The 57,671-nt window shown below is 38.1% G+C and carries 55 protein-coding genes, 2 pseudogenes and 1 riboswitch (1 of these 58 running past the window's edge); of the genes and pseudogenes, 16 read left to right on the forward strand and 41 right to left on the reverse strand.

Features of this window, described 5'->3' with window-relative positions; all coding sequences use genetic code 11:
• Positions 1-67: 67 nt before the first annotated feature.
• Entirely contained in the window at positions 68-787 is a 720-nt protein-coding gene (locus J7I93_RS01680; protein ID WP_214722712.1) for a CsxC family protein, read from the reverse strand.
• A 262-nt stretch (positions 788-1,049) separates the two neighbouring features.
• On the opposite strand from J7I93_RS01680, the gene J7I93_RS01685 reads away from it, so the two are divergent.
• Positions 1,050-1,931: a glycosyltransferase family 2 protein gene (locus J7I93_RS01685; RefSeq protein WP_214722713.1), complete on the forward strand. Its 882-nt coding sequence runs from the start codon at positions 1,050-1,052 to the stop codon at positions 1,929-1,931.
• A 26-nt stretch (positions 1,932-1,957) separates the two neighbouring features.
• Positions 1,958-2,773: a glycosyltransferase family 2 protein gene (locus J7I93_RS01690; RefSeq protein ID WP_214988617.1), complete on the forward strand. Its 816-nt coding sequence runs from the start codon at positions 1,958-1,960 to the stop codon at positions 2,771-2,773.
• Positions 2,774-2,950: 177 nt separating this feature from the next.
• On the opposite strand, the gene J7I93_RS01695 is transcribed toward J7I93_RS01690, so the two are convergent.
• The 3 genes from J7I93_RS01695 to J7I93_RS01705 all read right to left on the reverse strand — a co-directional run bounded on the left by J7I93_RS01695 (position 2,951) and on the right by J7I93_RS01705 (position 7,757).
• Positions 2,951-4,216, reverse strand: a complete 1,266-nt coding sequence (locus J7I93_RS01695) for a glycosyltransferase (protein ID WP_214722715.1) — start codon at positions 4,214-4,216, stop codon at positions 2,951-2,953.
• Positions 4,217-4,275: 59 nt separating this feature from the next.
• Positions 4,276-4,998: a class I SAM-dependent methyltransferase gene (locus J7I93_RS01700; protein WP_214722716.1), complete on the reverse strand. Its 723-nt coding sequence runs from the start codon at positions 4,996-4,998 to the stop codon at positions 4,276-4,278.
• A gap of 197 nt (positions 4,999-5,195) precedes the next feature.
• Positions 5,196-7,757 (reverse strand): glycosyltransferase, encoded by a 2,562-nt coding sequence (locus tag J7I93_RS01705; RefSeq protein ID WP_214722717.1) that lies wholly within the window; start codon positions 7,755-7,757, stop codon positions 5,196-5,198.
• A 360-nt stretch (positions 7,758-8,117) separates the two neighbouring features.
• Between J7I93_RS01705 and J7I93_RS01710 the strand changes: the two genes are divergently transcribed.
• Positions 8,118-8,876: a sulfotransferase family 2 domain-containing protein gene (locus J7I93_RS01710; protein WP_214722718.1), complete on the forward strand. Its 759-nt coding sequence runs from the start codon at positions 8,118-8,120 to the stop codon at positions 8,874-8,876.
• Positions 8,877-8,926: 50 nt separating this feature from the next.
• Here the strand turns inward: J7I93_RS01710 and J7I93_RS01715 are convergent, their stop codons facing one another.
• The 7 genes from J7I93_RS01715 to J7I93_RS01745 form a co-directional block, all read right to left on the reverse strand.
• Positions 8,927-9,943 (reverse strand): mannose-1-phosphate guanylyltransferase, encoded by a 1,017-nt coding sequence (locus tag J7I93_RS01715; RefSeq protein WP_214722719.1) that lies wholly within the window; start codon positions 9,941-9,943, stop codon positions 8,927-8,929.
• 87 nt (positions 9,944-10,030) lie between these two features.
• The gene (locus J7I93_RS01720; RefSeq protein ID WP_214722721.1) at positions 10,031-10,966 is read right to left on the reverse strand and encodes a GDP-mannose 4,6-dehydratase; all 936 of its coding nucleotides are present in this window, start codon (positions 10,964-10,966) and stop codon (positions 10,031-10,033) included.
• Positions 10,963-11,928, reverse strand: a complete 966-nt coding sequence (gene gmd, locus J7I93_RS01725; protein ID WP_214723024.1) for a GDP-mannose 4,6-dehydratase — start codon at positions 11,926-11,928, stop codon at positions 10,963-10,965. Before gmd ends, J7I93_RS01720 begins: the two co-directional genes overlap by 4 nt.
• A gap of 194 nt (positions 11,929-12,122) precedes the next feature.
• Positions 12,123-12,581: a dTDP-4-dehydrorhamnose 3,5-epimerase family protein gene (locus tag J7I93_RS01730; RefSeq protein ID WP_214722722.1), complete on the reverse strand. Its 459-nt coding sequence runs from the start codon at positions 12,579-12,581 to the stop codon at positions 12,123-12,125.
• Positions 12,578-13,420 (reverse strand): dTDP-4-dehydrorhamnose reductase, encoded by an 843-nt coding sequence (gene rfbD / locus J7I93_RS01735; protein ID WP_214722723.1) that lies wholly within the window; start codon positions 13,418-13,420, stop codon positions 12,578-12,580. The genes J7I93_RS01730 and rfbD overlap by 4 nt, the downstream gene beginning before the upstream one ends.
• Positions 13,421-13,435: 15 nt before the next feature.
• Positions 13,436-14,383: a dTDP-glucose 4,6-dehydratase gene (gene rfbB, locus J7I93_RS01740; protein WP_214722725.1), complete on the reverse strand. Its 948-nt coding sequence runs from the start codon at positions 14,381-14,383 to the stop codon at positions 13,436-13,438.
• A complete protein-coding gene (locus tag J7I93_RS01745) occupies positions 14,380-15,120 on the reverse strand; it encodes a sugar phosphate nucleotidyltransferase (RefSeq protein ID WP_214722726.1) in 741 nt (246 codons plus the stop codon). Before J7I93_RS01745 ends, rfbB begins: the two co-directional genes overlap by 4 nt.
• Positions 15,121-15,310: 190 nt before the next feature.
• Here J7I93_RS01745 and J7I93_RS01750 point away from each other — a divergent pair, with 190 nt between their 5' ends.
• From J7I93_RS01750 to sat, 3 genes are read left to right on the forward strand one after another with little or no spacing between them, the layout of a single operon-like run.
• Complete coding sequence (locus J7I93_RS01750; protein WP_214722727.1) at positions 15,311-17,131, forward strand: SLC13 family permease; 1,821 nt, start codon at positions 15,311-15,313, stop codon at positions 17,129-17,131.
• Between the two features lie 17 nt (positions 17,132-17,148).
• Positions 17,149-17,796, forward strand: a complete 648-nt coding sequence (gene cysC, locus J7I93_RS01755; RefSeq protein ID WP_214722728.1) for an adenylyl-sulfate kinase — start codon at positions 17,149-17,151, stop codon at positions 17,794-17,796.
• Positions 17,793-18,932, forward strand: a complete 1,140-nt coding sequence (sat, locus tag J7I93_RS01760; protein ID WP_214722730.1) for a sulfate adenylyltransferase — start codon at positions 17,793-17,795, stop codon at positions 18,930-18,932. The genes cysC and sat overlap by 4 nt, the downstream gene beginning before the upstream one ends.
• A gap of 34 nt (positions 18,933-18,966) precedes the next feature.
• Here the strand turns inward: sat and J7I93_RS01765 are convergent, their stop codons facing one another.
• The 3 genes from J7I93_RS01765 to J7I93_RS01775 form a co-directional block, all read right to left on the reverse strand.
• The gene (locus tag J7I93_RS01765) at positions 18,967-19,761 is read right to left on the reverse strand and encodes a PHP domain-containing protein (protein ID WP_214722732.1); all 795 of its coding nucleotides are present in this window, start codon (positions 19,759-19,761) and stop codon (positions 18,967-18,969) included.
• Positions 19,762-19,776: 15 nt separating this feature from the next.
• On the reverse strand, positions 19,777-21,513 hold the full coding sequence (locus tag J7I93_RS01770) for a phospho-sugar mutase (RefSeq protein ID WP_214722733.1): 1,737 nt from the start codon (positions 21,511-21,513) through the stop codon (positions 19,777-19,779).
• A gap of 119 nt (positions 21,514-21,632) precedes the next feature.
• A complete protein-coding gene (locus J7I93_RS01775) occupies positions 21,633-21,797 on the reverse strand; it encodes a hypothetical protein (RefSeq protein WP_214722734.1) in 165 nt (54 codons plus the stop codon).
• A 124-nt stretch (positions 21,798-21,921) separates the two neighbouring features.
• On the opposite strand from J7I93_RS01775, the gene J7I93_RS01780 reads away from it, so the two are divergent.
• The 3 genes from J7I93_RS01780 to J7I93_RS01790 are packed head-to-tail and all read left to right on the forward strand — an operon-like array spanning position 21,922 to position 23,089.
• A complete protein-coding gene (locus J7I93_RS01780) occupies positions 21,922-22,686 on the forward strand; it encodes a type II toxin-antitoxin system SpoIISA family toxin (RefSeq protein WP_214722736.1) in 765 nt (254 codons plus the stop codon).
• Complete coding sequence (locus J7I93_RS01785; RefSeq protein WP_214722737.1) at positions 22,667-22,840, forward strand: type II toxin-antitoxin system SpoIISB family antitoxin; 174 nt, start codon at positions 22,667-22,669, stop codon at positions 22,838-22,840. Before J7I93_RS01780 ends, J7I93_RS01785 begins: the two co-directional genes overlap by 20 nt.
• 9 nt (positions 22,841-22,849) lie before the next feature.
• Positions 22,850-23,089, forward strand: a complete 240-nt coding sequence (locus J7I93_RS01790) for a hypothetical protein (protein WP_214722738.1) — start codon at positions 22,850-22,852, stop codon at positions 23,087-23,089.
• Between the two features lie 25 nt (positions 23,090-23,114).
• Here the strand turns inward: J7I93_RS01790 and J7I93_RS01795 are convergent, their stop codons facing one another.
• From J7I93_RS01795 to J7I93_RS01805, 3 genes are all read right to left on the reverse strand, one after another.
• Positions 23,115-24,485: an aldehyde dehydrogenase gene (locus J7I93_RS01795; protein ID WP_214722739.1), complete on the reverse strand. Its 1,371-nt coding sequence runs from the start codon at positions 24,483-24,485 to the stop codon at positions 23,115-23,117.
• Between the two features lie 679 nt (positions 24,486-25,164).
• A complete protein-coding gene (locus J7I93_RS01800) occupies positions 25,165-26,322 on the reverse strand; it encodes an NAD(P)-dependent oxidoreductase (RefSeq protein WP_214722740.1) in 1,158 nt (385 codons plus the stop codon).
• A gap of 18 nt (positions 26,323-26,340) precedes the next feature.
• Entirely contained in the window at positions 26,341-27,573 is a 1,233-nt protein-coding gene (locus J7I93_RS01805; RefSeq protein WP_214722741.1) for a class I SAM-dependent methyltransferase, read from the reverse strand.
• A gap of 108 nt (positions 27,574-27,681) precedes the next feature.
• Between J7I93_RS01805 and J7I93_RS01810 the strand changes: the two genes are divergently transcribed.
• On the forward strand, positions 27,682-28,455 hold the full coding sequence (locus J7I93_RS01810) for a glycosyltransferase family protein (protein WP_214722742.1): 774 nt from the start codon (positions 27,682-27,684) through the stop codon (positions 28,453-28,455).
• 107 nt (positions 28,456-28,562) lie between these two features.
• Here the strand turns inward: J7I93_RS01810 and J7I93_RS01815 are convergent.
• From J7I93_RS01815 to J7I93_RS01840, 6 genes and pseudogenes are all read right to left on the reverse strand, one after another.
• Positions 28,563-28,853: pseudogene (locus tag J7I93_RS01815) on the reverse strand (aldehyde dehydrogenase family protein); the annotation flags it as partial.
• Positions 28,854-29,090: 237 nt separating this feature from the next.
• Positions 29,091-30,617 carry an AbgT family transporter gene (locus tag J7I93_RS01820; RefSeq protein WP_214722744.1) on the reverse strand — a complete coding sequence of 509 codons (1,527 nt, stop codon included), beginning with the start codon at positions 30,615-30,617 and terminating at the stop codon, positions 29,091-29,093.
• Positions 30,618-30,632: 15 nt separating this feature from the next.
• On the reverse strand, positions 30,633-31,811 hold the full coding sequence (locus J7I93_RS01825) for an amidohydrolase (protein ID WP_214722745.1): 1,179 nt from the start codon (positions 31,809-31,811) through the stop codon (positions 30,633-30,635).
• A 135-nt stretch (positions 31,812-31,946) separates the two neighbouring features.
• Positions 31,947-33,245, reverse strand: coding sequence for a hypothetical protein (locus J7I93_RS01830; RefSeq protein ID WP_214722746.1), 1,299 nt, complete (start codon positions 33,243-33,245; stop codon positions 31,947-31,949).
• 155 nt (positions 33,246-33,400) lie between these two features.
• Positions 33,401-34,648, reverse strand: a complete 1,248-nt coding sequence (locus tag J7I93_RS01835) for an MFS transporter (protein WP_214722748.1) — start codon at positions 34,646-34,648, stop codon at positions 33,401-33,403.
• Positions 34,649-34,693: 45 nt separating this feature from the next.
• Positions 34,694-35,896, reverse strand: coding sequence for a CaiB/BaiF CoA transferase family protein (locus J7I93_RS01840; RefSeq protein ID WP_214723026.1), 1,203 nt, complete (start codon positions 35,894-35,896; stop codon positions 34,694-34,696).
• Between the two features lie 225 nt (positions 35,897-36,121).
• On the opposite strand from J7I93_RS01840, the gene J7I93_RS01845 reads away from it, so the two are divergent.
• Complete coding sequence (locus J7I93_RS01845; RefSeq protein WP_214722749.1) at positions 36,122-37,876, forward strand: SulP family inorganic anion transporter; 1,755 nt, start codon at positions 36,122-36,124, stop codon at positions 37,874-37,876.
• 25 nt (positions 37,877-37,901) lie between these two features.
• Positions 37,902-38,225, forward strand: coding sequence for an ArsR/SmtB family transcription factor (locus J7I93_RS01850; protein WP_214722750.1), 324 nt, complete (start codon positions 37,902-37,904; stop codon positions 38,223-38,225).
• Between the two features lie 42 nt (positions 38,226-38,267).
• Here the strand turns inward: J7I93_RS01850 and J7I93_RS01855 are convergent, their stop codons facing one another.
• The 9 genes and pseudogenes from J7I93_RS01855 to J7I93_RS01890 all read right to left on the reverse strand — a co-directional run bounded on the left by J7I93_RS01855 (position 38,268) and on the right by J7I93_RS01890 (position 46,977).
• On the reverse strand, positions 38,268-39,113 hold the full coding sequence (locus J7I93_RS01855) for a methyl-accepting chemotaxis protein (RefSeq protein ID WP_483297119.1): 846 nt from the start codon (positions 39,111-39,113) through the stop codon (positions 38,268-38,270).
• Between the two features lie 108 nt (positions 39,114-39,221).
• A pseudogene (locus J7I93_RS25585) lies at positions 39,222-39,521 on the reverse strand (methyl-accepting chemotaxis protein); the annotation flags it as partial.
• Between the two features lie 923 nt (positions 39,522-40,444).
• Positions 40,445-41,428 carry a YpdA family putative bacillithiol disulfide reductase gene (locus tag J7I93_RS01860; protein WP_214723028.1) on the reverse strand — a complete coding sequence of 328 codons (984 nt, stop codon included), beginning with the start codon at positions 41,426-41,428 and terminating at the stop codon, positions 40,445-40,447.
• A gap of 228 nt (positions 41,429-41,656) precedes the next feature.
• Positions 41,657-42,931: a Glu/Leu/Phe/Val family dehydrogenase gene (locus tag J7I93_RS01865; RefSeq protein ID WP_214722752.1), complete on the reverse strand. Its 1,275-nt coding sequence runs from the start codon at positions 42,929-42,931 to the stop codon at positions 41,657-41,659.
• Positions 42,932-43,292: 361 nt separating this feature from the next.
• The gene (locus J7I93_RS01870) at positions 43,293-43,874 is read right to left on the reverse strand and encodes a genetic competence negative regulator (RefSeq protein WP_214722753.1); all 582 of its coding nucleotides are present in this window, start codon (positions 43,872-43,874) and stop codon (positions 43,293-43,295) included.
• A gap of 231 nt (positions 43,875-44,105) precedes the next feature.
• Entirely contained in the window at positions 44,106-45,011 is a 906-nt protein-coding gene (locus J7I93_RS01875; RefSeq protein ID WP_214722754.1) for a MerR family transcriptional regulator, read from the reverse strand.
• 83 nt (positions 45,012-45,094) lie between these two features.
• Positions 45,095-45,865: a metallophosphoesterase gene (locus tag J7I93_RS01880; protein WP_214722755.1), complete on the reverse strand. Its 771-nt coding sequence runs from the start codon at positions 45,863-45,865 to the stop codon at positions 45,095-45,097.
• Positions 45,866-45,888: 23 nt separating this feature from the next.
• Entirely contained in the window at positions 45,889-46,284 is a 396-nt protein-coding gene (locus J7I93_RS01885) for a hypothetical protein (protein ID WP_214722756.1), read from the reverse strand.
• Between the two features lie 60 nt (positions 46,285-46,344).
• Entirely contained in the window at positions 46,345-46,977 is a 633-nt protein-coding gene (locus tag J7I93_RS01890) for a CBS domain-containing protein (RefSeq protein WP_214723030.1), read from the reverse strand.
• A gap of 145 nt (positions 46,978-47,122) precedes the next feature.
• Here J7I93_RS01890 and J7I93_RS01895 point away from each other — a divergent pair, with 145 nt between their 5' ends.
• From J7I93_RS01895 to J7I93_RS01905, 3 genes are all read left to right on the forward strand, one after another.
• Positions 47,123-47,353: a spore coat associated protein CotJA gene (locus J7I93_RS01895; protein WP_214722757.1), complete on the forward strand. Its 231-nt coding sequence runs from the start codon at positions 47,123-47,125 to the stop codon at positions 47,351-47,353.
• Positions 47,350-47,610, forward strand: coding sequence for a spore coat protein CotJB (locus J7I93_RS01900; protein WP_214722758.1), 261 nt, complete (start codon positions 47,350-47,352; stop codon positions 47,608-47,610). The genes J7I93_RS01895 and J7I93_RS01900 overlap by 4 nt, the downstream gene beginning before the upstream one ends.
• Before the next feature lie 107 nt (positions 47,611-47,717).
• Positions 47,718-48,287, forward strand: a complete 570-nt coding sequence (locus J7I93_RS01905) for a manganese catalase family protein (protein WP_214722760.1) — start codon at positions 47,718-47,720, stop codon at positions 48,285-48,287.
• A 58-nt stretch (positions 48,288-48,345) separates the two neighbouring features.
• Here J7I93_RS01905 and J7I93_RS01910 read toward each other — a convergent pair whose 3' ends face one another.
• The 5 genes from J7I93_RS01910 to J7I93_RS01930 all read right to left on the reverse strand — a co-directional run bounded on the left by J7I93_RS01910 (position 48,346) and on the right by J7I93_RS01930 (position 53,210).
• Positions 48,346-48,804, reverse strand: coding sequence for a YpbF family protein (locus tag J7I93_RS01910; RefSeq protein ID WP_214722761.1), 459 nt, complete (start codon positions 48,802-48,804; stop codon positions 48,346-48,348).
• Positions 48,805-48,920: 116 nt separating this feature from the next.
• The gene (locus J7I93_RS01915) at positions 48,921-49,643 is read right to left on the reverse strand and encodes a LysM peptidoglycan-binding domain-containing protein (RefSeq protein ID WP_214722762.1); all 723 of its coding nucleotides are present in this window, start codon (positions 49,641-49,643) and stop codon (positions 48,921-48,923) included.
• A 382-nt stretch (positions 49,644-50,025) separates the two neighbouring features.
• Complete coding sequence (locus J7I93_RS01920; RefSeq protein WP_214722763.1) at positions 50,026-50,649, reverse strand: CPBP family intramembrane glutamic endopeptidase; 624 nt, start codon at positions 50,647-50,649, stop codon at positions 50,026-50,028.
• Between the two features lie 6 nt (positions 50,650-50,655).
• Entirely contained in the window at positions 50,656-52,155 is a 1,500-nt protein-coding gene (locus tag J7I93_RS01925; RefSeq protein WP_214722764.1) for a RecQ family ATP-dependent DNA helicase, read from the reverse strand.
• Positions 52,152-53,210 carry a YpbB family protein gene (locus J7I93_RS01930; protein WP_214722765.1) on the reverse strand — a complete coding sequence of 353 codons (1,059 nt, stop codon included), beginning with the start codon at positions 53,208-53,210 and terminating at the stop codon, positions 52,152-52,154. Before J7I93_RS01930 ends, J7I93_RS01925 begins: the two co-directional genes overlap by 4 nt.
• 304 nt (positions 53,211-53,514) lie before the next feature.
• Here J7I93_RS01930 and J7I93_RS01935 point away from each other — a divergent pair, with 304 nt between their 5' ends.
• Positions 53,515-53,763 carry a ferredoxin gene (locus tag J7I93_RS01935; protein WP_026584182.1) on the forward strand — a complete coding sequence of 83 codons (249 nt, stop codon included), beginning with the start codon at positions 53,515-53,517 and terminating at the stop codon, positions 53,761-53,763.
• A gap of 155 nt (positions 53,764-53,918) precedes the next feature.
• Here the strand turns inward: J7I93_RS01935 and J7I93_RS01940 are convergent, their stop codons facing one another.
• The 4 genes from J7I93_RS01940 to J7I93_RS01955 all read right to left on the reverse strand — a co-directional run.
• Complete coding sequence (locus J7I93_RS01940) at positions 53,919-54,503, reverse strand: ECF transporter S component (protein WP_214722766.1); 585 nt, start codon at positions 54,501-54,503, stop codon at positions 53,919-53,921.
• Positions 54,504-54,665: 162 nt separating this feature from the next.
• A riboswitch (FMN riboswitch) is annotated at positions 54,666-54,836 on the reverse strand.
• Between the two features lie 436 nt (positions 54,837-55,272).
• Positions 55,273-56,085 carry a histidinol-phosphatase gene (locus J7I93_RS01945; RefSeq protein ID WP_214722767.1) on the reverse strand — a complete coding sequence of 271 codons (813 nt, stop codon included), beginning with the start codon at positions 56,083-56,085 and terminating at the stop codon, positions 55,273-55,275.
• 64 nt (positions 56,086-56,149) lie between these two features.
• Positions 56,150-57,100: a M23 family metallopeptidase gene (locus J7I93_RS01950; RefSeq protein WP_214722768.1), complete on the reverse strand. Its 951-nt coding sequence runs from the start codon at positions 57,098-57,100 to the stop codon at positions 56,150-56,152.
• A 406-nt stretch (positions 57,101-57,506) separates the two neighbouring features.
• A protein-coding gene (locus J7I93_RS01955) for a hypothetical protein (RefSeq protein WP_214722769.1) crosses the window boundary here: on the reverse strand, positions 57,507-57,671 show its 3' end. It continues 1,101 nt past the right edge of the window; the window shows 165 of its 1,266 coding nt (coding positions 1,102-1,266); its start codon lies beyond the right edge, outside the window; the stop codon is at positions 57,507-57,509.

A 57,671-nucleotide genomic window follows, 5' to 3' on the forward strand; every position in this document is an offset into this window, starting at 1 on the left:
CTTTTTGTCTACAAACTGAGGTATCCCAATAGTATTGGGATACCTCTTTTCTTTTGTTAGCCAGCTATTAGCCTTCCATTGTTGGCGGTACATCCACAAATTGTTTCTGAGTTAATCTTAATACAAGATTAATGTCATCTTTCTCAACAAATTTGTCGAATCTGCCCCATTTATCGAAGTTTGATAAATAGTCTGCTTCTGTTAAATTCCAGCTAATTAATTTACACTTAATCGGTTCATTAAGGAACTCAAACGTATTAGATCCAAAGGCACAGCGATTTGCTCCCATACCGTCCTTTGCAATCTCCCTGATTTCATTATTAGTACTGTTTTTAGAGCTGAATAGAGGAACCGGGATTGGTGCAAGGTCAGTTACTCTTGTATAGCACTTAAATGGTACATTAACAGAATAATCTTTAACATATCCTTCACAGTCTTCAACATATTGGATGTTTTTGTGGATATATCCTTCAATAAACAATTTTACGTTAGTAGTTGTACCTTCTTCATCATCGGCATCTGGTGCTGCTGGAATTGCTCTGCATTGAGTTAAATAGACATTTTTCCTAATTACCTTAATATCTGTCGCATAAGATGGAAGACAAATATCTGATTCAGTAAGAGCTTGAACAGGTACATCCCCCAAGATAATCGTTTCTTCTACTTCGCCTGGATTAAGAACTGTTCCTGCTTCACAAAAATGTCCATGGGACTTTGCTGTGTCGCATGCAGGCATTGCTGGGCATTTGCCATGATCATGACCTTTACCGCAACCACATTTCTTCATACAATACACTCCTTTAAATATTTTAGCCAAAATGAATTAAGCTTCTGTATTATTAAGCATCATTTCTTTTGGCTTACTACTTGTATATGTAAATAGCAGCACTTTGGAATGGACGAGTGTCTTTAGTCTTTTTACTCATTTTTAAAGTTTTTATCAATCTAACTTTTTTCGGCAATATTTCTCGTTGTTTTCCTAAACCCACACAAGGATTCAAAAAGTACATACATTAAATAAAGGAATATATAACGAAATGAGGCGACATATGATGACGAAGACTCCTTTAATTTCGATTATTTTCCCAGCTAAAAATGAAGGAGTAAATGTTAAGCGAACACTTGATTCGCTATTCTCCATTTCAACAGATTACCCTTTTGAAGTGATTTTGGTGGATGATGCATCAGTGGATGGCTGCTGTGATTTTATAAGTACTTACAGCAAAAAAGATCTGATTAAACTAGTTAAAACAAAAGGAGCAGGAGCATCCAATGCAAGGAACATTGGGGCAGATCAGGCAAAAGGCGATTATTACTTTTTCTGTGATGCCCATTTGGAATTTGAAGACAAATGGATCGACCGTTTAATGGAACCTTTGCTTTCTGGTAAAACAGATGCAGTTACACCTGCGATTGCTTCAATGGATAATCCGAAATCGATTGGATTCGGCCAAACGCTGACTCCATCCTTATCGATTAAATGGAACAAAAGGCAATCAGGACTCTTCGAAACAGCGGTATTGCCAGGCGGTTGTTTCGCTATTACCCGTTCAGCATTTGAAGCCGTAGGAGGCTTTGAGACTGGCTTTAAAACGTGGGGGCACGAAGATGTCGAGATATCTATTAAACTCTGGCTGTTCGGCTTCAAATGCCACGTGCAGCCGGATGTGACAATCCTGCACCTCTTCAGGAAAAAGCATCCATACAAAGTCAAATATGTGGAAGTCAACTACAATCTAATGAGAATGGCATACTCCCATTTTAATGATGCACGTATTTATAAATGCAGAAAACTGCTTAGGGGCAAATATAGGAGATTGATTGAACCACGAGTGATTAAACACGGAGTGCTAAAGCAGCGGGAGGAATATTTTAGAAAGAGGGAGTATGATGATGATTGGTATTTTGGGAAGTTTGGGATTGATTTTTAATCCATAATGAAATGGAAGGATATAATGTGAATGTAAATAAAAATAATCCGTTGACATCAATAATCATATTGACGCATAATGGCCTTCGATACACTAGAAGATGCATAAATAGTATTTTGACACATACGAAAGCTAATTACGAATTAATCATAGTTGATAATGCATCAACAGATAGAACAGTGAAATACTTACAATCTGTTCAGAATGTAAGAGTAATAGCTAATCAACATAATAAAGGCTTTTCAGGAGGGTGCAACCAGGGATTACGGATAGCAAGTGGTGAATATATCGTTCTGCTTAATAATGATACAGTTGTCACAGAAGGCTGGCTTTCACGACTAATAGCATGGCTGGAGTCAAATAAGCAAATTGGAATAGTTGGTCCTCGCTCAAACTTTGTTCTCCCTCTGCAAGCAATCCCGAAAGCACCTTATAAATCCATGAAAAAAATGCACGACTTTGCTGCTCAATGGGTAAAAGGTCATAAGAATCAAGGGTTTTCAGTTGATTATCTTAGCGGTTTTTGCATGGCTTTTAGAAAAGAGCTAATACAGCATATTGGCGGTTTGGATGAAAGGTTTAACCCTGGTTATTTTGAAGACACTGACTTTTGTCTACGAACAAGTATAGCTGGAAAAAAACTATGGGTAGCCAATGATGTTTATATCCACCATTATGGCAGCAGCAGTTTTAAAACAAACCGAAAAGTTCATGGGACTGCCATAGCAGAAAGTCAGAAGAAATTTTTTAATAAGTGGAAAATAAATAACTTTAATCAAATTAAAGATTTAGTTAAGCGGGAACAGCCTTTTAATCCTGAACGGCATTATGTTCCATTCTAGTAAATTAATTTAGAGAAAAACAAAAGTGCTTGAATAGCAATATCAAGCACTTTTTTATTTCTTAATTTTATGCCTCTTTGTATCATGCAAATGAAACGGCACAAACCTCCCCTTTAATTTCCCCTTAAAGTATGCATGAAAATACAAACCTTTTTTCAAAGCTTTTCTTTTCTCTCACTAAAAAGCTTTTCCTTTTTTAAATTTAGAAATAAATGCTGCATCAACCATGACCGGATTAGAAGTATTGAGTTTTAACTGGGCGGCTGTTTGGAAACTTATTGGGTGCAAACAGTTTTGTAAACTGATATAATAATCTGATCCAAAACAGTATAATATGCCGTCAGGTAACACTTTGTCTGCATCAGCTAAGGTTTTAAAGGTAGGTCCCGAGTCGAAATGATTAATTAATATATCGCTCACTAAAACGATCCTTTGGGTTTGGAAGTGATAATCGTTAAAAATGGTTTGGTTTGGGATTAGATGCTTCTTATTATTTTGAATATAATATATTTCTGGCTTTTGAGCAGATTTGATAAGTCGTTGATTTGGCATGAGTCGAGCAGATGTGAAAACCTTTTGATCTATGGGGCTTCCCTCTTTATATCTATACAGGAATGGATCGGGGATATTTACTATTTGGCTTGTAGAGTAACGTAATTTGTTAAATACATCTGTATTAATCTTTCTTCTCCTATTGCCCTCCATTAAATATATATCTGTAGAAGGTCCTTTTAGCAGTGTTCCATCAGGGATATTCTTTGGTGTCTCTATAAAAAGTCTCTGAAATGAATCGGGACTTTTATATGAAACGTCCAAAATCTTCCTAATTGGGTAAAAAGGAGCCAGTTCTGTTAATCGGTTCCAAAAAGCAGCATCCCCATTGAACCAATATTTTGGATTGTCATCCCAGTAGCTGCCGTAAATTTTATAAACCCTCTCAGCTATCCCTCTTGTATGCATAACTGAACAATGATCAACAAAACCTGAAGCCTGAGATAGGATTCCGTATGTTCTTCTTGAGAATTTTTGTTTTACTTTTCCATTATCGTCTACTATCTTAACAAGCTGCTTCGAATAAACAACTTCAATACCAGGATGTTTTTCCAGATAATTTATCATGATGCTTAATCGATTGGGCAGGAACACATTATCGTCAGTCAGATATGTGATATATTTTCCTTTTGTTTTGGGAATAGCTTCATTAATCAATGTGGCGTATCGGGTTGTTTTGTATCTTTCGCTGTCATTAACATTACTATTAAAATATTTTATTCGTTTGTCGGTTAAATATTTTTTAATAACTTTAACAGTATCTTCATTAGAATTGTCATCCATCACAAAAAGCTCCCAATCTTTAAAAGTTTGATTTATAACACTTTCAATAGAATATCCAATTGTTTTATTTTTGTTATAACTTGTTAAAATAATTGAAATAGAAACCATACATGTTTTCACCCCAAGTAAAAAGGTCTATCTAAATACGAGTTATTCTTATATTGACACTATAATCCAGATGATTTAATAATATATGAGATGAAATTGTCTAATTCTAGGTTTTGCTCATTCAATATTCCCAGGCCATGAAAAGAAGAAATTCGATGAAAACTAAGAGGGATTTTTGATTCTTTCAAAAAGTCCTCAATTCCAGTTAAAACACCATTTTTTTCTCCCCCTTCAAATAATGCATTGTTTAGATCATTATTAATGACTTTAGGTGCTTCTTCTCCTTCTTTAGAGCAATCAATTAACTTAGTATATCCTTTTGCAATCCCTTTTTTGGCATATGGCTTCCTATACCTTTCAGGAATTGTTTTGGGATAATAATACATGTCACGTCTTCCGTAGGGCCATTCAGTATCATGCAATATAATAATTGGAAATCTTCCTTGTTTAATAGCGGCTTTTTCTATAGTTTTTAACTCATTATAAACTGTGTACCAGTTATGATCACCATCAATAATGACTGTATCGTAATTATTTAGTGTTGGCAGAACATTAAGACTAAAGTCTTTTGATATTTGTAAATATCCTTTAAATTCCTTATTTAGCCTTTTTAATTCTTCATGCGGCTCTGGATCAACAACGACCAAGGTTCCGCAAATAGCTTTACAGTATTCAAGTAACTTGATTGTATTTTCACCTTTATACGCACCAATTTCAATGATCTTCTTTGAATTGGTTTTGATTAGAATTAATTTAATGACAGCCTCCCAAAATCTCCACATATCATTACCTCTTTCTACAATATATTAGAGTATATTTGTTAATGATTTATTCTAAACATTGCTATTCCCAAATGTTACCTGCATAGAGCATAGGCTAAGAAAGAATAAAAAACTAAAATTTTTAGCAACAATTAGCGAAACTAGACTAACTAATTTTAACTGTTTGTATATAAGATATCTCAGCTGAATAAAGTAATTTATTCTGAATTTTCTTTACTTAGTATATCTATCAATTTTTCTTTAAATATTTTTTTATTGAAATGGTCAGCTACATGAGTGATTCCATTGTTTCTAAGTTTGGTCCATAACTTTTTATCTTCATACAAGTTGATAAGTTTTTGGGCAAATTCTTCTGAATTTTTCCCAATAAGAACATAGTTTTCATCTAAGCCTAACTGTTTAGAAATTAAGGGGGTTACAATTGATGGCAAGCCATGAGACATAGCTTCTAGAGCTTTTAGAGGGATTCCAGCAGCGTACCTAGTAGGGATAATAAACACTTTACATTTATCATAATAGTATGATAAATTGTCCACTTGACCTGTAACAATTACATTTTTGGAAGAAAGCCCCTTTATTGCTTCTGAATTATTAGTACCTACAATCCATAGTTTTGCTTTAAGCTTACTAAAAACCTTAGGATAAATGTTTTTTATAAAGTGAATAATTGCATCCTCGTTCGGTGAAGGAGAGGATAAAAATCCCCCAACAAATAATATATCTTTTCGATTTTCAAAAGGGTTTTCTGTCTTATTCTTTTCAACAGGATGCCCAAGAACAAATATAGGTTTTTGGATATAATTTTGTATTTTTTCCTTTTCATGCATAGAAACAGTTACAATTAAGTCAGCTTTATTAATTAATTGAATTTCTTCTTGTAACATATACTCCTTTTTTCGGTTGGATAAATGTCTACCCAGTGATTCTATTCTCAAGATTTCTCTTTGAGCAAATAAAGCTTCAGCATCATAAATAATTTTTTGATTTTTGTTATTAGACTTTATAATGTTATATATTCTTTTAAGATTATGGGGACGGCTAATCCAGATAGCATCAAAGAAGTCTGACCTTTTTAAATAAAAATTTTGAAAGTCTAATTTCTTTGTTTCTGTACTATACATTACCTCTATACCTTTTTCCTGTAAAAGTCTTGTACACGGTTCTGTTCTTTCTGAATTTGTTAATGGAAAATAAGTAACTTGCACACCAATTTCAGCAAGACAATTTAAAAGTGAAAATGTTCTGGGTAATCCCGAGCCAAGTTCCGGTGCTGGGATTCGGTCATCAACGACTAAAAGCTTAAATTGTTTGGCTTTGAAATTTCTTGCCTTTAATACATTTTTGATATGTGGAACCTGAAATTCTTCTAATCTTCTTTTCCACTTTTTATAAAATTTTTCCTTATTTTTCATTTGAAGTTCAATAGCTTTTTTAGATGATGAACTTCCGAATTCATGATGGTGTATAACAGCTAAAGGTTGAAACATAATCTTATACCCCAGTTCTCTAAGTTTCATTGCCAAATCTACTTCCTCATAATAAGCAGGGGCAAACTGTTCATCAAATTTGCCAGCAAGAGTAAATAAATTTTTTTTAACCATGATACAGGCACCTGAACAGTAATGAACTTCCCGGACAAAGGAATACTGGGGATTATCGGGATGATCACCTCTTCCATATCCATAACAAGATCCATCATTGAAAATAATACTACCTGCTTCTTGCAGGCTTCCATCAGAGTGAATTAATTTTGCTCCAACCATTCCGATTTTCTCATCGCTTTCAATTAGCCTGACTAGATGTCCTAGCCAGTTTGGATGTACAGTAGTATCATTATTTAAGAACAACAGATATTTCCCTTTAGCATATTTTGTAGCATTATTACAGTTTTTTAAAAATCCTCTATTAATTCCGTCCCTAATAACTTTAATGTTCTCAAAAAAATTCTGGATTTCTTTCGTCGTATCAGTGGACATGTCATCTGCAATAATAATCTCGTAATCCAGATTTGTGGTGTTTTCAAATATTGAATTTAAACACTTCTTTGTAAACTCCCAATTATTGTATACAGGAATAATGATTGAAACTAAACAGCTGTTTTTTAATTTGGGAAAGGAAATTTTTTTCTTTGTATCAATATCATTTTTAAAATAACTACCTTTTTGCTCCAATTGATTAAGGATACTTAATTTTAGATAAAAATATAAACCTTTTTCATTATCGTCTACACTATTCAAAGTAGCTGCAATTTGTTGGCTGGTTCTTTCATACTCCCATATTTTTATATCATTTAAATATCCCCGGAAAAATCCATAATCTTCCTGTGCGCCTAAAATGCCTGATGGATAGAGGTTTTTCATTTTACTTTTAAACCCTTTTTTTACAAATATTCCATTAATATATAGGTGAGGAGTTTTGTCTATAAATACAATGGCAACATGTGTCCATTTTGAAATATTCGACCTATAGACTAACGTAGCTGGAAAGTGATTTTGTGCATGTTCAAATATAACAATGCCGTTTAACCCTACTGAAACTCCAACTCCGGCTTTATCTTCATCGCTTCCCCCATAACCAGCACCAATAGCCCATTGTTGTCTTCTTATTCCGTAGATACCACTATTAGTCTGAGGTGGCAGCTTAATATAAGACCTTGGCTTTACCCAAAACTCATAGGTGAAATTGTTCTTTACATCTAGAAATATACTTTTAAATTCTATCTTCTTTTGTCCATTAAAAACCAATCCTCTAGTATTCAATATATAAGCACCTCTTTATTTTAAATCAAACCTTATGTTATTAAAAATTTTCATAGACATCCGAATCTGTAACATTAAAGAGCGGCAATGCAGAGTCACAATGGTTTATGGTGTTTATTACAATACTATTTTATGAATATTAAATTAATAAGGTTGGACCTTTTCATTACTTGTTCAAACTTACTTTAGTTATTAATAATCGGTTGTTTTTTAAAATAATCAATAAGCTATATACTTAATTTATATTAAAAATATTCTACAAAGGCTTTTTTTTCATTTTTTTACAGTCGACTAAATAATTCGAACAATTTAAATTGTAATACCATATTTTAAAGGAAGAATATATAAGAGGTGATTCTATTGACAAGTAACCAAATATTAATACATGTTCATATTCCAAAGACTGGGGGAACAACACTTAATAAAATAATTAATAACAATTATAATGATGGTTTAATAAAAAGTGTTTATGATACTGACGAAAGTGTTAGAAACTTAAAATTTAAAGAGTTATCAAAAAAAAACATCTCATGTATTGAAGGACATTTTCCTTTCGGTATTCATGCTTATTTTAATGTACCTTATGTTTATATAACCTTATTGAGGAATCCCATAGATCGGGTTATATCAGAATATTACTTCACACATAGCTTTTCTTGGCCAAGTTGGCTTGATAAAAACAATCCAGATCATAAGAAATATTTTAATTTAAGCCTTGAAGACTTCATTAAGTATCCTGCAATGCGAAATAAACAAACTCGTTTCATTTCAGGTAATTTTAATACTGAATTATTAGATTGTGACCTTAATAAAGCTATTGAAAACATTGAAAAGTATTTTATAGTTGCTGGAACAACTGAAATGTTTGACGAATCTGTATTTTTAATGAAGGAGATGCTTGGTTGGAAAAATAGTAAATATATTAAATCTAATGTCACTAAGAAAAGACCAAAATTAAATGATCTAACAAGTGATATAAGACAATTAATTGAAGAGTATAATAAATTTGATCTTGAGTTGTACAGTTTCGCAAAAAGGAGGTTAATGCATCAGATTGGAAAACTAGACGAGAAAACTAAAGAAAAGTTACATGTTTACTTAGAGCAAGTTAACAAATAAATTGAGAACTTCTACAAAAATAAGCTGTTGGAATTCCAATTACCAACAGCTTATTTTTCTTTCCATGAAATTAAAGCATTCTTTATTTCTTGTTCCATAGCTTTATGACAAACCAGTAATCCCTCATCAGTTAATACAATTATTAAGTCACTCACACCTATAGCCACTACATCATATTCCTCTGAGATAATTGTACATTTATTAGCTTTCATGACATTAACATTGCCAATAGTTATATTTTCATTATTATCAGGTTTAAAAATACGATCTAAGGATTTCCATGTTCCAAGGTCGTCCCACTCAAATGTTGCAGGAATAGTATATATTGAGCTTGCCTTTTCAAGTATTGCATAATCAATTGAAACTTTAGGTAATATAGAATAAACAAATTTCAGGTTGTTATGGTGCGAATTTAGCATGTTCCATAAATCTTCTTGAAACCTTCCCATATAATGAGCAACAGTTGAGGGCTTCCAAATAAAAATACCACTATTCCAATATACATTTTCACAGCTTAGTAGCCTTTCTGCATCTTTCAAGGAAGGTTTCTCAATAAACTCTTTTACCTTTCTAGCTTCTATTTCTTCATTTCCCTTAAAAGTTCTAATATAGCCGTAACCTGTATCTGGTCTTGTAGGAGTTATACCCAATGTAACTATGGTGTTCTCTTCTTGGGCAACTTCCTCAGCTTTAAGCAATGTCTCTCTTAATTTATTTTCATCAGATATATATTGGTCTGCTGGACACATTGCCAACACTTCATCTTCTCCCTGTTCAATGAAATGCAAAGCCGTTAATGCTATGCAAGCTGCAGTATCTTTTCTTTCAGGTTCAACAATAATTTGCTCTATAGGCAATTGTGGTAGTTGTTCTATTACTTGATTTTGATATTCTTCAACTGTAACAACAAAAATCTTCTCAATTGGAAGCCAAGTTCTAAATCTTTCAAAAGTTTCTTGAAGCATTGATTTATTTGTATATATCGATAAGAATTGTTTCGGTTTTTTTTCTGTACTCCAAGGCCAAAAGCGGCTTCCTTTTCCTCCAGCCATTATTACGACCTTCATATTTTAATAACCCCCCTTAGTTAAATTGATATACATATTAATATGTGGACAGGCATACCATTGATAAGGCTAAAAATCCATATTTAGTTAATTTGGGGGAATGTTTATTTTTAAATACCAATATTCATAGATATCTTTAAGTGATTGTTTTAATTTTATTTGAGGTCTCCAATTTGTTAGGGTTATTAATTTTTCATTACTTCCAACTATAGACTTTATTTCTGCAGGACTCTTTTTTTGATCGTCCAACACTATATCTATAGGGGTAGATGAGTAAGATAGAAAAACTTCCAAAATCATTTTAACTTTGATACCTATACCGGAGCATACATTATACACATCGCCCGTATTTCCATTTACAGCAATTTCATAATATGCAGCTATTATATCTCGAACATCTGTAAAATCTCTTACAGCTTCTAAATTCCCTATCTTCATTTTGCGAGACTGACGCTTCCCAGCATCAATTAAAGCAATCTGATACGCAAAGTCTGATGTCACAAAACCTCTTCTCTGTCCAGGACCAATATGATTAAACGGCCTAACATGAATAATATCCAATCCATCGCCCCTTACATATTGTCTTCCCATCATACTTATTGCTGCTTTACTTACACCGTAAGGGCTAATAGGATTGAGTGGTGCCTTTTCGGTTACTGGCATTGTTTCAACATAGCCATATTCTTCTGAAGATCCTACAGTTATAATTCGAATGTCTTTATTTACTTTTTTAACTGCTTCAAATAAGTTCATAGTGGCTATTACATTGGCCTGGATCACTTCTTTTCTGGCATTCCAGGAATCATGTACATTGCTGAATCCTGCTAAATGGAAAATATGGCTTGGCTTAATCTTCTTTATTATTGATGCAATTTGGTCCTCTGACATTAAGTCTAATGGAAGCCAATTTTTTTCATTGTTTTTTGTTCGTGTTGTTCCATAAACAGGAATGGAGCGAGCAATTAAAAATTTCTCGAGATACTGACCGACAAAACCTGAGACACCAGTAATTAATGCTTTCATTTTGTCTTTTCTAACCTTCCCAAGTCACTCTCAACCATCATTATTACTAATTGTTCGAATGAAACTTCACTATCCCATCCTAATTTGCTTTTCGCTTTGGCAGGATCCCCTAACAGCAAATCTACTTCTGCTGGACGAATAAATTTTGGATCTTGTATCACATAATCCTGCCAATTAAGACCAACATGCTTAAAAGCAATCTCAACAAATTCTTTTACGGTATGAGTTTCTCCTGTGGCAAGAATATAATCATCCGGTGTATTTTGCTGCAGCATTAACCACATCCCTTTTACATAATCACCTGCAAATCCCCAGTCCCTTTTAGCATCCAGATTGCCTAACCTTAATTCCGTTTGCATCCCCAATTTTATTCTGGCAACAGCATCGGATATTTTTCTGGTAACAAATTCATTTCCCCTTCGAGGAGATTCGTGATTAAATAAAATGCCTGAGCATGCAAACATACTAAAACTTTCGCGATAATTCACTGTAATCCAATGACCATAAACTTTTGCTGCTCCATAAGGACTTCTGGGATAAAAAGGCGTATCTTCCTTTTGTGGTGTTTCCACTACCTTCCCAAACATCTCGCTGCTTGAAGCTTGATAGAAATGAGCATCAGGTTTTTCAAGTCGCACTGCTTCCAATAAGTTTGCTACTCCAAGTGCTGTTATTTGTCCCGTAAAAAGAGGCTGTACCCAAGAATCACCCACAAATGATTGTGCAGCTAAATTATATACTTCATCCGGTTTCGATATCTTTACTGCTCCTATTAATGAAGATACATCCTGTAAGTCACCCGATATAAATTCAATATCGTCCTTAATATGGTGAATATTATCTAAATTGGGTGTTGAAGTTCTTCTTTTTAGGCCATACACTTTATAGCCTTTACTGAGTAAAAGCTCTGCTAAGTAAGACCCATCTTGTCCGGTTATTCCCGTAATTAAGGCTTTTTTCATCATATCAACTCCAAGGATTTGAAATTTATACTTCAATTATGTATATGAAAACTTTCGTGCTAGTGAGTGGTCTAATAAACCAGTTTTCTTCAATTACTTGATACTCTTGTTCTACCTAAAATTTTCACCAAAAAAAACACAATAAAAAACTCATTATGAGAGTTTCTTATTGTGTTTATGGATAAGTACCTTAATTATCGGTGTTTGGTTACCCATTCAAAATTAATCAGCGGATCATCCCAAGCTATTCGCTTTTCGTCTGGCTCCTCATTTTTATATGATTCTGTAGTAAAATAAATAATCACAGCCGGTTTTTCGCCTAATACTCGATATCCATGAGCTACTCCCTTTGGAATCAAAAGCAGTATTGGGTTCTCTTCGCCCATATAGTAAACATTTGTTTCTCCCTTCGTTGGGGAGTCCTCCCGGAGATCAAATAATACCACTTGGGCGTTTCCTGAAGGGAAAAACCATAGATCATCTTGCTTTTCATGATAATGAAAAGCTTTTATTACTCCTGGATAACTCATTGACCAGGATGCCTGGCCAAATTTTGATAAAAAATGTGGCTCATCGTCTCGTATAAGTTCGGCGAAAAAGCCTCTATCGTCACAATGTTTAAATAGTTTTTTTGTCCTTACTCCATCTATCATTTACGGATCTCCTTTCGAATAAATTCTTTTAAAGCATCAGTCCATATTCTTGGTACTTCAATATGTTCCCTGATCAAGGCATTATGTCCAAGTACAGAGTAGCGCGGCCTAGGCGCTAGGGCTCCAAATTCTTCAGTTGTCGTAGGAAGAATATTTTCCTGATTAAAACCAGCTTCTTTAAAAATGGCTTGTGCAAATTCATACCAACTGCATTCTCCACTATTGCTTACATGGTAGACACCGCTTTTTTTGTCAAATAATTCTATTACCTTTTCAGCAAGATCCTTTACATAAGTTGGAGAACCGATCTGATCATTTACTACTTTTAAGTTTTGATTTCTTTCTGCTAGATTCAGCATCGTTTTTACAAAATTTTTTCCATCATGTCCATATAGCCATGATGTACGAATAACCGTCCCATTATTAAAATCTAGCACGTACCTTTCGCCAAGCCATTTGCTTAATCCATAAATTGACTGAGGATTTGGATTATCTGCTTCGAAATAAGGCGATTTCTTCCTTCCATCAAAAACATAATCTGAACTAATATAAAAAACCCGGGCATTGACTTTATTTGCTGCTTGTACAATATAAGCAGTTCCAATTCCATTTACTTCAATAGCTTTTTTCTGGTCTAATTCACAATTGTCAACCGCAGTATAAGCTGCTGCATGGATTATTTTCGAAGGTTTAACTTGTGCAATAATATTATCTATTTTATTTTTATCTGTAATATCAAGTTCTTCTTTACCCAGACAAGTAACATTATATAAGCAAGATGTTTGCCTCTGCAGCTCCTTACCGAGCTGTCCATGAGCCCCGGTTATAAGGACCTTCACCTATATCACCCTTTTTTATAAAATTGATTTATACCAATCTATTGTTCTTTGGATTCCATCTTCAAATGTAACCTGCGGAATCCAGCCTAACTCCCTTGTTATTTTGGCTGAATTCATGCCATAACGACGGTCATGTCCTTTCCGATCCATTACAAATTTTATGAGTGTCTCATTTTTATTCATTTTATTAAGAATGGTGTTCACCACTTCAAGATTTGTTTTTTCCTCATGTCCTCCAATATTATAAATTTCACCTGGTACTCCCTTTTCAAGTACTAAGTAAACAGCATGGCAGTGATCAGTTACATAAATCCAGTCGCGAATATTCATTCCATCTCCGTATAAAGGAACCTTTTTATTCAACATTAAGTTTTTAATTGTTTTAGGAATAAATTTTTCCTCATGCTGCCGAGGGCCATAATTGTTACTGCATCTTGTAATGATAAGAGGAAGCTGATGTGTTCTAAAGAAAGATCTAACAAGTAAGTCTGCACTTGCCTTACTAGCAGAATAAGGATTGTTGGGGGATAGAGGCGTATCTTCACTAAATGGAGGTTCTGAAGACTCAAGGGAGCCATAAACCTCATCAGTTGATATTTGAATCATTTTTTTTGCCTTTCCTGAACGGACTGCTTCCAAAAGGTTAAAAGTTCCCAATATGTTTGTATGAAGGAAAAGTGTGGCATCATCTATACTTCTGTCAACATGTGATTCCGCAGCAAAATTTATGATCGCTTCATATTCTTGATCAAAAGCTGCTTCCAATTCTTTTTTGTTGCCAATATCAATCTTCATAGAACGGTAACGACCTGATTTATTAAATACTTCTGTATTTCTGTCATTTGCTGCATATGTTAAAGAATCAACATTGGTAATTAGGTAAGAAGAATTTTCAAGTAAATAAGATATAAAGTTTGAACCTATGAAGCCTGCTCCGCCTGTTACAAGAAGGTGTCTTTTCAATTCATTTCCTCCTTATTCCTTGATTGCTGAATATATGTGAAGGCTTTATATAATGATTCATGTGTACCTGCATCAATCCACCATCCGTTTAATACATCATATCTTAAAGTATTATTTTTTATATACAGATTGTTAACATCCGTAATTTCCAGCTCGTTTCTGTATGAAGGATGGATATTATTAATAAAATCAAAAACATTTTGATCATACATATATATACCTGTTACACAATAAGAAGAAGGAGGCTTGCTTGGTTTTTCTATAATAGATAGAATTTTTTGTTGTTCGGTTTCGATATGCGGTACCCCATAACGACATGGATCCTCTACTTTTTTAATTATTACCCTTGCTCCTGTTTCCTGCTGTTGAAAAGCTTTTATATAAGGTGTCAGTGAGTCTTCAAAAATATTATCGCCTAGTAAAACTACGAACTTTTCCTGTTTAACAAACTCTTTTGCTGATAAAAGTGCATCAGCAATTCCTCCTCCTGTATTTTCCTGGATTTTATAATGTATCTTTACGTTTAAATCTTCCCCCTCCCCTAATAGTTTAATAAACGAATATATGTCATCTGAGTTAGTTATTATCAAAACATCTTTTATACCAGCTTCTCTCAGTTTTAAAATTGGCCAATAAATCATTGGATAATGGCCTACAGGCAATAAGTGTTTGTTTATTATTTTCGTTAAAGGTTTTAGGCGTGATCCTGTGCCTCCAGCTAAAATAACTCCTTTCACTGTTATTGTCTCCCTTCTCAATTCGTCTATGTTTTTTCTAATTCCCATATCTCTACACTATATGGTTTAAATAGTTCAATTGAGCCTGATATTTATCTATACATTCGAATTTGATTAAATTGACTAACAATGTTAGTTAAAAAGTAGAGTGGAATTATTCAATTGATAGGGCGTTTATTATATACAAGCTTTGGAGAAAAACATATCCATATTAGAGGACTTAGTTGACAACTGTTCGGAGAGATTATCAATGAATTTAGAGGCTATCGTTGTTTGTTTAGTATTGTTTAGTATGTTTATAGTTCTAATAAAAGAATGGTTGCTGCCAGAATTCACAGTATTTTTGGCTATGGGTTCACTGATATTAACAGGCATCCTTTCACCTAAAGATGCCTTAAGCGGCTTTTCAAACCCTGGCGTGCACACAGTAGCATTTCTCTTTATACTAGGTGCTTCTGTTTCAAAGAGCGGGATATTGGATGATCTTTTGATAAGATTTTTAAAAGACAGGCTAAGTTTAAGAAGTGTTATTTTACGATTAATGATCCCTGTTAGCGGTTTATCAGCGTTTATGAATAACACGCCGATCGTAACCATGCTTATTCCCCCGCTTCAAACTTGGGCCATCACTCATAAAATTAAGCCTTCCAAGTTGCTTATACCACTCTCTTACGCGGCCATCTTAGGCGGTACTATAACACTTATCGGAACATCCACTAACCTGGTGATCCAAGGCCTTTTGTTGGAGAGAGGTTTAAAAGGGTTTCATCTATTTGATTTTTCTTTATTTGGAATTCCTTTAGCTTTAGCCGGCATTATCTATTTTATTGCCGTGGGATTTCGGCTTTTACCTGATCGAACACACTCTTTAAAAATGTTTGAGGATGAAAAAGAGAATTTTATAAGTAAGTTTGAAGTAAAAAAAGATTCAAACCTTATTGGAAAGACAATCATTGAAGCTATGCTTCGAAACTTAAATCAACTGTTTCTTATAGAAATAATAAGAAAAGGTAAAACCATTATTCCTGATCCTTATGAAGAAGTGATTCATGGCGGTGATATCCTGGTTTTTTCGGGCAACCCTCAAGAGCTTATTAAGATCAGCGAGCTGATTGGATTGGAACATCTTTCAGGGATAGAGGAGAATGAGGATAAAAGCACATTATTATATGAAGTTGTCATTTCAGGAAACTCTCCACTTATTAATAAAAAGATCAGAGAAAGCCAATTCCGCTCCAAGTACCATGCCGTAATAGTAGCTATAAAAAGAAAAGGAACACATATCACTACTGGAATTGGCAATATTGAGATGAAACCAGGTGATACCCTCTTATTACTCGCAAAAAGCGACTTCCCAAAATCATGGTCGGATTCAGAGGATTTCTATTTTCTTTCATCTTCAGATTTTAAAAGAAAACAATCCAAAAAAGATCGAGTGATCGTTGCTGCCATCCTCACTGGAATTCTTATGGGTTCAATTTTTCAAATTTTGCCTATTTATCAACTAACCATGTTGGCTGCAGTTAGTTTATTGTTACTTAAAACAATTACCGTAACAGAAGCAATAAAATCCATAAACTGGAATGTAATTATACTAATGGGCAGTGCGATTGGAATAGGCCGGGCTGTTGAACTAACAGGTCTGGGGCAAGCTGTCGCTCAAATACTGGCTAAACTGCAAACAAGCTTAGGGGTAATTGGAATACTAATAGTGTTCTATTTAATTACTTTAATATTAACTGAAATCTTAAATAACCTCGCAACTGCAGCTCTAATGTTTCCGATTGGCTTTTCAATATCCTCTCAGCTAAATTTAGACCCAATGATGTTTGCCATAGTCACAGCCATTGCAGCATCATGCAGCTTCTTAACACCAATTGGATACCAAACAAATTTGCTTGTTTATGGTCCAGGTGGCTACAAGTTTACTGATTATTTAAAAGTAGGCCTCCCTTTAAGCTTTATTTGTATGTTTATAACCATTTCTTTAGCAGCTCTTAAGTGGCTTTAAAAGGTTTTGAAAGGAGAATGATCATTTTGAAGAACAAGGATGAAAGTAAAAATATAATCTGGCATCAATCTGTCATTACGAAAGAAGACAGACAAAAATTGCATGGCCATAATAGTGTGATGATTTGGTTTACCGGGTTGTCTGGCTCCGGAAAGTCAACGATTGCCAATGCGCTGCAGCATGAACTTTATAATAAAGGAATAAGCGTTTATTTGCTGGACGGTGATAATTTACGCCATGGGATTAATAAAAATCTTACTTTTTCGGAAAGTGACCGTAAAGAAAACATTAGGAGAACGGCCGAAACTGGCAAGCTTTTTGTTGATGCCGGAATTGTGGTGCTAGCCGCGCTTATATCCCCTTTTGAGCAGGACCGTAAATTGGCCAGGGAGATAGTGGGGGATAAGGAATTCATAGAAGTATTTGTTAAATGTCCGATTCAGGAATGTGAAAACCGTGATCCTAAAGGATTATACAGAAGAGCCAGAAAAGGTGAAATTAAACAATTTACTGGTATTGACCAGCCTTATGAAGAACCAAAGTCTCCAGAGATTATAATTGATTCAAGTAATGTAACCGTTAAAGAAGCAGTGAACATTCTTCTTTCCTATCTTTATAATAATATGGTTCTGCCTATACAGCCTAATGGGAGTGAAATCAAATGACACTTAGTCTTCCCCACGGGGGAAAATTAGTGAATCGCATTGATTTACAGTATGACGTATCGGATATTATACAAGAAATAGAGATTGATGCCACGGCCCTCTCCGACCTTGAACTCATCGCCAATGGAGCTTACAGTCCGCTTACCGGTTTTCTTGGAGAAAAGGATTATAATTCGGTTATTAACTCCATGAGGCTATCAAATGGCACAGTCTGGAGTATTCCGATTACCCTTCCAGTTGAGCAAAAAACAGCAGACATGCTAAAGGTTGGAGAAATAGTAAAACTGAAACATAATGGTGTTGTTTATGGAGTATTAGAGCTTGACGAAAAATACAAACCAGATAAAATGCTCGAAGCACATCACGTTTACCAGACAATTGACTGCAACCATCCAGGAGTAAATAAATTATTAAAACGCCCCAAAGTTTATTTAGCAGGACCCATTATTCTGACAAAAGTTCCGCCCAAAAGCACCCAATTTGACCAATATTATAAAACACCGCTTGAAATAAGGAATCAATTTGAGAAAAAAAATTGGAAAACCGTTGTTGGTTTCCAAACAAGAAATCCTGTTCACCGGGCACACGAATATATACAAAAAACAGCACTTGAAACAGTCGATGGATTGTTTTTGAATCCTTTAGTAGGAGAAACAAAGTCGGATGATATCCCTGCGAATATAAGAATGGAAAGCTATGAAGCCTTGTTAAAAAATTATTATCCTCAAGTCAGAGTATTTTTAGCTGTTTTCCCAGCTGCCATGAGATATGCAGGGCCCAAGGAAGCCATTTTCCATGCTCTTGTCCGTAAAAATTATGGATGTACTCATTTCATTGTTGGGCGTGACCATGCAGGAGTAGGTGATTACTATGGCACTTATGACGCACAAAAAATCTTTGCCCAATTTAGTGCAGAGGAAATGGGTATAGCCATTTTGCCTTTTGAGCATAGCTTTTATTGCACAAAGTGCGGGAATATGGCTTCAAGCAAGACTTGCCCTCATTCCAAGCAAGACCATTTGCATCTATCAGGTACAAAGGTCAGGGAAATGCTGCGAAATGGAAATACCCCTCCTCCGCAATTTACCCGCCCGGAAGTAGCTGAAATTTTAATAAAAGGATTGAAACAATCGTAAAAAGGAGCTGTTCTCAAAGTGAACAGCTCCTTTTTTATGGTTGGAACCCAAACTCTCCAAGGGAATGCTCCTCATTATGATAGTCAGATCCTCCCGTTATTTTCTTATTGTATTTATCTGCTAATGCTTTATAGCGGGCAGAGTCTTTGAAAGTTTGTTTCCGATGCCATACTTCGATCCCATCAACCGGAAGCTTTAAAAGCTCCTCTATAATGGTGTCATCCCTGACAAGCACTGGGTGCGCCAGCACAGCCAAGCCGCCAGCCTGGTGGATGAGCCGGATTCCATCCTCCGGCGATAATACCATTTTGTCCACTGCGCAAGGTTTGCCATCTGCCAAATATTGATCAAAAACCTCCTGAACATTCTCGGCATACCCTTTCTCGACTACAGCTTTAGCAATATGGGGACGTGCAATTACGTCTCCTTTGCTATGCTTTTTAACATCCTCTTCTGTAATAGGCATTCCTAATTCGCAAAATTTCTTTACAATAATTTGTGCACGGTTTTCACGGTGATCACGGATTTTTTGCAGTGTATCCAGCAAGGGTTTCGATTCATGAATCCCATGTCCTAATATATCAATACTAATCCCTTTGTATTTAGTACTTAATTCGATCCCTGGAATGACTTTTACTCCAAATCTTTTTCCCGCTTCTGAGGCCTCCTTAATTCCATGCATTGTATCATGATCTGTGATGGCAATGGTGGTAATCCCCTTGGAAGCAGCCATCTCCACGATTTCGGATGGTGACAGCACCCCATCAGATGCGGTGGTATGCATGTGAAGATCAAATTGGCCTTTTTTAATGATTTCCGCCAAATCCATTTACCTTCCCTCCTCTTAATCTATTATTACAGCCTTCACTATATCCATTACGCCATTTTCAAGCTGGTTTAATAAATGTTCACTTTTAGCCTTTGTTGAGCCTTTAACAGAGAAATAAAACTTTATTTTTGGTTCCGTTCCGGACGGCCGGATCGTGAACCAGGAACCATCGGCGAGGTAAAATTTAAGGACATTCGATTTTGGAAGATTTAAACTCTCTTCCCTGCCGGTTAATAAATGAACACGTTTACTGGATTGGTAGTCTTCAATAGAAGTAATGTTCACTTCCTCTATTTTTATGGGAGGGTTTGTTCTGAAGAAATTGAGAATTTGCGAAATCTTCTCAGTGCCTTCCTTTCCCTTTAAAGTAATAGACTTCATTGATTCTCGGTAGAACCCGTATTGTTTATAGATTTCATCTAAAGCTTCATACAATGTCTTGTCATTTGATTTATAATAAGCCGCAGCTTCCGCAGCAAACACGGCTGCTTGTACAGCATCTTTATCACGCACAAAGTCACCAATTAGATATCCATAGCTTTCTTCATATCCGAACTGAAATAGATGCTCACCGGATTCTTCAAATTCCTTAATCTTTTCGCCGATATATTTGAAGCCAGTCAGAGTATCAATCGTTTTTATGCCGAAATCGTTTGCAATGGCCCTGCCAATCTCGGAGGTAACAATTGTTTTCATAACAGCACCATTGTTTGGAAGAGTTCCATTTCTCTTTTTTTGACTCAATAAATAATGCAGCATGATCGCTCCGAGCTGATTCCCTGTTAATATCTCATAATTCCCCTGTTCATTTTTTGCTGCAACTCCCAGCCTGTCAGCATCGGGATCTGTGGCCATTAAAATATCTGCATCCAGTTGTTTGCCATACTGGATGGCCATCTCGAAAGCAGCATGCTCTTCTGGATTTGGGGATACCACGGTACTGAATTCGGAATCTGGTTCTTCCTGCTCTTTTACAAGAGTAATATTGCTAAACCCAAAAGCTTGCAGGCCACTGTAAACCAGATCTCTTGCTGTCCCATGCAGAGGTGAAAAGACAATTTTTAAATCCTTGCCTGCTTGTTTGGAAATCTTTCTATTTAATTGTATCGTTTTTAGTTTTTCTAGATAAGCTTGATCAATTTCTTTCCCTATAAAAGTTAACAGGCCGCTATCCTGCATTTCTTTTTCATCGGCTACTTGGATGGATAGCTCATCATCATTTTTATTGATAAAGCTGGTGATTACTGCTGCCACGGAAGGAATAATCTGCCCACCATCTTCGCCATATACTTTAAAACCATTATATTCCGGCGGATTATGGCTTGCTGTAATGACCACCCCTGCTGAAGCATTTAGGTAACGAACTGCGAAAGACAATTCAGGGGTAGGCCTTAATTCATGAAAAAGATATACATGTATTCCTTCCTTGCCAACCGTTTTCGCTACCTCCATGGCAAACTCGTCCGATTTACGGCGGCAATCGTATGCGATGACGATTCCCCGTTTTTTTGCCTGTTCGCCTTTTTGAGAAATGTAATCAGCAAGACCTTTAGCAGCCTTGCGGACAGTGTAAATATTCATTCTGTTCGTTCCAGCTCCTAATTCGCCCCTTATTCCGCCTGTACCAAATTCTAAATCCTTATAAAAGCAATCTTCTAAAGTGTGCTGGTCTATAGTTAGAAGTAATTTCTTCAATTCTTTATCTAAATTTTTGTGGGAAAGCCATTTTTCAGCCTTTGATTTCCATGTCACCTTTCCATTTCTCTCCCTTCTCTATACAAACTCACTATTTATTATATGAAGGAATAGGAATAATGGCTGTCCCATGGCCTAGAGAGCAACTAGTTTTACTGTTTTCATTTTATGATATCCTACAATTCGCAGCCAACACTCCAGTTAAAAGCAAAAATATCCTTCTGAACCTGGGGAGTTCCCTTTCCATCCTCACATAATTGCACTGCTTTATAGATGCTTCTGTGGTTTATAAACGAAAGCAGCATCAAGGCTGCGATCATAATAAATAGGTATTTCCTCATGTTTTTCCTCCGGCCCAATTTATTTTCAAATTGTTGACATATTCTCTGTTATAATGTAACTATAAGGCAAATTTTGCAAATTTTCTAACCGTTTTTAAATTTATTGATTGACGAGGCGATCCTTTTGCTCCTTTTCTTTAAGATTGCGGTTTGGATAATTGTTGCATGTCTCGGGTTTTATGTTATTTCTGTGTGGTTATGGGAAAAGAAAGTTAAGGAACGAATTTTTGCCATCAGGAAAACCTGGTACATCATTTATGTGCTTGGCGCAGTGATTTATTGGACGAAGGAGCCAGTTTCCATTTTTACAGACTGGCTGAATTATCTGATTGTCGCGATTATTTTTGCACTGGTTGACGCGTTTGTTTTCCTTGGTTCTTACTTGAAAAGAGTTGGCAATAACGAGCTGGCGACAGATACAAGAGAATTGCTTGAAGAAAATAACGATCTCTTGAACTCGCACATGAATAAGCTCAAATCTTTTCAATATTTGTTGAAAAATGAACCGATCGACATTTATTATGGAGATAAGGAAGCCTATATTGCCGGCATCGAAACACTATTGGCCGATTACGCGGAAAAAGTGGATATGAAAGCGGTATTGTGCAAATACACAACTCAGGAAGATAAAGACTATTTGCTTGAGCACTATACGGATAAAGCTTTGATTCACAGCCGTTTGGACCGCAAGGAAGTCTATTATGATGCCGATGAAAAATTGGCGTTGATTCCTTTTTCCATACTTGAAGACTATTATGTCATTAAATTAACCTCCGATGATTTTGTCACAGAATTCGACTACTTGCTATTCACTTCACTCATCTCAATATACGATCTAATGCTCCCTGCTGAACAGGAGGAAGAAGACCATGAAGGAACCAGCGGATAATAAAAAGGAAAAGTTAAGCAGTAAAAGCACCATGAAGGTCATGAAAAAAAGGTCGCGGATCAGCCTCCCTGCCTTTGAAGTCAGCCCGCACACTGAACGGATCATAAAAGAGAATAAAAGATTAATAAGTGTTTATACAAAAAGCAAAGCGTGAGCATACTATATGGCGTGGAAGGATTTTTCTTCCGCGCCTTTATTCATGTTCACCATGTCCGTTCATATAATAAAGAAACAAATCCTATTTAAAGGGCTGATCCTAATGAAAAAGCTGACAAAGAAAGTGAAAAATATAGACTTCCCCACCTTCTCTATTTCCCCATACACGAAAAACCTTTCCAAAAAAACGGAAGCTGCAATCCAGGATTTGAACAAAGGAAAGAAGCTTCCTAAAAATAATGCGTGAGAAAACCGCCTTTTGCAAGACGGCTTTATTTTATAAAAAGTTTTACTTTCTTTAGGGCGTTTTTTGTAGTCGGATACCGGAACGGCAAATCAAATTTGGTGGTTTGTTTCAGGATACTTTTTTCATGTGAGAACACATCAAAGCTTCCTTTCCCATGGTACGCGCCAATTCCGCTTTCCCCCACCCCGCCGAACGGCAAATAGGGAGAACTGAGATGATAGACTGTATCGTTGATGCAGCCGCCGCCAAAGGAAATATGGTTGAGAATCTCGTTTTGTATCGTTACACTTTCTGAAAAAATGTAGAGTGCCAGCGGTTTCGGCCGTGCGTTAACTTCGCTGATCATGTTGGACAAGTCTTTGTAATCCAGAACTGGCAGGATGGGTCCAAAAATTTCGTCCTCCATCACTTCATCTTCCCAGGTAATATTTTTTAAAACAGTCGGTTCGATCGTCAATGTGCCGAGATCCTGCCTGCCGCCGTGAACAGTGGTTCCGTTGCTTAAAAATTGGGTTAAACGATTGAAATGCTTTTCGCTGACAATTTTTGTGAAATTGCCCGAACCGATTGGATCTCCGCCATACAGCTCTTCGATAGCGTGTTTGAGCTCTTTTAGAAATTCTTCCTTGATGCTGCTGTGTGTGTATATATAGTCAGGAGCTACGCAGGTCTGGCCGGCATTCATGTATTTGCCCCAGGCGATTCTTTTCGCAGCCAGTTTTAGATTAGCATCTTCATGGACAATGCACGGGCTCTTTCCGCCCAGTTCAAGCGTAACAGGCGTAAGATTCCTGGAAGCCGCCTCCATAATAATTTTTCCAACGGGTACACTGCCTGTAAAGAAAATATAATCCACTTTTTCGTTCAGAAGAGCTGTGCTTGCTTCGACTCCACCTTCAACAACTGCTATGTATTCCTCTGGAAAATTCTCGCTTATCAGCTTTGACAGCAATGCCGAGGTTCGCGGAGTCAATTCAGAAGGCTTCAAAATAGCGCAGTTTCCAGCTGCGATAGCGCCAATAAGCGGTGCGATTGCCAGCTGAAAAGGGTAATTCCATGGTGCGATAATGAGTGCTACTCCATACGGCTCAGGATATATGTAGCTTTTCGAACCGACTTGAGCTAGCGTCGATTTAACCTTCCTTGGCTTTGCCCATTTTTTCAGGTTCTTCATCGTAAAACGGATCTCTTCCAGCACAATTCCGATCTCCGTTAAATAAGCATCAAACTCACTTTTATTGAGATCTGCTCTTAATGTGTCCATCAAACCCTGTTCATGCTCTTTTATGATCATGCGCAGCCGTCCGAGTGCCTCCATCCGAAAGGAAACTTCCTTCGTTCTCCCATTTGAGAAGAAATTTCTCTGTTTTTGAATCAAATCTGCGTAATTTTCCATGTAAAGCCTCCAGATTCGGTAAGTTATTAAGGATATAGTATCACCAGGTGTGGAGGAAATACATCTTTTAGGCCGGATATCGGAATTTTTTCCTGAAAAATGAGAAACCATGAAAAGTGTAATTAGTTTCATCGATTTATCTCAAGGCTTTTGCTCCATATTTAGTAAAAAAATTGCTGCATATTTTTTACTCGCAAGTTTAATAGGTTTGTTGGTAAAATTCTTATTTTCTTCGCAAATTAAAAAACTTATTCGCAAAATTTCCTGTATTATTCGCATGTATTTTTACTTCATTCGTAAAGTTCACAATTTAGGAAAACACCTTCTTTTTTGAGAAAAATAAAAACATCCAGGTTGCTTTCCATTCAGGTGCTGGATGAAAAAAATTACAGAATAATAACCTGTTAACATTTTAAGTTGAGAAAATAGATTTTGCATATCAGATATGTTCACGCCCATGGCTTCATCTCCCCCAAATGCTTTAAAACTGTTATATTCGGAGGATTATGGCTTGCTTTAATGACCACCCTCTCTGAAGCATTTAGGTAACTCTACTGTATGCCCAGTTCCATATTCCAGTTTTTTCAAAAAACTAGCTACCAATGTCTTTGGATTTAATAATGAACTCCTTTAAAATCGCTATCTTTTTATTTGAAAGCCATTTTTCTACACGTGCTTTCTAATTTCCCCTGAGTTTAACTGACCGGTTTTCAATGATTTTCCATGCACTTAATGCCAAACTTTCAGGGATTTCTATATCATCAAATTGAATTATTTGACCGTGACTGATATCTCTTTTAACTAAGGCATTTTTTATCAGACCGATCGGTACATGGCCAATATTATCTATAATCCTGCATGCTTTGCCCCTAACATCAAAACTTCCAATGCCATGGGTTAACCATTCACCCTGCTTGATATTGCGTTTTGCAACAGCTGCGACACTTATCCTAGGCGTTTCACTGTTATTAAGCAGGATTCCCCCTCCGTTTAAAACTCTTTTAATGGTTTTGATGATTTCTAAATAACATAAATGATAATGAGAAAATAATGTATAGTAGGGGCCGTCTCCCATCTTAAAATATCTTAATGCCTCCCGCTGATTTTCATGATGTTCAGCAGTGATAAATACAGCCGGAGAGGGTTTGGAGCAAAGTAAATAGTCGCTGATTGGAGAGTCTATTTTTTTTGCTTTTTCAGCCAAAGCAGCTGCACCTGATAATACGTCCTCTGTATTGATTCCCATTAATCCATTACCTGCTATTTCGGCATTTAATCCATTGGCAACAAGTGCTTGTTCTATTTCCACTTTTGTTCCGTCTGTAGATGCGGTTACCATTTGGAGACTAATACCATTCCTCTTTGCCCAATAAGTCATATCTTTTAATGTAGGAGTTCGGTTTAGATATCCTTTAATATTTCCATAGACCAAAGGTTTAAATCCCATTAGTTCTGCTTCTTCTTTAAGAATTGCCAGACACCCAGGCTGATCACCTTCAGCTTCAGTTATTAGGCCTTTATTAACAAAATAGGAACCTGTGGTTACATGCAATTCAGCGTTCATGGTAATGACAGGGAGTGAAGCTTTAAAACATTTATCAATGACATCTGTCGCATGTATAACGTCTCCACTGCACTCCACTATAAGATCAGATTGTTCTATTAAATCATCTAAATCATTCGTTAAAAACTCACTTTTTGGATATCCAATACAATCTCCAATGTTTCTGCGTGTTAAAACTTTTGATACTGATAAATTACAATGGTCTCCCAATGTTTGAACAAGTCCCTTCGAAATAAATCCAGTTCCTATTATTCCAATCCTTTTGACTTCCATAATATCCCTCTCCAAATATTACAAAATTTCCACCTGTGGAATAGGAATAATAAATTTCCCTCCCCATTCTCTTATATAACTTAACTTTTCCATAACCTCATGCTTCCAATTCCAAGGCAAAATAAGAATATATTCCGGCCTGGTTTGTCTAATTTTATCTACTGAATAAATTGGAATATGAGTGCCTGGCAATAATAATCCCAACTTATACGGTGTTTCATCTACGGTATACTCCAAAAATTCTTTTCCCACTCTGCAATAATTCAGTAAGGTATTTCCTTTCGCAGGAGCGCCAAAGCCTGCAATCGTTTTACCGTTACTTTTTAATTGGAATAGTTTTGAACGTAATTCCTGCTTTATGCTTTTTATTCGCTCTTCAAAGTTCAAATAGGTTTCTACTTGATTTAAACCGCACTCTTTCTCATAATTAATTAATTTTAGAACTCTATCAGATATCTCTTTTGTTTCATCTTCTAAGTGGGAAACATAAATACGTAAAGATCCACCATGGTAGGGTAACTGATCTACATCAAAGATTTTAAGACGATGGGCTTCAAAAATAGATTGGACAGTTAATAAAGAAAAGTAGGAATAGTGTTCATGATAGATGGTATCGAATTGGCAACCCTTAATGAGGTTTAATAAATGAGGGAATTCTAAATTAATTACTCCTTTAGAAGATAGCAGAATTTTTAATCCATTAATAAAACTATTCAGGTTAGGTACATGAGCCAATACGTTATTAGCAATAAGCAAATCAGATTGGATGCCTTCATTTAATAATTTTTGTGCAGCCGCATCAGAAAAATATAGTACTCGTGTCTCAATTCCTTTATTTATTGCTATTTTTGCAATATTTTCAGCTGGTTCTATTCCGAAAGCGGGAATCATTTTATTTTTAAAATATTGCAGTAAATAGCCATCGTTGCTTGCAATCTCAACAACTTGTGAACTTTCATTTAAAGAAAAACGGTCAGCAACCATGTCAACATAGCTGCGGGAATGGTTGAGCCAGCTATTAGAGTAAGAACTAAAGTATGGGTAATCTCTAAAGATTTGTTCTGGGCTTTTAATCTCTTCTAGCTGAACGAGGAAACATTGATTACATACGAAGGCATTCAAAGGGTAATATTGTTCATTCGTACTGCCATCCCCTGGGCATAAAAAGGAATTTGCTAAGGGAGTTACACCCAAATTCGCAAAAGAAATACTTAACTTTCCCCCGCAAAAACGACAAGTGCTTATTCTCATTAAACTTCAACTGCCTTATTTTTTATTTGAGCATAAGATATTCTATTCTCATTTCCTGCAAAAGTTATAGGTAATTATCATATATTAGTAGAAAAAGGAGGGCTGGTGATGGCTGCTGACTTTACTGTTATTTGCCATTATTACAATGAGGAGTATTTGCTTTCGTGGTGGTTAAAACATCATTCTAAGCTTTTTAATCATGGAGTTATGATTGATTATGGATCAACCGATAAATCTAATGATCTAATTCGTCAATTGGCACCTAATTGGGAAATACGCAAATCTCGAAACCCTAATTTTGATATAGAAGCTTGTGAAAAAGAAGTAATGGAAATAGAACGGGAATTTAAAGGATGGAAAACAGTTTTGAATACAACGGAGTTTCTATACGTAAAAAATAAAGATGATTTTTTGAATGATTTAGAAAAAAGCGGTGATTCCATTTATAGGGCAAATGGTATTATCATGGCTGATCCGATTGGTTACTATAAATCAGATCCAGATCCCGATAAACCTTTAACTCAACAAAGGTTTCACGGTTATTTGGAAAAAGAGAAGCATCGTGTACCAGAAAGAGACAGATTTATCCATAAATTTCCGGATGGTGCTTATAAAATTGGGCGTCATTCTTCAAAGCATCCTAAAGCAAAGAATCATCCTGAAGCATTCGTCCTTTGGTTCGGATTTAGTCCCTGGAATAAAGCCATGGTTCAAAGAAAGCTATTTATTCAAAAAAGAATTCCTATAAAAAATAAAAGGAGAGGATGGGGTAAACAGCACTTTGTAGATGCTAATAAACTTAAAAAAATGTATAGAGCAAGAGCCGCCTTATCAGAAGATCTTAGACTTAGAGAAGATTGTAATTGGATATTTTCAGATTAAATTAAAGAAGTGTAATTGTAAATTGAGATTAGATCTTTCATTTTTTAATGTTAGATAAAAACAGTGGCCTTTTATTTCCTTTTAATAAGTAAAGGGCCGTTATCTTCTTTTAAAAAGAGTAAAAGATTAGCATCTTCATGAACAATGCACGGGCTGTATCCGCCCAGCTCAAGCGTCACCAGCGTAAGATTCCTGGAAGCCGCCTCCATAATAATTTTTCCAACAGGCACACTGCCTGTAAAGAAAATATAATCCACTTTTTCGTTCAGATGAGCTGTGCTTGCTTCGACTCCACCTTCAAGAACTGCTATGTATTCCTATGTAAAATTCTCACTGATAAGCTTTGACAGCAATGCCGAAATTCGCGAAGTTAATTCAGAAGGCTTCATAATAGAGCAAATACATTTTTTAGGTTGAATATCGAAATTTTTTGCAAAAAACTGAATTCATGTAAAGAGTGTAATTAGTTTAATGGACTTCTTTCCAGGTTATTTGCTCTATTTTTAGTAAGAAAATTGCTGCATGTTTTTTTATTCGCAGTTTTTCTTACTTTATTCGTATAGTTCACATTTTTGGAAAATAACTTCCTTTTAAAAAAATAAAACACCCAGGTTCCCCTGGGTGTTCCTCAAATCTTATAAATGGATCGGTCCCTCCGGCCCAACTGGGATACCTAACAGGTACCAAACGACGATCAATATAATCCAGAAGATGCCAAAGAAGATGGTGTATGGGAATAGTGCTGATATTAAGGTTCCCAAGCCCATGTTCTTGTCGTATTTTTTCGCAAAGGATAATAACAATACAAGATACGGAAGCATTGGCGTGATTGGGTTCGAGATGGAATCCCCAATTCGGTATAATGCTTGTGTGAATGCTGGATGGTAATCCAGGAACATAAACATCGGCACGAAAATCGGTGCCAGGATGGCCCATTTTGCTGATGCACTTCCGATTAAGATATTGATTAAGCTGACAAATAGGATAAATACGATAAACAGCGGTATTCCTGTAAAGCCTACCGACTCAAGGAAATCAGCTCCTTTTATCGCGATGATCGGACCAAGATTTGAGGCGCTGAAATAAGCAAGGAATTGAGCGGATGCAAAGACGAGAACAATATATGGCCCCATTGTACTCATTGCTTTTCCAGTCATTTCACCAAAATCCTTTGAACTTTTTACAGTGCCTGCTCCTAAACCATAGAAAAGGCCTGGAAGCAGGAAAAAGATCGTCAATAGCGGTACGATTCCGTTCATAAGCGGAGAACCTTCTATAATTGAACCTGTTTCAGGGTTGCGCAAAATTCCGTTTTCCGGAAGGATCATGGCTAATACTGCCACAAGAAACACAGCTACTGAAATTCCGGCCCATTTTAGTCCGCGGCTCTCTTCCGAGGTCACGGTTGTGACTGTTTCAATTTCCCCTGTATAAGAACCAAAACGCGGAATCGTAAATTTATACGTTACCCATGTCGAAACGGCTAAAAGGAAAAAAGTTGAAACCGCAATAAAGTAATAGTTCATCGCCGGGTTCGCTTGATAATTAGGATCAACAGTCTGTGCACCTGACTCGGTAAATCCTGCAGCCAGCGTATCAGTCATACCGATCATTAAGTTGGCTGAAAATGCCCCCGTGGTTGAAGCATAAGCAACGATTAAACCAACCATTGGATGGAAGCCAAATGCCATAAGGACCGTTGCAGCAATTGGAGGCAAGACGACCTGAGTCGCGTCGGCAGCCACGTTACCAACAATGGCAATTAAAATAATACTTGGTATAATAATTTTTTTTGGTGTAGCAATAACGGAACGCTTCATCAGTGTATCGAAAAATCCGCTCTGCTCTGCCAGTCCAACACCAATCATCATAACGAGTACCATGCCAAGCGGCGGAAACTCACTGAAGTTGGTCACCATCTTAGTGAGGATGTCTACGATTCCTGCTCCATCTAAAAGATTATTGGCAACTACCGTTTCCCCTGTTACCGGGTGGGTAGCTGATACCTTAAACAATCCGGCGATGAAGGATGCTGCCAAAATGATCCCGCATAGCATGAAAAACAATACAATTGGGTCTGGCAGTTTATTCCCGGCATATTCGATCGAATCGAGCATCCGGTCAAAAAATGTCTTTTTTTCTTTCTTGTTGTCCCGGGCCATAAAACCCCTCCTAATCTATTTTTCTGTTAACGTCAAGGCTGTTAAAATATGAAATTTAAGTCCGTCTTTGATCGCCTCTTCATCCAGGTCGAATTTTGGATGGTGGTGAGGGTAGGTAATCCCTTTTTGGTCATTTCCTGCACCAATCATCACGTAGCAGCCCGGCTTGGCTTCGCTGAAAGCAGAAAAGTCCTCGCCGCCAAGCATGGGATCAATCCACTCAATTTTTCTGTCCGTAAAATGAGTTTCCAGCATGCTTGTAAGCTCTTTCGTTATTTCTTCGTTATTTATGACAGGGTTGTATCCATACGTGTATTCTACCTTCGCCTCCGCACCGTGAGCTTTAGCGATTCCTTCAGCAACTTCAAGGATGCGACTTTTAATTAATTCACGTGTTGACTCTTCTAAAACCCTGACTGATCCGCCAATTTCGGCTGTATCGGGAATAACGTTAAAGGCTTCTCCGCCATGAAATCTTGTAACAGATACAACAGCTGAATCAAGCGGTCCAACAGAGCGTGCAACAATATGATTTAGACCGGATACGATTTGAGCGCCAACTGCTACAGGGTCAACGGTTAACTCAGGAGTTGAAGCATGGCCTCCCTTACCCTGGACCGTGATCTCAAAAATGTCGCTTGCTGATGTGATGGCACCATCGCGAATGCCAATGGTTCCAAAAGGAATGGTTGACATAAGATGAAGACCTGCTACTTGATCGACGCCATCCATTACTCCTGCGGCAACCATTTCTCTTGCTCCGCCTGGAGGAAGTTCTTCGGCATGCTGAAAAATAAAGACAATTTCCCCGCTCAAATTTTCTTTTTCTTCCGTGAGAATTTTTGCTGCTCCAAGCAGCATGGAAGTGTGAGCATCATGGCCGCATGCATGCATAACGCCCGCATTTTTGGATGAAAAAGATAAGCCCGTATTCTCTGTGATTGGCAGAGCATCCATATCTGCACGAAGAGCGACTACCTTTCCAGGCTTGGAACCTTTTAATCTGGCAACAACGCTTGTTTCTGTCGGACGGGACAATTCCAAGCCGCCAAAGCTTTCTAGTTTTTCATAAACATAGTTTGCAGTATGTATTTCCTGAAAGGATAATTCCGGATTTTCATGAAGATAGCGGCGCCAATCGATGACTTCACCGTAAACTTCATTTACTCTAGTTAAAATCTTGCTGAAATCCATTTGTTCCACTCCTATATAACGACTAATTAACGCATATGCGCTAAATATATAATATAGAATTTATAGAAAATTTTCAATAAATATTCACAAGATTATTTTTCCAAAATAAAAAACAGCCTGTTAGAATGGCTGTTTTCAAGGTGTAAAACTATATAATTTCATCGGCCGCCCTTTATCATGACTTTTCGTTTCACCGACTTCTGCAATTAACCCTGCTTTACGCAGCCCCTGCAAAATGCGCTGCGCATTGCGGTTGCTCATGCCAAGCTCAAGGGCAATATCTTTAGAAGTAAATGTATCCCAATCCTTCCGCCCCACATAGCTTTTTATTTTATTATAAAGCTGAACACTTATATGATATTCACCCAGCTTCTTGACCAGCTCGGGTTCATCACTTTCGCTAATATAAGAAAGGATCACCTGATCATTTTGATACTCTTCCACAATCCCATGCTCGTCAAGTAAGATAATCTTATCCTGTTTGGATGACTTCGATCGCTGAACGGCTTTTCGGGCATTAAATTCAGCTTTTAAAACAGAATCCCCAAATCCGATACCTGCCGCAACTGGCCGCTTCCAGTCCTCGCGAATTTTATCAATGGTATCGTGCAGGAGGTTAATGTGATGGTATACTTCCCCTCTGGAGCTAAAAATCATATAATCTCCTCTTCCGGTTTTATGAAAAGAGCCATTCAGACTTCGGCTCGCCCGGAGGAGAATTTCATCCATTTTCAGCTCGGTCCATTGCATATCATACAGCAATTCTTCCTTCACTTTTTCCAGCTCCGGATTTTCCGTTTCTATAAAACAAACAGCCACCTGTGTATTTTGGTAATAATGGGCTTTTGCTTTTTCGGAAAGGGACATTAGGGTCTGCTTCGTTTCCAGCCGGGTCGTGGTGATCCATGAAACCGGGATGCCATGCCCTTTCAGCCGTTCTTTTACCCCAGGGTAACAAGTCAGAACCCCCTCGGTCTCCCTATTTTCCCAGAGCCTGTAATGATATTCATAGATTTGATCCTCTTCAATATCGGCAGGAAACGTTTCAATGTGGAGATTTTCCACTGGTACTTCCAGTTGTGATAATGCCTCACCGCTTATATTGGCCCCTTCAGGCAGATCAACGGATAGCTGTTTCAAGCCCCTGTTTTGCAGAAGCAAATTAAGAAGCGATTTATATAAACCTGTTTCCAAAAATAATACGCCGTGCAGGCTTTCATCATCGCCTAAAACGCCTTTTGCAATGGCATACGGAATTGGTCCTGAAAACAGCCAGGCATCAACCCCATCCTTATGTGCGACAACAATCTCTTTCGTCTCAACAGCCTGCTTATATGTATATGGATGAAATTTCATCTCTTTTTCAAACTCTTTTGCAACATCCAAAATTCTCTTCACCGACTGTTCCGGTCCAACTACACCAATGTGATACATATGACCACCTCATCATGCTTTCTTTGTAGATAGGATAGCATAAAAAGATGAATGATTAATAAAAAAGTGCCGAACAATGTTGTTCAGCACTCAAATTAGCTCCTTTTGATTAGGTTATTCCACTTCATAACTTGTGAGGGGCCGCGTTAATGAAGTTATGCGGCAAGCTGCTGTTTTTGGTTCATCACGGTCAATGCACTTAACATAAAAAACACCATAACCATGAGCCCGGTTATCAGCAGCCATCCAGCCATAAAGTCTCCAGTGAAATCCACTAAAAAGCCAAATAAAGGCGGAACAATGATGACGGCGGTGGAGCCCATTGTTAAAGAGATGCCGCTTGATATTCCTGCTTTCTCAGGAGGCACCAGTTCACTTGCGAGATTCATCCATATTCCGTTAAACCCTGCTGCAGAGAAGCCAAATAATGCAATAATAGGAGCCAGCAGCCAGAATGAAGCCGATGAAATGAATGCAACAGTCAAGCTTGATACAGCGGTAATCCCAGTGATAATCATTAAGATTATGACTCTTTTTCCGTTAAAGATTCGGTCGCTGATGATTCCCCATGCAATTCTCCCAAATGAGCCGAATACTTCAGAAATAACGAGCAGCATACCTGATAAAAACAGGGAAATTCCCAGTTTTTCGTATGAAAATAAGACAATATAAGTGGTTAAACACATTTGTGAGCCATTCAGCCCCATGGCGCTAAAACTTACCAGCAGCAAACGTTTATTTTTGAGCATTTTAAACATTTCTTTGTAGAAAGACACAAGCCCTTGTGTTTGGTTGTTGGACTGTTTTTGCTGAGGCGGGTCCCGATAGATAAAATAGGACATGACTCCTCCGAATAGAAGAATGACACAGGCAATCAATAATACTGGGCGCCATCCGAATACTGTGCTCAATGGCAATAAGATAAGGCTTGCGAGCGCCGCCCCTGCTGTAATCCCCATTTGTTTAATGCCCATTGCGGTACCACGCTGTTTTTGTGGAAACCAGTAAATAATTCCCCGGTTTGTAATAGGATGCATGGAGCCATATCCCAGGCCGCCGATTACAACCAATACAAGGAGAATCCCAAAATGAGTGAGAAAAGTGGTAAATAAATAACCGATTCCCATCATAAAAGCTGCAGCCAGCAGCAACCTCCTCGATCCCAGCCTGTCAGTTAAATATCCGGCAGGTACCGATACTATGGCCTGACCCATGAACAAAGCAGCAGGAAGCATGCCAATCTGGGATTTAGACAATGAAAGATCCTCTCCAATTAACACGCCCAGCGGACCGATGCTTCTCCCGATAAAAGCGACCATTAACTGCGCAATTAAAAGGGAAATGAGCATTCTCCATGGTTCCGAGATGAAGGTAGCCTGATTCTTTATATGTGCATGTTTCATATCTTCACTTCTTTTCTAGCATTCTTATAGTTGATTTAAAACGGTTTAAATAATGTGGTTCCTCTTCAATTCTTCCAATTTTTCTTCATTAAAACCGAGTAATTTACAATAGATTTCTATGTTATGTTTCCCCATGATCTCTGCTCCTGCATGTTTTACTTCTCCAGGCGTTCTGCTTAATTTTGGCACAATTCCCGGCATAGGAAATTCACCTAGTTCCGGGTGCTCGACTTTAATGATCATCTCACGCTCTTTGTATTGAGGATCCTCCAATATGTCTTTGGCATTATAAATTAATCCTGAAGGGACGCCTTTTTCCTCCAAAATGGAAAGAGCTTCTTTCGCTGTAAGTGTCTTGGTCCACTCCTCTATAATAGAGTCCAGCAATTTCATATTCTCGCCTCTTGCGTTATGGGTAGAAAACCGCGGATCCTCCGCTAACTCAGGTTTCTCCATTGCTTCACAGAGCCGGCTAAAAACTCCATCAGCGTTTGCTCCAATGACGATATATGTTTTATCTTTTGTAAAATAAATATTGGATGGCGCAATGCCGGGGAGGATATTTCCCATCCGCTCCCTAATATAGCCCGCAAGCAAATAATCAGGAATAATGCTTTCCATAATGGAAAAAACAGATTCATACAAGGCAGTATCAACCACCTGGCCTTTCCCGGAATGTTCACGTTCATGCAATGCAACCAGGCAGCCAATTGTGGCAAACAAAGCAGCCAATGTATCGCCTATGGAGACGCCGATTCTAGAAGGCGGCCGATCCGGGAAACCCGTTACATTTCTTAATCCCCCCATTGCTTCACCTACACTTCCGAAGCCTGCGCGGTGCTTGTATGGTCCTGTCTGCCCGTAGCCGGATGTCCGAACCATAATCAGTTTCGGATTTATTTCGGATAATTCTTCATAAGACAAATTCCACTTTTCCATGGTGCCAGGCCGGAAATTTTCAATCAGCACATCAGCTTCATTCAAAAGCTCCTTTAAAATTTCCTGACCTTCTTCTTTTCGTAAATTTAGAGTAATAGACTTCTTATTTCTTGATTGGATCGGCCACCATAAGCCAAAACCATCTTTGGATTTCCCCCAATTTCTCATGGGATCTGACTTTCCGGGAGGCTCAACCTTTATAACCTCCGCTCCAAAGTCTCCGAGCAGACGCCCGGTAAATGGACCTGCTAAAAGAGTGCCCAGTTCAATAACTCGAATGCCTTCTAATGGAAGCCGCTTTTCAGTCATCATTTCCTCCTTGCTCAGTTCAAAGACTTTTCATAAGAACGAGTTTTTTCTTCACAAATCATTTTTAAATTTCCTGAGTAAAAAATTGTCTAATACTATTTAATTCAACTAAATTATTAAAAAACCTCTTTACTCTTTTAAAGTAAAGGTGTATTTTTATCATAGTATATTCAAATAATCAGATATACTAATATTTAAACATAACGACAAAAAGAAGGGTTATGAATGAAAAGTAAGTGGTTTTTTACTGGAAGGTATTCGGAGTATTCACTGCAAAGTTTTCAGAGGGATTTACTTTCAGGGATTATTGTCGGTGTTATTGCAATTCCGCTGGGGATGGCTTTTGCGATTGCTTCGGGGGTTAAGCCTGAGTATGGGATCTATACGACGATCATTGCCGGGATTTTGATTTCCCTTCTTGGCGGTTCAAAATACCAGATTGGCGGACCGACTGGTGCATTCATTCCCATTTTGTTCGGTATCGTGATGACTTATGGGTATGAAAATTTATTAATTGCAGGTTTTCTTGCTGGTGTTATGCTCTTTTTAATGGGCGTTTTCAGGCTTGGTTCCTTGATCAAATTTATCCCGAAACCTGTCACGATTGGGTTTACATCGGGGATAGCAGTCATTATTTTTACTGGCCAAATCTCAAATTTTCTAGGGCTCAAGGGTGTTGAGAGCCATGAATACTTTATCGATAATATTAGAGAGATTGCGAGGCATATTCATACCGTCAATTTTTATAGTATTCTGACTGCAAGCATTTGCCTGACCGGGATTTTGCTAATACCTAAATTTTTTCCGAAGGTACCTGGCCCTCTGATTGGATTGCTGCTTTCCACTGCCGCAGCAATTGTTTTTTTTCCAAATCAGGTAGCCACTATCGGTTCTTCTTTTGGAGAAATTCCCGGGACTCTCCCAAGATTCGCTATCCCGGATGTTACTTTGGAAAAAGTAATCGAGCTCCTTCGTCCCGCATTTGTGATTGCCATTTTAGGCGGGATCGAGTCACTGCTATCTGCGGTTGTAGCAGACGGGATGACGAACACAAGGCATAACAGCAACCGGGAGCTGGCAGGCCAGGGAATAGCCAATATGATTACCCCTTTTTTCGGCGGGATACCTGCTACAGGAGCGATCGCGAGAACGGCCACCAATATTAAAAATGGCGCAGCCTCTCCTCTTTCCGGAGTTATTCACGGGATTATGGTATTGCTTGTTTTACTGCTTTTTGCACCATATGCATCTAATATTCCGCTTGCCAGCATGGCCCCAATTTTAATGGTCGTAGCCTGGAATATGAGTGAAAGAAAAGTTTTCTGTCACGTTTTAAAAACGAAGACCGAAGATTCACTTGTGCTTGTCGTAACCTTTTTATTAACGGTTTTTGTCAATTTAACAGTTGCTGTTGAGATCGGTTTATTAATGGCTGTCATCCTGTTTACGAAGAGAATGAGCGATCACCTTGTTACCGTAAAAGCTCTGCCGAATCCGGAGAATAAACACAAAAAGGTACAATCTCATATGGTTTCCGAGCATCACGATTGCCCGCAGATTAGTATTTTTAATGTGGAGGGACCATTATTCTTCGGTGCTGCCCAAACTTTTTCGCAAACCATTATGGATACCATTCATTACAAGCCAGGAATCCTGCTTTTGAGAATGGGCCGTGTACCTTTTATGGATACAACCGGTGAGTCCAACTTTGCTCATATCGTGCAAAATTTTTCAAAGCATGGCATTATTTTAATATCCGGTCTTCAGCCCCAGCCTAAAAGCATCTTAATGAAAACGGGATTATACGATATGATTGGGGATGAGCATATTTTTGAGCATACCGGAGATGCCATCAACCATGCACTTAGGTTAATCGACGAAAATAAGTGCATGGGGTGCAGGCACTTTGCATTCAGGGAATGCGGAAAACTATCCGGATCAAACTATCAAGCAAGAGAAAAAGCGATATCAGCGCCATGACTCAGGAAAGTGAGGATACCATACATTGAATCTTGATATGCAGCAATTCAAAGCAGACTTTTTCAAAGCTCTGGCCCACCCGCTCCGAATCAGAATATTAGAACTCTTAGCTGAGGGCGATAAAAGTGTAAATGAAATTCAAAGCCTGGTTGGCAGTGAAGGCTCTGCCGTTTCGCAGCAGCTTACAGTACTGCGGACTAAAAATATTGTTACGGGCACGAAGGACGGCAACCGGGTCATCTATTCGCTAAGAGATCCGATGATTATTGATCTTCTTACTGTGGCACGGCAAATTTTTAATAATCACCTTGTCGATACGATCAGCATGCTGGATAAAATAAATAATTAATGAAAAAGAGTTTAGGTCCGCATGGCCTAAACTCTTTTTGTTCTATAACTTAAACCTGCTGATTAATTCCTTTAAATCCTCAGCCATGCCTGTGAGCCGACCTGCGGAGTTTGAGATTTCTTCCATGGAAGCGGCCTGTTCTTCTGTGGAAGCGAGTACGCTTTGGGTAGCCATGGCCGATTCGTTCGCAACATGAGAAATTTCATCCATGGACTGAACCATTTGCAGGGAGCCGGCAGACATTTGCTGGATAGCGGTGGCGACCTCCTCCATTTGCTGGGTAACACTGCTGACAGATTGCTGGATCTGTTTGAAAGAATCACCTGCATCCTTCATCACATCCATTCCTTCCGTCACTTCATGATTGACCGTTTCCATCGATTGAACAACTTGATTGGTTTCTTCCTGAATTTGTGAAATCAATTGGCTAATCTGCAAAGTAGACTCAGCAGATTTTTCTGCCAGGTTGCGGACTTCATTTGCGACAACCGCAAACCCCTTCCCCTGTTCGCCTGCGCGAGCTGCTTCGATGGCAGCATTCAAAGCCAATAAATTTGTTTGAGCAGCAATACCTGTTATCACTTCAATGATTTTGCCAATCTCCTGTGAACGCTGGCCTAATCCTTTGACAACTTTAGATAAATCCTGGACATTGTTATGGATGGAATTCATTTGGCAGCCTGCTGTTGAAATGGATTGCGAGCCATGATTTGCCTTTTCAAGAGAATCATTGATTTGCTCTGTCACCTGTTCAGAATTGGCTGCCACCTGGCCCAGGCTGTCAGACATTTGCATGATCACATCAGATGCTGTGTTAACTCCTTTCACCTGATTGTCTGCCCCTGCTGCCACTTCTTCTATCACTTCGGCAATATGGCTTGTTGCCATGTTTGTTTGCTGGGCACCAGTTGAAAGCTGCTGAGCGTATTGTGTGACTTCATTTGATGCGATTACAACATTATTCAGCACATCCTGCCATACAGCAGCCGTATGGTTCAGTGCAGCAGCAATGGATTTTAGCTGGCCAACCGAGTTTTCATCCAGGCGGCTCGACATATTTCCATCCGCCAGCTCTTCCAAATGGGCATTGATTTTAGCAATTGGCGCTATGAATTTTCGGTAATTCATAAAAGCAGATAAAATACCTGCAAGCGAGCCTAAACTGGCGATAAAACCGATTGTGATCCAAAAAGCCTGCCCTTCCAAATTATTTCCGATACTCACGACTAAACTGATAATAATGACAGTAGGTATTATGACGATTAACGTCCGAAGCATGTAGCTTAATTGACTCATTTTAATGACCCCTTTTTTCTAAATCCTTATATTAAAAAACGAACTTCCATCTATTTTCTTTACTTTCCACCTTCATTTACGTTTTTATAGGATTGGCAGAAAGTATATCAATATATATATCGGTGATTTTAATAATTATTTAAATACTTTGTTTTTTCTTTGCAAACTTTATCGCCATTACAGTTTCTGGTAAATAGCAAAAAACGCCACGCTCTATTAGAGAGTAAGTAGTTCGGCTTTGAAGTACAAAATTAGAACTAACCTTGCTATTCAAACGGTAATTCACACTTAAATTAACAGGCAGACAATTTGATAAGCAAAAATGCTTGGAACATCGTGTCTCCAAGCATTTTTTACATTATCTGGCACTCTATAGTTGAACAAATAATAGAGCATTGATTTCACTAAGTTTGAAAAATAAACGGAAAAATTCCGTTTATTTTGGGAAATACCAACATTTCTCGCAAAATAAGCGGAGTTTTTCCGCTTATATGAACCTAATCTTTAGAGTTAGTTATATATATAGAAGTTAATCGGAATATATCCGCTTATATCTGCTTCTTGTACCCCTACTATACACATTAACCGGAATTTCTCCGCCTATGAATTCCTATACCTCCGCAAAAAAGTCAACAATGAATAACAACAGAGTCTTTTCTAACTTGAATATCAAAAACCCTACCTACCATTTTTCAGCACCTCAATCCCCAATTAAATTAGCAAACAAATTCGAACACTGACACTAACTTTTGTCATCCTGTTAAGAAAGGTGCGAATTATGGTGCTAAAATACCATTACATTTATAAAAAGCCTTAATATTCAACAAAAAAGATGCAGTCCAATTCAGTTGCGAATTGGACTGCTAATTTGCTTGCTAATTATTTTTTGTACTCGAAAACCGAACCTGATTTCCAAAGATGGATCAGCCTTTTTTTGCTTTGTTTTCATTTTTATTAATGGCCTGGGCGATTAACCCTCCATGGAAGCGGCCATTTTCTATAAAGATTTCGTTGGCGTTATTGCCGGCTGCTATAACGCCCGCAATAAAGATACCTTGAATGTTTGTTTCCATTGTATCCGGGTCGAAAAGAGGTCGTCCTGTTTCCTCATCAATCTGAATCCCCATACTTTTTAAAAAGCTATGGTCAGGATGATAGCCTGTCATCGCAAATACAAAATCGTTTTTTATCTCATATAGGTGATTTTCTTTGGTGTACACCAGTTGATCTTCAGTAATTTCTTTCACATGTGCATTAAATTCCATCTTAATAATACCATTGCGGACTAATGCTTCAAACTCCGGCAAAATCCATGGCTTTATGCTTGGGGAATATTCCTTTCCCCTATAAATGACTGTTACTCTTGCTTCAGCCTTAACCAATTCAATTGAAGCATCCACACTGGAGTTCTTTCCGCCTATAACAGCGACGTCTTTATCAAAATAAGGGTGCGCCTCCTTAAAATAATGGTGAACCTTTGGCAAGTCTTCACCTGGGACACCCATAAAATTAGGATGATCATAATAACCTGTAGCAATGACTACATACTTTGCTGCATATTGGCCTTTATCGGTTTTAACTTCAAAAGCGTTCTCACCCTTTTTAGCTATCTCTACCACTTTTTCATAGGCGTTAATCTTAATTCCTTTTCTTTTCACAACTTCTCTGTAATAAGTAAGCGCCTGATTTCTTTTTGGCTTATAGTTTTCTGTGATAAATGGTACGCCACCTATTTCAAGCTTTTCACTTGTGCTGAAAAAAGTCTGGTGTGTGGGGTAGTGGTAAATCGCATTTACAATGTTCCCTTTTTCGATGACTAACGGATTTTTCCCCATTTCCTGAAGGGCTATGGCTGCTGACAATCCGCACGGACCGCCTCCAACAATTATAGCGTCTATTGTCAAGATGTTCTCACTCCTTAGTTCACGACCAAATGAAAGCAATGCTTGCTCTCATTTAAATTTTTTCCTAAGCTCAGTTAACCTGTTGTTTCCGCTTCAATCATCAGGGTGCCAAAATCAACCATGAGCTTTAACAAAGTCTTACTAAAAAAATCTCCCATCAATCTATGATAGGAGATTTTTTATGATTATTCAAATGTATTACATCAATTTACTTTAAGATAGAACACTATTCTAGATCCAGCCGCGGAATCTTGAAGCTTCTGCCATTTTCCGCACGCCGACCATGTAAGCAGCTAAACGCATATCCACTCTGCGCGTCTGGGCTGTTTGATAGATATTATCGAATGATTTAACCATTACCTTCTCTAGCTTTTCTTCCACTTCTTCTTCTGTCCAATAGTAGCCCTGATTATTTTGAACCCATTCAAAATAAGAAACCGTTACACCGCCGGCAGATGCCAATACATCAGGCACAAGCAATATACCTCTCTCAGTAAGAATTTGAGTGGCTTCAAGTGTAGTTGGTCCATTTGCAGCTTCTACAACGATGCCAGCTCTGATGTCATGGGCATTTTCTTCAGTTATCTGGTTTTCAATAGCGGCAGGAACGAGAATGTCACACTCAAGTTCCAGCAGCTCTTTATTTGTAATTGTATCATTAAAGAGTTTAGTTACAGTACCAAAGCTGTCACGGCGATCAAGAAGATAGTCAATATCAAGACCATTTGGATCGTACAATCCGCCATATGCATCTGAAATGCCGACTACCTTCGCACCGGCATCATGCATGAATTTTGACAAGAAGCTGCCCGCATTACCAAAACCCTGCACAACAACTCTTGCACCTTCCAGGTTGATGCCCTTTTTCTTTGCAGCTTCACGTATGCATATCGTAACACCTTTAGCTGTTGCAGATTCCCTGCCATGGGAACCGCCAAGTACAAGAGGTTTACCTGTAATGAAGCCAGGAGAGTTAAATTCATCAATCCGGCTGTATTCATCCATCATCCACGCCATAATTTGGGAGTTTGTAAAGACATCAGGTGCCGGAATATCTTTAGTTGGACCTACAATTTGACTGATAGCGCGTACATATCCCCGGCTTAACCGTTCTAATTCTCCAAAGGACATATCCCGCGGATCACAGACAATCCCGCCTTTTCCCCCTCCATATGGGAGATCGACAATTCCGCATTTTAAGCTCATCCAAATAGACAGTGCCTTTACTTCCTTTTCAGTTACATTCGGGTGAAAACGAATACCGCCTTTAGTAGGACCTACAGCATCATTATGCTGGGCCCGGTAGCCAGTAAAGACTTTTACTGTTCCGTCATCCATCCGTACAGGAATTTTCACTGTCATCATGCGAATTGGCTCTTTTAGAAGCTCATATACTTCATCTGGATATCCCAACTTTTCCAAAGCTTTATGTATGACAGTTTGCGTCGACTTTAAAACGTCTAGTTTTTCAGCTTTATTTGAATCAGTACCTTTCTCGGCTACCATTTGTAAACCTCCTAGAAAAATCACTTTCATTAGTTGTCCGCTTCCATGAAATAGTATACACCTTTGCTTAATTTATGCAAGAAGAATACTACACTTTTCCGCATTTTTTGATTCTTTTATGAAACCGTTATCAATGCTAATTTTAAAGGGAATTTTCTGTTTATTCTTATTACCTGTTTTCCCGCTCACAGGCAAAGAAAACATCCATTTTTATTCTTTAATATACAATGGCCAATTCTTCTTCGGCGGCTTTTGCAGCTCGTGAACTTACCATTGTTTTGCCCAATTTCTGCATGGTTCATGAGCAGTAAAGAGAAATTCCTTAAAATATGAAAGAGGAGGAATATTTCCCCCTCTTATTTTATAAGAAAAACTCAACTAGCTTTTTGGCAGCATTGTTTTTTATGATGATTTTGCCATACTCCTCAATGAGATGGATACTGGCAAATGAGGGGTTTCCAAACTCAGCCAATATAGCAACTGCCCTATGGATGTCTTCATCGTGGATATCGCTAACACGATAGAAATATTTTCCTTTATAGGAATAAAGGCTTCCGTTCTCAATATGAACAAGCTTCAGCCTTTTAGCCATTTGTATTACATCCTCAAAATCCTGAAATTCAAACAGAATGTCTTCACTGCCATCAACTGTTACTTGCATTTCTATAAAACCATCGTCGAGAAGCTCATCATCCTGCTCCTGTTCCTCCATTGTGACAATCATAACCATTCCTTGGGCCTGCATGGAAAAAATCTCGACAGCGACTGTCCCTTGAATGTCTACACCAAATTCTTCACTTGCTTCCTCAAGCATCTCATGGAATAGCTGATGCCATTTTAAAGAGTCTTTCCAGACATCTTCCTTTGTTAGGCCCCTGTCTGTTAAATCATCTAATGTAAGAAAGATTTTGATCTTATTATAATTCAAACGTTCTAAGCGCATAATAAGCCCCCTGCCCTGAACCAACTCTTTGGTTTAGTGTATGAAGTTCAGAAAAGTTTGTGAGTCGTCTCTTTTTAAATGAGGGCAAAAATTAAATTAGCCGGCAATACGAGCCGGCTTTACCACATTAAATTAGTCTGAATTCGCCTTTTTAAACAAGTAGTTAAGGGAGGTTGATTTCCGCTCCAGGATGCTCAGCGAACCACGGAGAACAGCCTTTAGAAAAAAGCCTTAATTTAAATGTTCTTTTATCCATCGTTCCCACTCGCTCTTTGAGCTTCCGGGTATAAATTCCTTATATTTCTTTTTTTCCTCTTCCGGCAGACTGTCAATAGCGAATCCCCCTACTCCCACATTGAGCGACTCATAGGTTGCAACCAGTCTCTCGGACAGTTTCAGAGTTTCGGAGACATTTGCCTTCATGGTACAGGAAAAAAATAAAAACTTAGGGTTTACAATATTGATTACTGTATGGATATCATCGTCTGCAATGCTTGTCCCCAGATAAACCACTTCGAATCCCTTTCGCCTTAAAAATAGTGTGAATATCAAAAGGCCTAATTCATGTGCTTCACTGGGACCGCATACTGCTATAGCTTTTGGCAAAACCGAATTATGAGGAAAAGAATGGAGAATCATTCCGATTCTTGATCTTAAAATAGATGAAGCAAAGTGCTCATGTGCGCTGGTAATCTTGCCATCCTCCCAAAGAGTGCCGATATTAACCAGCAATGAACCCAATATATCAACAAGCACTTTATCAATTGTAAATAAACTAAACGCCTGATTGATCAAATCATGCGCTTTTGGTTCATCAAATTGGAGAAGAGACTCCAGTAGCTCATTTGCTAAAATACTTGACCTGTCTCCTTCCTTTTCCACCTGTATAGGCTCTGTATTCAGTTCATTGTTTTCCAGCAGAGAAACGGCCTGGCTTATAGAAAAACCCTGATTAACCTTCATCAGCAGCCATTTTAAAATTCTTACATGTTCCTCTGTATATAGCCTGTGACCTGATTCATTTCTTTTAGGGGCGATAATTTGATAACGCCTTTCCCATGCTCTTAAAGTACCTGGCTGAATGCCGAGCATTTTTGAAACAGCCTTAATATTGTATTTTCCTTCATCAATAGTCATGCTCAGCCCTCCATTCAATTCCAATTATAGAAGTTACAATTTAGTGTGTAAACTCTGTATATGTTTTGAGTAACATTTATGGATCAGCCATTCTTAAGAGTAATGAAATGAGTTTCCGCCTTTGCACCCAGACGAAGTGGCACACCAGTCGTCCCGTATCCATTGCTGATTAGAATCGTTGTTTCGGGAAGGACTTTGATCCGCCCCTTTTCATAGGGACTATAACCTAAGATATGGATTTGGCCTCCGTGTGTATGACCGCTCAACACAAGATGAATATTATGTTCTTTTTTTATTTCTTTAGTGATTCTGGGATCATGGCTTACTAAAACCCGAAAGCCGCCTGTTCCTGCATCTTCCAATGCAAGATCCAGCCTTTCCCTATCCTTGCTTAGATCGTCCGTTCCAATTAAAACAAAGCGATCCCCTTTCAGAGATTCAAAGGATAGCGCTGTATTATCAAGAATTTTAACCCCGCATTCTAAAAGAAGGGCATCAAGCTGATGGTAGTCTACTTCATAATCATTATTTCCCCATACAAAATAAACCGGTGCGACCTCCATTAGCATTAAAACGTTTTTTTTCACTCTTTCAAAAGGAACTCCCTTTTCCATTAAATCTCCACCGATAATCACTATATCCGGTTTTTTCCCTTTGATTTCACCAATAAGCTTGCCGGTAATCTGTCGCCTATGAATATCAGAAATAAAAAAAAGCTTTACTTCTCCGAAGCTTTCCGGGAATTCGGAAAAAGAAAGCTCTTTATATATTATTCTATCCGCGAATGCCTCCTTGAGCATATAGATAAGTAATCCTGCACCGCCTATAAAGGCCAAAGCCACTATATAAATCATAATTCCTCCTGCATACATTTCTTTTACTCATAATCTTCAGCAAATTTTAGTTTCTTAAAATCTAAAGAAATAATACCATAGATTACTGAAAAACAGAAAAGTGCAATCGTTTCCCAAAGAGAAATAGCAGACAAAATGATAAAACTTACGATAATTAATAAACTCAGCAGAAGTTCAAGCAAATGTGTTCTTTTATATACTATAAGCAATGCAGTTAATTCGATCGCGCTTCTGATCATTTCTGCATTGGCAATAAAAGCGATTATAAAAAAAATCATCCCTAAAAAAAACCCGCCCGGCTCCAGTACGAATATGACAATCATATCTGAAATACTCATTGGGACGGACACCGGAAAAAACTTTATAAATAAAAAACCGCTAATTAAGCCAGTCAGTAGTTTCAGCCATTGATAATACACAAAAAATCCCTCCCATACAAATTGTATGAGAAGGATTCGTTTTGTTGACTATATTCAAAATTAATCTTCTGTAATATCAAGAACACGAAACCCCGATTTTTCAAGTTTGCTAATGAACTTATCCAAATTATTATTTTTTTCCACTTTCATAACAATGCGGCGTACCAGCTTATCTGTTTCATCAAATGTCACAAGGGAAATGATGTGTTCATGGAAGTAGTGGGCAATTTCTGCAAGCCTTGCGATCCGCCCCTCCGTTTCTACAGATGTAAAAGCAATCCTTACACCAGAACGGTTGGTGCCGAAAGCAGATTGGAATTGCGCAAGCACATCAAATCTTGTAACTATACCCATGAATTTTCGATTTTCTCCCAGAACCGTCAGCAAAGGAAAGTCCTTTAGGGCCAATAAAGTTTTTTCAAAAATTTCATTTCCCTCAAGATAGTGCCCATGATGTGTGGCGATATCTTTCACCAGTGTTGCACCTAAAAAATCCTCTTTTAACTTTCCTGATGAAAAGAAGTTCTCATATATTCCATATCTGGTGATAATGCCGACGTATTTATCGCCTTCCAATACAGGAAGTCCGTCAATTTGATGCTCCTCAAGCATTGCTAATGCTGTCTTCAATGTTTCATCCTGTCCAATTGTATAACAGGTGTGCTTTGGTATCATGATACTTTTCACAAACATTGCCATCACCTCAGAGTAATTAATAAGACCCATTTATAAGTTCTCCATCACCTACGTTATCCCCTCTTTTTCTTAAATAAAACTAACATGAAAGCCAGAAATTTCTCATATGATTCAATGACGCACAAATGAGGAGGGAATAAGCATGTACACACTCCGCAAAACCTGGCACCCGTATGTAAGCCCTTTTGACCCTTGCAAACCCATTACCGTTAAAACATATTCAACCCCGCCTAATCTATATATGGGATTCCAGCCGCCCGGTCTTGAGCAATTCACACCAATGCAAGCCTTACGAACAGGAACACTATGGAAAGCATTCTATGACCCTTGGTATAGCCCATATGAAAAGGCCAGAGAGGGGCAGCAGCCATGAAACAAATGCCAGCAGAATACTACCAGCTTCTCGAACAACTGCAAGCAGTCGATTTTGTGTTAGTTGACTTGACTCTGTATCTCGACACTCATAATGATGATGCAGATGCGATTAAGCAATTCAATCATTATGCAAAGGAACGAAAAAAACTGAGAAATGCAATCGAAAGCAAATATGGCCCATTAATGCAATACGGCCATAGCTACTCCGGCCAGCCTTGGAATTGGGATGACGCTCCTTGGCCATGGCAAGTGTAATATCCATCTGCGCGCGCCTTCACTAACGAAGGCGCTGATAACCGAAAATATTCTTATCTTAGATAACGTGATCTGAAGGCAGATTTTCAGGGAGGGGTTGAAGAAAGATGTGGGTTTATGAAAAGAAATTGCAATATCCAGTCCGGGTTAGCTCGTGCAATCCGAAGCTGGCAAAGTTTTTAATAGAACAATACGGCGGTGCCGATGGAGAACTTGCTGCTGCCCTAAGGTATTTGAATCAGCGCTATTCCATTCCGGATAAAGTTATCGGCCTTTTAACAGACATCGGAACTGAAGAATTTGCCCATTTAGAGATGATTGCTACGATGGTTTATAAATTAACGAAGGATGCCACTCCTGATCAAATGAAGGCAGCTGGCCTAGATGCCCATTATGCCAACCATGATAACGCATTATTCTATCATAATGCAGCAGGTGTGCCTTGGACAGCTTCTTATATCGCGGCCAAGGGGGATCCGATTGCGGATTTATATGAAGATATAGCAGCAGAGGAAAAAGCGAGAGCAACATACCAGTGGATCATCAACATGAGCGATGACACTGACTTAAATGATGGATTGCGCTTTCTTAGGGAAAGGGAAATCATCCATTCACAGCGATTCAGAGAAGCTGTTGAAATCCTTAAAGAAGAGCGGGATAAGAAGAAATTCTTTTAATAATACTTAACAATGAAAAAAGAAGCAGTTTGGCTGCTTCTTTTTACTGTTTACCAAATTATTTATTCTCATGGAAAAGGTTAATGTCATAATTTTTTTTCATCATTTCAAAAACAGTATGCCGATTTTTCCATTCATCTTCTTTTTTCCATAAGTCCTTGCTCTTATCAATGATTTCACATCTTAATGCGTGAAATTCCTTCTCCGCTTTTTCTCTTTTTTCCCTCAGCAGATTCATCAGCCCATATAACCCAACCGTAATCACAAGCAAATAAAAATTGGCCGACTGGTTGACAAAGGCAGAAAACATAGAGGCAAATGAATACGAAAAAGGCTGCATCACTGTTTTGTAAATATACAAAAAATATAAGAAAGATATAAAAACTGTTGCCCACATGGCAAACAAATGCCATGACTTGAACTTATCAAACTTTTGCTTTCTCTCCACTACTTTTTCAAGCATCTTACGTGTAGCCTGGTCTGTTCGATCATCAAGCTTTCTAATCGGCGACTCCAAGATTCTCCCTCCTCTTTTCATAATAATGTATGAGCTTGTACAACATTATATGACTGTAGAAGCAGAGTGGCTTGAAGCACTTTTTCCTTAACACAGGGAGCCTTAGTTTCCTGCTATTAATTAAGCGGAATCTTTAATACTTGACCTGTCTGAATTTCATTCGACTGCAAGTTATTGGCTTTCTTTATAATATCAATCCCAGCCTGTGATTTATAATAGGTCATAGCTATTCTAAAGATTGTTTCTTTTGGCTTAACAGTATGATAGATAACTTTTTCTTCTGTTTTGGGCTCTTCCTTCTGCTTTGATTCAGACGCCTTTTCAGATACAGATTTTTCTACTGGTTTTGTATGTTCTTTCTGTACAGGCTTTGCTGCAGAACCCTTATCTTCTGAATCTTCCTTTTGAGAAGATTGTGTTTCAGAATCTGCTGTGCTTTCCCTCTTTGCAGGAGAATTCCCAGGCTCTTCTGATTCTAATGCAATATTATCTTCTCTTACTTCAATCGTAGTCCCTTTATTAGAATCGTTAGTCGCATAGCCAACGGTTTCAAAGCCTGTCTCGATAACTCCAGCTTCTTCAGCAGCTCCCATGCCCCTTTCTTTGCTCAAATAATTGTAAATACTGAGAATAGTAATGGGAAGAAGGATAAAAAACATAGCGAGCAAGCGGATGACAGGATATTTAAGCTTCCATTTATTCTTTTTTCTTTTTTCCTGATGCACCCTGCTCCTTGGCGGCAGAGCTGATTTTGACCCAACTTTGTCCGATTCCTGCTTTCTATCAATCTTTTTACGGAGCCGTTCCGCCTGATCTCTGTAAGGACCTTCTTTATTCATGGAACATCCCTTCCTGTAATAATATTCATAAGAAGCTAATTTTATAGGCTGTATTCTAAAAAATTGTTGTTTTTGAATAGATTTGTGAATAAAACAATAAATAAGGTTTGTTGATTGGCGCGTAAGGTGCTAATCCCGCGAAAATTCATTCGCATTTCCTTCGTGCGGTGATGATTCGAGGATGCTTATTCAACGTCGAGCGGGAGGAGTGAGACAGGTGAGACCCCACAGGTGCTTTGCGCCGAGGAGGCTCACCGCCCACACCCCGCGGAAGCTTGAGCATCCTGAAGCGGAAATCAACCTCACTACAATATTGTTTAAATAGCAACAAAGTTTACAAAAACAGCCTTTTTATAAAATAAATTTTTTATAAATGGCTTAGTTATTCGTTGTGTATCTCATTACCGTCCTGCTCATTCCTCTTCAGATTTTTAGAATGCCGGATACGGATAAAAACTCCCAATAGAAAATCAATCAGGAAATGCATAACCATGGTAACAAGCAAATTTTCGGTTACTAGATAAATATAACCTATAAAAAAGCTTAATGTAATAATATTTAAAAACAAAAACCAATTAAATAAATATCTATAATGAACAAGTGCAAAAATAATACTTGAAATGGCCAGCCCAAAATGCGTTTGAATGACTCCCCTGAATAACAGTTCTTCACTGAAGGCTACAAATGCCGCTATCAATGCTATATGCAACGGATTGCGGCTCCTGAATATCCTTTCATTCAATCCCCCATCATTATACAGGGATTCAGGGAGCAGCTTCATGAGAATTAAATCCACAGCTACAACAGCAGCTCCAGCTGTCCCCCCAACCAAAAGAATATTAACATCATTCCACCTAAACAGATCTATAAAGGCGCCAAAACTATCAAATAATATAATACCTAATATAAAAGAAATGATTAATAGTAGAATTTGCGTAATATAGAGGTGAAATAACAGTTCTTTGTCAGTCAGGTCTTTAATAATATCCACATATTTCTTCTTCATTTTCATTCACTCACCCGGATTCAGAAGCGCATCTAAATGATTCTTCCAATCATATAGCGAATTCTCCTGATTTACTTTACTAGTCTTTTTTGTAAAATCATTAAGTTCCAGACCGCATACATCGCAGCAGTTTGCGATCACATCTGTTTTTTGCTCATTAAAATGAGAAAGAATATGCTCCCGGCGGCATATATTCATACTCATCCAACTATATACTTCTTCAATACTCTGTTTCTTTGACTCAAGCCTTTTCTGATTATAGATCTTCATCTCCAGCACAATTTGCTCAAGAGAGATCCCTTGTTTGCTTTTCCGTTGAAAAAAATCTTCAAAAACTCGCCATTGTGTGTCAGTTAAACCTGATAGCTGTCTGAGTTGCTCTTCGTATTGAGATAGACTTGATATAACCGCCGGATTATCCTCAAGCCACCCCTTTATCCAATCAATTTGCACTTTATCAGGCAATTCGCTTTCTGCAAGCTGATAGGGAAGCTGTTCATCCCCAGGAGCATAGAGGAGAATGGCAATACTTTTATCTCCATCCCTTCCGGCCCGTCCAATTTCCTGCAAATACGATTCGATCTGCATAGGCATATGAAAATGAATGACATAACGGATATTCTCTTTATTAATCCCCATGCCAAATGCACTCGTTGCGCAAATAAGATCAAGCTGTCCATGAATAAATTGCTGCTGGACCAGAATCCTGCTTTCCTGGTCCATGCCGCCATGGTAAGCCATAACCCTTCCAACTCCACGGCCCCGAAGTAGCTCTGCAGACTGTTCCGCCATTTTTTTGCTTGAAAAATATATGATTCCGGGACCCTCTATTGTTTCAGCAAGTTCAGCAAGTCTTTCTATTTTGTCGCGATAGCTGTTCAGCCTTTCCACTGATAGAGAAATATTAGGACGGTCAACAGAATAAATAAATTCATTCCCTTCAGTTATGCCCAGTGATTTTGTTATATCTCCCTTTACCTCTGGAGTAGCTGTGGCCGTAAGTGCCAAAGTAAGCGGATTTCCGAGCTTCATTCTGACTTCCCCAAGTTTTAAATAATCAGGCCTAAAGTCATAGCCCCATTGCGATATACAGTGAGCTTCATCCACCACAAATAAAGCAATATGCAATTTCTTCAACTGAGACAGTACAGCATCAAAATGTAGCATTTCCGGTGAAATAAATATAAATTTAAAGTGCCTTAAATTCATGAGCGATTGCCTTTTTTCTTCATGTGTCAAAAAAGAATTGAAAGCAATCACCTTCTTCTCCCCGCTCAGCATTAGCTGTTCTGCCTGGTCCTGCATCAGGGAAAGTAAAGGAGATATGATAATCACTTGCCCTTCAAGCAAGTATCCAGGAAACTGATAGCAGAGAGACTTGCCAGTTCCAGTGGGAAGCATGGCCAACGTATCCATTCCGGAAAGCACGGATGCAATGATTTCTTTTTGGCCAGGCCTAAAAGATGTATACCCAAATGTCTTTTGTAAAATAGTTTCTAAATTCATCTCTCTTCTCCAAACTTTGCCAGAACTAATCTTATTTCAAAGTAATCCGCATCCGGCACCAATTGACGTATTTGTTTAAGCTGCCTTGACTCAGAGCTATTTGCTGCCTTAAGAATTGATTTTTGCCGGTCATCGGCAACATACGGTGAAATATCAAAGTTGCTCTCATTTAAAGCCACTTCCACTACATGATCTTCAATGGTACTTCTTTTTAAATTTCTAATCTGTGCTATTTCATCTAAACCTAAGCCCCGGTTTAACAATGAGTAGGTTTTTTTAGTCGAGAATGTTAGCGGAACAGAATCCTCAGATCCGGAAATCAGTTTTCCGAGCAAAGGATACTGGGAGGGACTGTGTATAAGGCAATCCAAAATATAATGGATTACACCAAGAAATTGGTGGTGATAATAATCGTGGCTTACCCCCAGATGCTCGGCAGCCTGAGCAGGGGTAAGGCCAATATGATTAAAGCCTGTAAGCCTCAGGGTAAGAACAGCAGGATTCATATCACTTAGACCGCCAAGACAGTGCTGCAATTCTTTATTCAAAAGTTTTCCCAGTTCATTTCGGGGAGCTCCAGTTGTTTTCAAAAAAGCTTTCAGCCAAGCATGAATTTCCCTTTTTCTTTGAATTGGAAGATATTTTGTATGATTATAATTTAAATGTGACATAACCTGAACAAGGAGTGAAAGCCTCTCCCAAAAGATCCCTGTGGACGTATGGTATTTCCAGCCGTTTAAGGAAGAAGGAATCGGGCAATTTAATAAAGAACTTTGCAAATACCTTTCTCCTTCTGCAGTCAAAACAAAATGGCTATTTTCATCCTGACTAATCCAACTTACGGCTTCCATCTCTTTTGCATGCTGCTCAAGCTCAGAACGACTTAATTGCCCAAATGTTTTAAAGAAGCGGGTTAATTGGAATAAGTGGGCATCCTGTATCGTTTGAGAAGACTTTTTGCCATTTAACAAGTGCAGAATGGAAAAGATCGTCCTCTGACCCTTCAGTTCCTTTATACAATATAAAATAACTATCTTTAAATAAGAATTTTCCATGGTTCTCACCTTATTGATTGCTGATTTTATTTTATGCAGCCTTCATGATGTTTTTGGAATTATGTGCATTTACGAGCATATACGATAATTTGTGCCTCTCTCTCCATTTTATCATGAAAGAAATAAGCAAACTGTTTTAAATAAATGATTTAGGGTAAATTAAAGCCCAAACCCAGTTATGATAAGCATTCTCAATACATTTTCTATTGAAAAGTTGCCCATACAGTTTTACAATAGATATGAGGAATGCGTTACCATCTTCATGATGGTCGATTATTTGTTTAAATCTTGGGAGGTTTTTTTCATGGCAAAGTATACGATTGTTGACAAAGAGACATGCATCGCATGTGGTGCTTGTGGAGCAGCTGCACCAGACATTTATGATTACGATGACGAAGGCATTGCATTCGTTACCCTTGATGATAACCAGGGAATCGTTGAAATTCCGGATGTATTAATTGATGATATGATGGATGCTTTTGAAGGCTGCCCAACTGATTCAATTAAAGTAGCTGACGATGCGTTTGACGGCGACCCGCTTAAATACGAATAGATCTTCAATTATATTCTAATCCAAGTTAAGCTACTGCTCCCTTTCATGATGAAAGGGAGTTTTTATTTGCAGAGAAGGGACAACAAGGTCCAGTTTTGGGAAAGCAAAAAAAACAACGGCACACATAGCCGTTGCTTTTGATAATTTATATTTAACTAAGCTGCGTTTTTAAGCGTAGCCTGCTTGTTCACCCATGTTCCCATGCGTGTAAATAATAACATGAAAACAATAGAGATTATTAAACCTTTAACAATATTAAATGGCAAAATACCTGTCACAATCATCGTGCGCATCTCCGGTGCAGACATTGAAGGGAAGTTTAAAAAGAATGTATATGCCGGCAAAATGATGAAATAATTTAACACACTCATGATTACAGCCATAAACATTGTGCCAATAACCAGTCCGAAGGTCATGCCCTTTTTTGTTTTCAGCTTGTTGTATACATAGTAAGTTGGCAAGACAAACAAAATGCCAGCTGCGAAGTTTGCAATATGGCCAACAGGAACTCCTGTTGCGCTGCCAGTCATAAAATAATCAAGAATGTTTTTAATGAATTCAACTAAGATTCCTGCCGCCGGGCCAAAGATTAACGCTGCGATCAATGCAGGGATATCGCTGAAGTCAATCATTAAAAATTGTGGAAATGGCGGGATTGGAAAATTCAGCAGCATTAAAATGTAAGAAATACTGCTAAGCATCCCGATTGATACTAAAGCTTTGATATTAAGTTTTTTCATGTTCCTCTCTCCTTTTTAGGACTATCTCTCCTATAGAAGAAAGGTTCGGCAAAGCAAATGTCTCTGAAATAAAAATCCCTCAAGCTAAATCACTTGAGGGAGAATTACAAAGGCACGCTTAATAACCGTTCAAAACCTGCATTTTTTGAACGTCTGCAGAACCTCCATCTTCTCCCATCCAGACTGTACTGTCGGCTTTGGAATTGCACCAAATCCTGCCCAATTAAAGCGTAAAGTGTTGTTAAAGAAGACTTTACTCTCAGGCTCGCGGGCTTAGAGTTAAAAAAACTCATCACCGCCGGTCGGGAATTTCACCCTGCCCCGAAGATAGACCGTATTAATTTTTACATCTCTTATTATACTGAAAAAAAGATGTAATGTGAAGGGATATATTCTCTCTATCATACTGGTGAAGAAATTCAAGTTATTTTACCTTTTTAAGCGTTCTGAGAGAAATGTTTTATCAACAATAGACTATTTAATAGCTGTGTCCGAGATAATGTTACTGAACTTTATGTCAGGAGTCTAAATTGTTTTGCGTGGATTCCCGATTTTTATAAGCGGTTATCAATTTGTGCGCAGCTTTCCAGGTTTTACATGCGGGGTTGGCTACTTCTGCACGTTCTCCTGCCCTTTATGCGCGGATATCACTTTTGCATGCGCCTTTGCTTTTTTTTACGAGCGCCCAGGCTTTTTCGGATACAGTTCATTTTCAGTGGATTTTTATTCATTCCCATATAAAAGGATGGCCCCCAAGCCATCCTTTTTATCACCCTAAAGGATATTCTTTTCTTTCTCCTTTAGAGAAGGTCATTATTGACTGATAACCCACTTCCTTCGCAAGCGCAATTGCCTGGTCGAAGTTGGCTCCTACATGTTCTGGAAAATGCGCATCAGATGAAAGCACAATCGGGATATTTTTTTCGTAACATTTCTGCAAAAGTCTTTTATCAGGGTATAGTTCCCCAACAGGCTTCCGCAAACCGGCTGTACTAATTTCCACACAGGTCTTTGATTCCGCAAGGGCATTGGCTGCACGGTCATACTGTTCCAGTAAAAATTCTTCATCTTGCGGTACATATTTAAAGATCTTCACTAAGTCAAGATGACCTACGATATCAAATAAATTAGATTGTGCTAATGTTACGACCTGATCAAAATATTTACGATAGACATCGTAAAGATCTCTTTTATCCCATTCTTTTCTATACTCTGCAAGGTCTATTCCAAAATCCCCTACCCAGTGAATGGAGCCGATTACGTAATCAAAAGAGTAATTTTCGATAAACTTATTCATTTCTTTATGCTTTCCTGGCGTGTAATCCATTTCGATAGACATCTTGACATCTATTCCATTGTTCCAGGCTTCATGAAAAACATTCACATAGTCTTTCATGTCATAGTACCGTCTCTCATTTACCCATGGATTCTGCAGGATGTCTGCTGTCTGGTAGAAATGATAGGCATGCTCGGAGACTCCAAAGCTTTCAATGCCTTTTTGTGCAGCAGCATCTGTAAATTTCCTTAAATATTCCAAGCTTAATGTGCCATTTTCAAGATGATTATGATAATCCGTCAGCATTTCTCCAACTCCCCCAAGTTTTCTACCATTATACTTTAAGGGAGTAAAGCGACGCAATCATAATCTACTCATTTTGGCGGATAATTAGCAATTGTCCAACATGAATAATATCTGTATCCAGTTTGTTGATTTCCTTGATTAATTCTGCTGAAGTTTGATAGTGATTTGCAATGGCTGTAAGAGTGTCACCTTTTTTCACGGCATATCTCTCATAGTTTTCTGCCCTAATTCTGAGCTTTTGGCCCGACACAATTTTATTTTGTTCAATTTTATTCAAATTCGCAATGGCTTTAACTGATAAATTATACATCCTTGCAATCTCCCAAAGCGTTTCGCCCTGTTGGACAATATGGACCGATTCTTCCCCCTGGCCTGGTTCAGGTGCAAGTATTTCGGCATTTTCAGTTGGGTGTTCCAGTATTCGAGTCTGCCCCGGTCCAAGCTGCGATAGTTGGGCTGATACCTCCTGTGCACTTTCTTCATTTAATGCAGCATACACAGGTTGTCCAATTTCTTCCTTCCCATAAGCTACAAAAGGATCGACCGCATTTTCTTTATCAACTGTCCATTCTCGTTTATGTATTTCAAAGTGGAGATGCACTCCGGAAGAGTCGCCGGTGTTCCCCATTGTTCCTATTTTCTCACCTTGATTAACTTGTTGCCCTTTTCCGGCCAAGCGCTCGTTCATATGTGCATAAACGGTTTCCGTTTGGTTGCTGTGCTTAATAAAAATAACATGTCCATAAGTTTGTGAATAATACGATTTTGATACAATTCCAGAGTCGACAGCATAAACTGGCGAACCGGATTCGGCAGCAATATCGATTCCCTTATGTTGGCCATGCCTTGTCCCAAATGTATCTGTAATTACACCATCTGCAGGCCACATCCAGTCCTTTGTAAGGTCTTCAACATTTAGCTCGGCAGCTTTAGAATGCTTCCCTCCGAGAAATAATAGACCAACACAAAGAGCCATTATTCCTGCAATAAAGAAACGTCTTATGTAATCCCTCATTCTTTTCCTCCTAAATTGTTAGCTTGAATCACTAGCTGAATTTTGAGCTATTAAAAAATCTTCGGCGGCTCTCTTTTTCACCCTATGACAGCTTGTACTTTTTTAGAACCGAAGTATATTTGGATATTGGTTCCAAAAGCACATTTGTTAGTATACTTCCTGCCTGAGGTTTTTTATGCAAAGTTCTGTTAAACTTGTCTGTTGATTTCCATTCCGAGAGCTCCCTATGACCCGCTTCTCCTGCAGAACTTTGAAAAAAAAGCTTCATCGGATAAACATTCGACGAAGGAAATGCGAATGTTTATCTGAGCATCTCATGCCATTTGTTCCACTCACCAGAATGCCAAACCATCCTCTCCAAAATTTGTTTTGCACAACAAAAAAACGGCCTCAATGGGCCGCCTCTTTAATTTGGCAATTCACGTTTATTTGCCGCCACCGGCACTTTTAATTCATTAGATAGGTCAAAGTTGCCAATCTTATCAACATCAGCATTTTCAAGCTTAACTGTTTCAAAGTTAAATTCCTTTGCAGTCAGCAGGATCGCTTCTATGGTATGGAGTGTTGGTTC

The organism is Bacillus sp. ISL-47, from assembly GCF_018613175.1.
Taxonomy (GTDB): domain Bacteria; phylum Bacillota; class Bacilli; order Bacillales; family Cytobacillaceae; genus Cytobacillus.

What these genes read in the sequence shown, in the direction of transcription:
- J7I93_RS01680 (WP_214722712.1), bottom strand. Translation starts at nt 787, where the DNA reads ATGAAGAAATGTGGTTGCGGTAAAGGTCATGATCATGGCAAATGCCCA.
- J7I93_RS01685 (WP_214722713.1), top strand. Translation starts at nt 1,050, where the DNA reads ATGATGACGAAGACTCCTTTAATTTCGATTATTTTCCCAGCTAAAAAT.
- J7I93_RS01695 (WP_214722715.1), bottom strand. Translation starts at nt 4,216, where the DNA reads ATGGTTTCTATTTCAATTATTTTAACAAGTTATAACAAAAATAAAACA.
- J7I93_RS01700 (WP_214722716.1), bottom strand. Translation starts at nt 4,998, where the DNA reads ATGTGGAGATTTTGGGAGGCTGTCATTAAATTAATTCTAATCAAAACC.
- J7I93_RS01715 (WP_214722719.1), bottom strand. Translation starts at nt 9,943, where the DNA reads ATGAAGGTCGTAATAATGGCTGGAGGAAAAGGAAGCCGCTTTTGGCCT.
- J7I93_RS01720 (WP_214722721.1), bottom strand. Translation starts at nt 10,966, where the DNA reads ATGAAAGCATTAATTACTGGTGTCTCAGGTTTTGTCGGTCAGTATCTC.
- gmd (WP_214723024.1), bottom strand. Translation starts at nt 11,928, where the DNA reads ATGAAAAAAGCCTTAATTACGGGAATAACCGGACAAGATGGGTCTTAC.
- J7I93_RS01730 (WP_214722722.1), bottom strand. Translation starts at nt 12,581, where the DNA reads ATGATAGATGGAGTAAGGACAAAAAAACTATTTAAACATTGTGACGAT.
- cysC (WP_214722728.1), top strand. Translation starts at nt 17,149, where the DNA reads ATGATCATTTTGAAGAACAAGGATGAAAGTAAAAATATAATCTGGCAT.
- sat (WP_214722730.1), top strand. Translation starts at nt 17,793, where the DNA reads ATGACACTTAGTCTTCCCCACGGGGGAAAATTAGTGAATCGCATTGAT.
- J7I93_RS01765 (WP_214722732.1), bottom strand. Translation starts at nt 19,761, where the DNA reads ATGGATTTGGCGGAAATCATTAAAAAAGGCCAATTTGATCTTCACATG.
- J7I93_RS01775 (WP_214722734.1), bottom strand. Translation starts at nt 21,797, where the DNA reads ATGAGGAAATACCTATTTATTATGATCGCAGCCTTGATGCTGCTTTCG.
- J7I93_RS01785 (WP_214722737.1), top strand. Translation starts at nt 22,667, where the DNA reads ATGAAGGAACCAGCGGATAATAAAAAGGAAAAGTTAAGCAGTAAAAGC.
- J7I93_RS01790 (WP_214722738.1), top strand. Translation starts at nt 22,850, where the DNA reads ATGGCGTGGAAGGATTTTTCTTCCGCGCCTTTATTCATGTTCACCATG.
- J7I93_RS01795 (WP_214722739.1), bottom strand. Translation starts at nt 24,485, where the DNA reads ATGGAAAATTACGCAGATTTGATTCAAAAACAGAGAAATTTCTTCTCA.
- J7I93_RS01800 (WP_214722740.1), bottom strand. Translation starts at nt 26,322, where the DNA reads ATGGAAGTCAAAAGGATTGGAATAATAGGAACTGGATTTATTTCGAAG.
- J7I93_RS01805 (WP_214722741.1), bottom strand. Translation starts at nt 27,573, where the DNA reads ATGAGAATAAGCACTTGTCGTTTTTGCGGGGGAAAGTTAAGTATTTCT.
- J7I93_RS01810 (WP_214722742.1), top strand. Translation starts at nt 27,682, where the DNA reads ATGGCTGCTGACTTTACTGTTATTTGCCATTATTACAATGAGGAGTAT.
- J7I93_RS01820 (WP_214722744.1), bottom strand. Translation starts at nt 30,617, where the DNA reads ATGGCCCGGGACAACAAGAAAGAAAAAAAGACATTTTTTGACCGGATG.
- J7I93_RS01825 (WP_214722745.1), bottom strand. Translation starts at nt 31,811, where the DNA reads ATGGATTTCAGCAAGATTTTAACTAGAGTAAATGAAGTTTACGGTGAA.
- J7I93_RS01830 (WP_214722746.1), bottom strand. Translation starts at nt 33,245, where the DNA reads ATGTATCACATTGGTGTAGTTGGACCGGAACAGTCGGTGAAGAGAATT.
- J7I93_RS01835 (WP_214722748.1), bottom strand. Translation starts at nt 34,648, where the DNA reads ATGAAACATGCACATATAAAGAATCAGGCTACCTTCATCTCGGAACCA.
- J7I93_RS01840 (WP_214723026.1), bottom strand. Translation starts at nt 35,896, where the DNA reads ATGACTGAAAAGCGGCTTCCATTAGAAGGCATTCGAGTTATTGAACTG.
- J7I93_RS01845 (WP_214722749.1), top strand. Translation starts at nt 36,122, where the DNA reads ATGAAAAGTAAGTGGTTTTTTACTGGAAGGTATTCGGAGTATTCACTG.
- J7I93_RS01855 (WP_483297119.1), bottom strand. Translation starts at nt 39,113, where the DNA reads ATGGCAACAAGCCATATTGCCGAAGTGATAGAAGAAGTGGCAGCAGGG.
- J7I93_RS01865 (WP_214722752.1), bottom strand. Translation starts at nt 42,931, where the DNA reads ATGGTAGCCGAGAAAGGTACTGATTCAAATAAAGCTGAAAAACTAGAC.
- J7I93_RS01870 (WP_214722753.1), bottom strand. Translation starts at nt 43,874, where the DNA reads ATGCGCTTAGAACGTTTGAATTATAATAAGATCAAAATCTTTCTTACA.
- J7I93_RS01875 (WP_214722754.1), bottom strand. Translation starts at nt 45,011, where the DNA reads ATGACTATTGATGAAGGAAAATACAATATTAAGGCTGTTTCAAAAATG.
- J7I93_RS01880 (WP_214722755.1), bottom strand. Translation starts at nt 45,865, where the DNA reads ATGATTTATATAGTGGCTTTGGCCTTTATAGGCGGTGCAGGATTACTT.
- J7I93_RS01890 (WP_214723030.1), bottom strand. Translation starts at nt 46,977, where the DNA reads ATGTTTGTGAAAAGTATCATGATACCAAAGCACACCTGTTATACAATT.
- J7I93_RS01895 (WP_214722757.1), top strand. Translation starts at nt 47,123, where the DNA reads ATGTACACACTCCGCAAAACCTGGCACCCGTATGTAAGCCCTTTTGAC.
- J7I93_RS01900 (WP_214722758.1), top strand. Translation starts at nt 47,350, where the DNA reads ATGAAACAAATGCCAGCAGAATACTACCAGCTTCTCGAACAACTGCAA.
- J7I93_RS01905 (WP_214722760.1), top strand. Translation starts at nt 47,718, where the DNA reads ATGTGGGTTTATGAAAAGAAATTGCAATATCCAGTCCGGGTTAGCTCG.
- J7I93_RS01915 (WP_214722762.1), bottom strand. Translation starts at nt 49,643, where the DNA reads ATGAATAAAGAAGGTCCTTACAGAGATCAGGCGGAACGGCTCCGTAAA.
- J7I93_RS01920 (WP_214722763.1), bottom strand. Translation starts at nt 50,649, where the DNA reads ATGAAGAAGAAATATGTGGATATTATTAAAGACCTGACTGACAAAGAA.
- J7I93_RS01925 (WP_214722764.1), bottom strand. Translation starts at nt 52,155, where the DNA reads ATGAATTTAGAAACTATTTTACAAAAGACATTTGGGTATACATCTTTT.
- J7I93_RS01930 (WP_214722765.1), bottom strand. Translation starts at nt 53,210, where the DNA reads ATGGAAAATTCTTATTTAAAGATAGTTATTTTATATTGTATAAAGGAA.
- J7I93_RS01935 (WP_026584182.1), top strand. Translation starts at nt 53,515, where the DNA reads ATGGCAAAGTATACGATTGTTGACAAAGAGACATGCATCGCATGTGGT.
- J7I93_RS01940 (WP_214722766.1), bottom strand. Translation starts at nt 54,503, where the DNA reads ATGAAAAAACTTAATATCAAAGCTTTAGTATCAATCGGGATGCTTAGC.
- J7I93_RS01945 (WP_214722767.1), bottom strand. Translation starts at nt 56,085, where the DNA reads ATGCTGACGGATTATCATAATCATCTTGAAAATGGCACATTAAGCTTG.
- J7I93_RS01950 (WP_214722768.1), bottom strand. Translation starts at nt 57,100, where the DNA reads ATGAGGGATTACATAAGACGTTTCTTTATTGCAGGAATAATGGCTCTT.